Raw genomic sequence first — 53364 nt, forward strand, 5'->3', positions numbered from 1 at the left:
ATTATACCAAAAAATCGCTCAGACCTCACGGTCTGGGCGATTTTTCTGTCAGGGGAGTTTTTTTACAGCCCCAATAAAATCTTATTTATCTTTCTTAATAAACATAGCATCACCAAAGGAGAAGAAACGATATCTCTCCTTCACAGCCTCCTCATAAGCCGCCATGATCTTGTCTCTGCCTGCCAGTGCAGACACCAGCATCATCAGCGTGGACTCCGGCAGATGGAAATTGGTGATCAGACAGTCGATCAGTTTAAACTGATATCCCGGATAAATAAAGATCTCCGTCCAGCCGCTGCCTGCTTTCAGGATTCCGTCCTCACCAGTAGCAGACTCCAGTGTCCTGCAGCTGGTCGTACCGACTGCAATGATCCGTCCACCATTCTTTTTTGTCTCATTGATCAGTTTTGCCTGATCCTCCTCCACCATATAGAACTCTGAATGCATATGATGTTCCAGTATATTCTCCACTTTCACCGGACGGAAGGTGCCCAGTCCTACATGAAGGGTCACATGGGCGATATTTACCCCCTTGTCCTTGATCGCCTGCAGAAGTTCCGGTGTGAAATGAAGTCCTGCAGTCGGTGCAGCTGCGGATCCTTCATGCTTTGCATAGACCGTCTGATAACGGTTCTTATCCTTCAGCTGATGTGTGATATACGGCGGCAGAGGCATCTGGCCCAGCTGATCCAGGATCTCTTCAAAGATTCCTTCATAAGTGAATTTAATCATACGGTTGCCGTCTTCGACCACATCCAGCACTTCACCGACCAGCAAACCATCACCAAAGCTGATCTTCGTACCTGGTTTTGCTTTCTTACCCGGTTTCACCAATGTCTCCCACACATCATTTTCATTTCTCTTAAGCAGAAGTACTTCAATGTGTGCATCCGTTCCCACCTTACTTCCCATAAGACGGGCAGGGATCACTTTCGTATTATTGACTACCAGACAGTCTCCTGGATTCAGATAATCAATGATTTCACGAAAAATATGGTGTTCGATATGTCCTGTTTCCTGATCCAGTACCATCAGTCTGGAACTGGATCGATCCTCCAGCGGATCCTGAGCGATCAGTTCCTGCGGAAGATCATAATAAAAATCATGTAAATTCATAGTATTCCTCTTTATTTCATATAGATTCCATACAGCTCCTGCATCTGCTGACGGATCATGTCTGGCCGCTGCTGTACAAAATCATAGATAACTTCAATATTCTGATCAATATTTTCCAGTGACATAGAATAAGTCGGATCCTGACTCTTCTTTTGTTCAATGTTAGCTTCCAGTTCCTGATCCCGCAGAGCTTTCAGTTGTTCTATGGCAGCAGTCACTTTTTCCTCTGTAAAATAGTTCTGGATACATTGTTCCAGGTAGTAGGCAAACCGTTCCTGCATGTCCGTACGCTTCATCACTGCCGCAAACAGTTTATTGCCGTCCAGTGCATCCTGAATGCTTCTCCACTCTTCTGCTGGGGCATTGTAGAGATTGAATCCTGCCTCCATGTCATAATAGAGATATCTCCATCTTCCATCCTGCCGGTCTTCCCCATAGGCGTCTCCCGGCGAATAGTAACGGTACATCTTAATATTATTCTGCGGCCAGTCCCAGTTGGCGATATAGGTTTCAATGGCAAAATACTGCAGAAGATTTTCCACATCTACCAGTGAAGAAAATTCTTCAAATACAGTATCATCTGTCAGATCTTCAGATGCATAAGTCACCAGATCCTTATAATCTTTCTTCGCCTGCTGTTCCTTACGGTTCAGTTCTGCATCCGGTGTATCATCCCATACGGTCACGATCTCATAATAGCCGTCACCGGAAGTCCCATAATTGGCCTCCATATAGACTTCGTCATAGACTTCCTGCATCCACTCACAGTTGTAATAGACTCCATTGAGGTACACAGCTATAGGTGCCACAGACTTGGAATCCACACCTTCGATCTGACTAATCAATGTCTGGAACAGTTCTTCACGAAACAAGGTCACTGCCTTATCTGTTCCATTATTTCGCAACACCAGCCGCTTATAGGCAGACTCCACTTCTCCTGTGGCTTTTCCTACATTATCTGAAAATAATGGATAATCAAATTCTGCCTTTCCATATTCATCCCGGGCATAGAGCTTCAGTGACTTCCGGTAGGACTGCCGGCTGGCATGACCAAACACCCGGATACCTGCATCCTGATCAATGACCCTCTCACCCTCCGGTGTCAGGATCTCAATATGGGCAGGACGTTCCCATGTTCTTCCTCTCTGGGTAAAATTAGCTGGCTGAGTCTGCAGATCAGGCTGATATTCCTCACTGGCCACATACTCATCTCGTATCTTACCTTCCGTCAGGATTCCATACTCATAATCATAAAGATTATATGGATCACTGGTCACACAGACAATGTATGTACTGTACCGATTCTGTAGTGTCTGTTCATCCTTTGCATAAAAATAAGTACGGGTGAACAATTCTCCCCACTCACCAGAAGCCGGATGATACGCTCTGGCACGAACAGTCACAGACTGAACCTGGTCACCCGATTCAAACACCAGAGGACCGCTGTAAAGTGCGCTGTTCTCTGTGGAAGGTACACTTCCATCCGTACTGTAATAGACAGGATAGCCGCCCCTGGTAGTCAGTTCCAGTGTCAGATCTCCCACGTAAAAGGAATCCTCCTGGGAAGTCTGCACCACATCCGAATCTTTGTAGTAATCCGCCAGGCGCTGTGCGATCAGAAACCCGAACAGCAGAACAGCGGATGCTGCCAAAACTGCCAGCACCCGCGTAATTTTTCTGCGATCCATTACTGTCTAAGCTCCGCACCCAGTGCTTCCAGACCATTGAGGATCTTCTTCATAGAAGCAGAGATCTCTGTATCTGTAAGCGTCCGGTCTTTTGCACGGAAGGTCAGCGAATATGCAACAGATTTATAACCGCCTTTGATCTGAGAACCTTCGTAAATATCGAACAGTTCATAGTTCTCAAGAATCTGTCCGCCACGGACTGCGATTACTTCCTCAATCTGTCCTACCAGAACATTCTTCGGAACAACCATGGAAATATCTCTGGTCACAGCCGGGAATTTGGCAATTCCCTCATATTTACGATCAAAAGTTGCCATCGGAACAATAGACGGCATATCCAGAACAGCCACATAAGCTCTCTCTCCAATTCCATAAGTAGCTGCAACTGTCGGATGAACCTCACCCAGATATCCGATTACCGTTCCATCATAGATGATATTTGCCTGACGACCCGGATGAAGGAAAGATTTTCCAGCATTTGGATCATAAGTTTCTTTCAGATGCATACCGATCTTGTCAAGGAACTCCTCTACGATGCCTTTCATGGAGAAGAAGTCGCCATCGCCATACATACCAAGAGTAAACTGCATGCGCTCATCCGGCAGTTCAGTGAGCGGCAGGCTCTTTGGCAGATAAATATTTCCCATCTCATAGAGACGAACATTCTTATTTCTTCTGTTATAGTTGGTTGCCAGAGAAGTCAGCATTCCATTCAGGGAAGTAGTTCTCATAATAGAGAAATCCTCACCCAGCGGATTGGAGATCACGATTGCCTGACGCTCACGTGCATCCTCCGGCAGAAGCAATTTATCAAATACCTTCGGGCTTTCGAAGCTGTAGGTCATACCCTGTGAGAAGCCGCAGAACTCGGCGATATCTCTTGCCACTGCTTCAATTCTCAGATAGAACGGAAGCTTGCCGGTGGTTGCCTCTCCTCTCGGAAGCGTAGTCGGGATATTGTCATATCCGAAGAAACGAGCCACTTCCTCTGCCAGATCTGCAGTGCGGAACAGATCCTGACGGAAGGTCGGAGCTACGATCTCGTTGGTCTTCTCATCATATTCCAGTTCGATCGGTTTGTAATACTCCAGCATCTGCTCTTTGCTGATGTCGGTTCCCAACAATGCGTTGATGCGGTCCGGCTCAAAGGGAATGCGAACCGGTTCTCTCTTCACTGGATAAACATCAACGGTTCCGTTTACCACATCTCCTGCATCCAGCTCCTCGATCAGCTGGCAGGCACGATCAATAGCTGCCTGTGCATTGTTCGGATCCAGTCCTTTTTCAAACTTACCGGAAGCATCTGTACGAAGTCCTACACGCTTGCTGGACAGACGGATGTTGGTTCCGTCAAAGCAGGCTGCCTCGAACAGCATGGTCTTTACATCATCTGTGATCATGGAGTTCTCACCACCCATGATACCAGCCATACCGACTGCTTTCTCACCGTCACAGATCATCAGTACATTTTCATCCAGTGTACGCTCCTGTCCATCCAGAGTCACGAATTTCTCATCGTGAGCCGCACGGCGGACAACGATTTTTTTATCTGCGATCTTATCCAGATCATAAGCATGCATCGGCTGGCCATACTCTTCCATTACGTAGTTGGTAATATCAACCACATTATTGATCGGACGGATGCCTACGGATGCCAGTCTTCTCTGCATCCATTCCGGTGACGGAGCAAGACGGATATTTTTTACCACTCTGGCACAATATCTGGAACACAGATCATGATCCTGCACTTCTACTTTAATATAATCATTCACATCACCGCCGCAGCCTTTTACATGAACTTCCGGAGCCTTGAACTCCTTATGGAAGGTAGCAGCTGTTTCTCTTGCAAGACCAAGCGTACTGTAGCAGTCCACACGGTTGGAAGTGATCTCGAACTCAAACTCCACATCATGAAGTCCCAGTACTTCAATGGCGTCTGCTCCTACTTCAGCAGTCTCCGGGAAAATGTAGATACCGTACTCCGGTGCTTCCGGATACATATCTCTGGTGGAACCCAGCTCCTCAATAGAGCACATCATACCGTTGGATTCGATTCCGCGAAGTTTACCTTTCTTAATACGGATGCCGCCAGGTGTCATCTTGCCGTCATGACCGCCTGCCACACGTCCACCGTCCAGAACAACCGGAACCTTGTCTCCTTCTTTGACATTCGGAGCACCTGTAACGATCTGGATCGGAGATTCCTCTCCAATATCTACCTGACAGATGATCAGCTTATCTGCATCCGGATGTTTCTCAATCTTCTTAATCTGTCCGATCACGATTTTCTCCAGATCGGCATCCATTTTTGTAAATCCTTCCACCTTGGAGCCTGACAGGGTCATAGCATCGGTGAATTCCTGTGCAGTCACCTCAAGCTCCGGCACATATGCTTTTATCCATGATAAAGATGTATTCATCTTTGTAATCCTCCTTAGAACTGTTTTAAGAATCTGATATCGTTTTCATACAGCAGTCTCATATCATCGATCTCATATTTCAGAAGAGCGATTCTCTCAAGACCTACACCAAATGCAAAACCGGTGTACTCATTCGGGTCGATGCCGCACATTTCAAGTACATGCGGATGTACCATACCACAGCCAAGGATCTCGATCCAGCCGGATCCCTTACAGAAACGGCAACCTTTTCCACCACACTTAAAGCAGCTTACATCTACCTCCGCACTGGGCTCTGTGAACGGGAAATGATGCGGACGGAATTTTGTCTTCGTGTTTTCTCCAAACAGTTCTTTTGCAAACTCTTCCAGAGTTCCTTTCAGGTCAGCAAAGGTAATATTCTTGTCGATAACAAGACCTTCGATCTGATGGAAGGACGGAGAATGAGTCGCATCCACTTCATCCGAACGGAATACACGTCCCGGAGAGATCATACGGATCGGCAGCTTGCCTTTTTCCATAATTCTTGCCTGTACCGGAGATGTCTGAGTACGAAGCACAATGTCCTTGTTAATATAGAAAGTATCCTGCTCATCCTTTGCCGGATGATTTGCCGGAATATTCAGTTTCTCGAAATTATAAAGGTCATACTCTACTTCTGGTCCTTCGATCACTTCGTAGCCCATACCAATGAAGATACGCTCTACTTCTTCCAGTGCGATGGTGTTCGGATGACGATGACCTACGTTATTCTTCTTAGCCGGAAGGGTTACGTCGATAACTTCTGATTTCAGTTTTGCATCCAGAAGAAGCTTATCCATATTTTTTTTCGCCTCTTCCATAACCTTCTCAATCTCAGCTCTGGTGTCGTTTACCAGCTGACCAAAGACCGGGCGTTCCTCCGGAGCCACATCCTTCATACTCTTTAACAGTGCTGTCAGCTCACCTTTTTTTCCAAGTACAGAGACTCTCACATCATTGAGAGATTCCGGATTCTTTGACTCTTTGATCCGGGCAATTGCCTCTTCTTTGATCTTCTGCAATCTTTCTTTCATGTTGAAACTCCTTTTCTACTACATAGATTTATCGGACGGTTCTGGAACTTTCCTTGTTTCCTATACGATAAAAAAGCTCCGCCCCTCAAAAGGGACGAAGCTTATAATCCGCGGTACCACCCTGCTTTCCGGCTATGCCGGACACTCATAAAACTGCATAACGTGCAGTAACACGTCATCCCCTACTCTATCTGTTCAGGAATGCTGCTCCGGTGTGAACTTCGACCTTTCTGCCTGAACCTGACCGGGCTTCCAGCCGCTGACCCGATCTCTCTGATGGAAAACAGAATGCTACTTGCACCTTCTTCGCATTTGAAATATCTTTTTCTACTATAGCACAGATTTTTTGAAAGTCAAGAGGGTTTCCTACTCAACCGTCACACTTTTTGCCAGATTTCTTGGCTTATCTACATCCAGTCCCTTTGCCACGCTGACATAATATCCAAGCAGCTGCAGCGGGATCACAGCCAGACTGCCCACAAAATGTTCATCCACTTTTGGTACATACACAGCGAAGTTCACCTGATCTTCCACCTCATAATGTCCATAGGTCGTCAGCCCCATCAGATAAGCTCCCCTGCTCTTACACTCCAGCATATTGCTGATGGTCTTCTCATACAACTCATCCTGTGTAAGAACTCCAATGACCAGCATTCCCTGCTCAATCAGACTGATCGTTCCATGCTTCAGTTCTCCTGCAGCATATGCCTCTGAATGAATATAAGAGATTTCTTTCAGTTTGAGACTTCCCTCCAGAGAGATTGCATAATCAATTCCACGTCCTACAAAGAATACATCATGAGCATTGGCATACTTTGCCGCAAACCACTGAATCCGTTCTTTATCCTCCAGAACCTTCTCCATCTTCTCCGGAATCGATAACAATTCAGAAATGTAAAAGCTGTACTGCTCCTCTGTGATCTTCTCCCTCACCCTGGCAAACTGCACTGCAAGACAATACATCGCTGCCAGCTGTGCACTGTAAGCTTTTGTGGTCGCTACAGAGATCTCCGGTCCTGCCAGTGTATACAGCACATGATCTGCCTCCCGGGCAATACTGCTTCCAACTACATTGACAATCGCCAGGGTAGCAAGCTTCTTCTCCTTTGCAAGCCTCAATGCAGCCAGGGTATCGGCGGTCTCTCCAGACTGACTGACCACAATGACCAGTGCCTTCTGGTTCAGTGGCATCTTCCGATAACGGAACTCTGATGCAAGCTCCACACGTACCGGAATATCTGTCAGATCTTCCAGCACATACTGTGCGGCCATTCCCACATGCCATGCAGAACCGCAGGCTACTATATAGATCTGCTCATATTTGTTCAGATCCTCATCACTGATCTGCATCTCCTTAAAATCAATCCTGCCGTCTTTTACAACGGAATTGAGCGTATCCCTGACAGCTTTTGGCTGCTCATGGATCTCTTTCATCATAAAATGCTCAAATCCTGCCTTCTCTGCAGCCTCTGCATCCCATTTGATCTCGGTTGTCTGCTTCTCAATCTCATCACCATCCAGATTATAAAAATGCGCTTCTCCTGGTGTCAGTTTCGCAAACTCCAGATTGCCGATATAGTATACATTTCGGGTGTATTTCAGGATTGCAGGCACATCAGATGCCACATAAGTCTCCCCGTCAGCGATACCGATGATCATGGGACTGTCTTTTCTTGCTACCCAGATCTCCCCCGGATAATCACGGAACATAAGTTCCAGTGCATAGGAACCACGTACACGCACCATGGTCTTTGCGATTGCATCGATGGGTCCTAAGTTATATTTTTTGTAGTAATAATCCACCAGCTTGATCACCACTTCTGTGTCCGTCTGGCTATAGAAAGTGTAACCATGCTTGAGCAGCTTCTCTTTCAGTTCTGTATAGTTTTCAATAATCCCGTTGTGGACTCCAACCACTTCTGATTCCACCTCGCCGGAGCCAGATCGCAGACAATTTCCTGACACATGCGGATGGGCATTAACCTGACTGGGTTCCCCGTGGGTCGCCCAGCGCGTATGTCCAATACCACAGGTTCCTTTCAAAGTCTTTCCGCCATCTGTCTTCTCTGCCAGATTATTCAGCCTTCCTTTTGCCTTCACAACCTGTGCCAGTGCCTTTCCATCCCTGACAGCCAGTCCGGCCGAATCATATCCTCTGTATTCAAGCTTTGACAACCCATCCAAAAGAATCGGTGCTGCCTGTTGCTTACCTGTAAAACCTACTATTCCACACATATATCATTTATCTCCTTTTATTCTGTCTGTCCTATCCTGTCCAATCCATCCATTATGCGTGATTCTGTCCCTCGTCCACTCCTTCCGTGCTTTCTTTTGTAAACATGATCTTCAGAGTCAGGAAGATCAGTTTCATATCCAACAGTACTGAATAGCTTTCAATGTACATCAGATCCAGTTTCAGTTTATCCAACGGTGTCGTATTGTATTTTCCATAAATCTGAGCATAGCCGGTCAGCCCTGCCTTCACCTTCAGCCGATAAATAAACTCCGGCGTCTCCTTGCAGAATTCATCGATATACTGCTGTCGCTCCGGTCTGGGACCCACAATACTCATATCGCCTTTTAAAATATTCAGAAGCTGCGGAAGTTCATCCAGGCGGGTCGCACGGATAAATTTACCTACCTTTGTAATACGACTGTCATTTTTTGAGGAGAACTGCGCTCCATTCTTCTCCGCATCCACGATCATGCTTCGAAATTTATAAATATAAAATTTTCTTCCATTCAGTGTCACACGCTCTTGTTTGAACAATGCCGGACCATGATCCTCCATCTTGATCGCAAGCGCAGTCAGCAGCATAAACGGAGAGGCCACTAAAAGCATACATCCGGAAATGATCACATCCATGGCTCTCTTCATCACACGCTGCTCAAAAGAGATTCCAGAATTTCTCAGAAGCAGAAACGGAGTATCAAATGAATGCACCCGGTCTGCTCCTCTCAGAAGCAGGTCAGAGATCTCCGGAGCCACATAAATACGGATGGATTTCTCATAACAGAATTTTACCAGATCATTGCGCTTCTGCTCTTCCAATCCATAGAGCATCATGGCATCGCAATCCTGCACCTCCTGCTGAAGCTTTACCAGCGGCTCTGCTGCTGACACACATCTGGTAACCGTATAGAGATCCTTTCGTCCGGATAACTTGCGGATCAGATTTTCTTTATATGCCATATCGCAGATCAGAAGCAGCCGCTTCGGAGGAAACATCTTTTTGAAAATTCCACCTGATAACTGATTGATCAACATGATCACCACCAGATCTGCCGCACTCATTACCAGCATAGGCCAGATGGTCGGAAACGGAAAACGTCCCACAACCATAATGATCTGAATATACATCAGTGCATTGGCAATGATGGTTCCCAATGTCTGTGACAGAATCAGCTGCCCCTTTTTATAATATGCGTATTTGGTTCCTCCGTACAGATATACAAAGACTATCAGATAAAGCACGTAGAAACCGATCATCATCCAGTTACCTTTGTTAAGGAACATGGTCACACGCAGTTCACGATACACCTCATCCCATACATATACAAAGAACAGAGTCTCTATAAAAATCTCTATTCCTGCAATTCCAAGACGCAGCAGCCTCTTGTACTGATCAAATTTATCCATTCGTATATTTCCTTTCATCCCAATGTCTCTATATTTTACCATTGCATGGCAAAAACATCAAGGGAAAGCCATTTCCCTTATTATCTGACCACGCTCACCCGCTTCTCCCTCCAGCAATTGATCTCCATGCCGATCAGCACAATATACATGCCGAAATACAGCCAGAACATGAACAGGATCAAGGTTGTCAGACTGCCATACATACTGTATGCATTTCCATACTGTACATAGATGGAAAATCCAAAGGAAAATAAATACCAGCCCACAGCCGCTGCCAGAGCTCCAGGCACCTGATCAAGAAATCCTGATCTTCGATTCGGCAGCATACTATAAAGTGCCGCGAAGAAAACTGTCAGGATCGCCAGCATCAGAAACAGCCGGAAAGACAGAATGATTCTGGTAAACACCGCCACAAACGGAATATATTTTACAAGCCACAGATGAATGGAATCACCAAAAACTACCAGCACCAGCGATACCATGATGATCACCACAAACAACAGTGCAAAGACAGCTCCTCTGAGCCGCATCAGCACATAGTTGGGATTTTTATCCACTCTGCAGATCGCATTAAATCCACGGTTCAGTGCCATAAAGCTCTTTCCGGCAGACCAGATTGTCACAACTGCTGACAATGATACCGTTGCCACTGTACGACTGAACATTTCGTCAATAATACTCAACATCCAGCTTTGGAATCCCTGCGGCACCAAATGCTGGATCAGACTGTAAAAATCTGCTTTTCCAATTCCGGTAAACTGGATCATGGACAACAAAAGGATCAGAAGCGGAATCAGAGACAGCATAATAAAATAAGCTGCCTGCGCCGCATAAGCTGATACGTGATTGTCCGCAATATTTCTCTTTATTTCCATGATCATGAATATCAGTCGTCTCATTCATGTATCCTTTCCTCGTAAAATCGACATGCTCTGTGGCAGTCAATCTGTATCTTACCTTGTTTCAGCAGAAAATTCAAGAAATTCCTGCCTCCATTCCTCTCCGCTGCAGAAACAGGATTCCATGATTTCATCCTTACTCCATCGTTGCCAATGTTACATTCCGATAAAAATAATCAAGGATCGTCAGATAATCCTTTCCCTGCTCCGCCAGAAGTCTGGCTCCGTTCTGGCTCATGCCTGCTCCATGACCCAGACCTCCTCCCGTCACCGCATATCCAGTTACCTTTCCATCGGTCTTGGCTTGTGTCAATATAAAATATCCACTGGGAAGAAGGTCTCCCCCTCTGGTGATCGTCCCATCATTTTTATGTATGATGCCTCCCGGCAACCCCAGCATCAAACGGATATTGTATTCATATTTGATTTTCAATGTTCCTTCGCTTCCAGTCAGCAGAAGTTCCTGCGCTGCACCGCCTGCATTCCGCGACAGGATCTGTGCTTCTGTAATCGTTCCAATCCCTCTATGTCCGACGTTTTCGGATGGCCGCACATACTCCTCTCCATCCTTTATAAGGATCCCATCTCCGGTCTTCGCAAGCCTGACTGCCATCCATTTCTCTACATTTTTCTGAATCTGAGTAAATGGCACTTCACAGTTCCACCGGTACCATGGTTCACTGATTTCCAGATCTCCTGCACGTTTGGTCCTGATCCATGCGGCAAACGTTTCTTCATCCGTCAGATCCTTTTCTGAAGTTGTCTCATTGACAAACCTGCTGCAAAGGTACGGACTGTTTTCTGTATTACCTTCCTCCCAGATAGCTTCATCTGTTGTCACTCCACAGGAAGTTGCAAAATAATATGCCTTTACCGGATACTCCTGATAAAGAAGGATCTGTCCCGCCGTCTCCTCCACTGCCTGATCCGTGGAGGTCTGACTGTCGATCTTGTGATAGACCTGATATGAAGTACTGTCATCCACATGGGCTTCATATTCCGGATAAGCATATTCCTGCATCTGCCAGACTGCATAGGTTCTGGCGCAGACAGCCTGTGCTTTCAACGCTTCCAATGTATAGGAAGCCGGCATCTCGCTGGGAACCACAAACCGAAGATATTCCTCCAACGGTACTTTATTGACAATGACCCACCCCTGCGGCTCCTCATAGTAATCAAGTTCTCCCGGATATCCTTCCCCTGCATCTTTTTCCTTATGATAAATACTGCCATCCTGATCCAGCAGGAGAACACGGATCTTTGCATCCCTCCCCGGAGATGTCCATATTTTTTCCTGTCCAACAGCTTCCCCTGGCTCTTCGCCGCCTTCCTCTTCTGATATCAGTAATTCTTCTCCTGTCTCTCCTTTTCTATCCGGATCTCTCCTAAGTGCCAGGATCATCAGAACCCCTGTCATACACAGCAGAATCAATGTCTTTACTTTCAGTCTGCTTCGATACATGTTCCACCTCCCACTGACACCGGCTTACAATACAGAGTCATCTGCACCTATCAGAGTTCGCCATGTCGCATAAATAAAGAAAGGGTACTGCAATCTGCAGTACCCGTAATCTTCCGTTTCCCAAAGTGCCGTTCCCTGTATTTTGACGCCTAGCCAAAGCTAGGTGGGTAACCTCAACAGAGCTTTCAGCCTTCCCCTGGCATCCAGCGATGGACGGAGGCTTGACATCCGGCCTGCGATTTTGGAATCCCATAAACGTAAATGTAGGTTCAAAATAACAGGGCTCTCGAACACCCCAGGAAATTTATAACCATAGTATACCCTATTTTTTTGTTTTTGACAACTCTAATGTGTAATCTCTATGCTCCATTGTATGGTCTTTCCTGATATTTTATTCATCTGTTTATTACCAGCATCTGATTTCTGACCAGTACATATAAAAAGGGACACTGCATAGCAGTGTCCCAATAGGTACGATAAAATGTACAATTACAGCTGCGGACCAGCAGATACAAGTGCTTTTCCGTCTGCATTGCTCTCATATTTAACAAAGTTTTTCTGGAAACGAGCAGCCAGATCCTTTGCTTTCTCCTCCCACTGAGCAGCGTCAGCGTAGGTATCTCTCGGATCAAGGATTGCCGGATCAACTCCCGGAAGCTCAGTCGGAACTTCAAAGTTGAAGAACGGAATCTTCTTGGTCGGAGCGGTCAGGATAGCACCAGCAAGGATTGCATCGATGATACCACGGGTATCTTTGATGGAGATACGTTTTCCGGTTCCGTTCCATCCGGTGTTAACAAGATAAGCTTTAGCGCCGCTCTTCTTCATTTTCTTAACCAGCTCATGAGCATATTTGGTCGGATGCAGCTCAAGGAATGCCTGTCCGAAGCATGCAGAGAAGGTCGGGGTCGGCTCAGTGATTCCACGCTCGGTTCCTGCAAGTTTTGCAGTAAATCCAGAAAGGAAGTAGTACTCAGTCTGCTCCGGAGTCAGGATAGATACCGGCGGAAGTACGCCAAATGCATCAGCAGACAGGAAGATTACGTTCTTAGCATCCGGAGCTGCGGATACCGGACGAACGATCTTCTCGATATGGTTGATCGGATAAGATACACGGGTATTCTCGGTTACGCTCTTATCAGCGAAATCGATCTTTCCGTCTTTGTCAAGAGTAACGTTCTCAAGAAGAGCGTTACGTCTGATTGCATTGTAGATATCCGGCTCAGACTCTTTATCAAGGTTGATAACTTTTGCATAGCATCCGCCCTCGAAGTTGAATACTCCGTTGTCATCCCAGCCGTGCTCGTCATCACCGATCAGAAGACGTTTCGGGTCGGTAGACAGAGTAGTCTTACCAGTTCCGGAAAGTCCGAAGAAGATAGCGGTGTTCTTTCCATCCATATCTGTGTTTGCAGAGCAGTGCATGGAAGCGATGCCCTTCAGCGGCAGATAATAGTTCATCATGGAGAACATACCTTTCTTCATCTCTCCGCCATACCAGGTATTTGCGATAACCTGCTCACGAGTAGTGATGTTGAACATAACTGCGGTCTCAGAATTCAGACCCAGCTCTTTGTAATTCTCAACTTTAGCTTTGGATGCGTTGTAAACAACGAAATCCGGCTCAAAGTTCTCAAGCTCTTCAGCGGTCGGCTGAATGAACATATTGGTTACGAAGTGTGCCTGCCAAGCTACCTCCACGATGAAACGGATAGCCATACGGGTATCTTTGTTAGCTCCGCAGAATGCATCTACAACATACAGTTTTTTGTTGGAGAGCTCTTTCTTAGCCAGCTCTTTTACAGCCTCCCATGCTTCCTGGGTTGCCGGATGATTGTCATTCTTGTACTCGTCGGAAGTCCACCATACAGTGTCCTTAGAGTTCTCATCCATAACGATATATTTGTCTTTCGGGGAACGTCCAGTATAGATACCGGTCATTACGTTCACAGCACCAAGCTCGCTGACCTGACCTACTTCAAATCCTTCCAGACCCGGTTTGGTCTCTTCCTCGAACAGAAGCTCATAAGACGGGTTGTGTACGATCTCAGTTGTTCCAGTAATACCATACTTAGTTAAATCAATTTTTCCCATGTTTTACTATACCTCTTTCTTTTAGTATATCTTTAGACTTACGCTGAAAAAAATCTCTCTTTCCGACCAGACTCAGAAGTATGAAATTCTTTTCTTTGTTGCGATGCAGGAAATCAAGCATTTCCCACCTCGCATATTATCCCATCTCGTCAAAAAAAAGTCAATATCAAAAATACGTTTAGAAATATTTTTTTGTTGCATTTCTGGTCTGAATTCCATACCAGATCAGGGTTCCGATCAACGCCACCATCATAACCCAGTAAAGGCTCATAATGCTGACCACATAAGTATTGATCAAAGAAACCACTCCATAGAGGATCATCACACCTGCCAGCGTGGACAGCTTCGGTGCCATGGATGCTGCATATGCTCCCAGATCTTTACAGGTATTCACATCCGTCTCCTTGAACACAAGAAATGTCTTGATGATCTTCCCCTTTGTCTTCAGCACATAGGCTGCATACAGTGCATATACACCACATACCAGGATCACAATGTCCATAATTGACCATGCATCATTCATTCTGTGTCACCCCTATTCCACACCGAGAAATGTCTTTACTGTCTGTTCCATATCAGCTGCATCGCAGACTGTCTTATGACGGACCGGAGCGGTACGGATCTCTTCAATGGCATTCGGCACATCCACGCCGGAAATCTTGTTGAGCTCGTCCACCAGATCAAAATCAGACATGGAGCCATACTTTTCTTTGTCGATAGCTTCCATCACACTTCTGGTAAATTTATACGGGCTTGCGGTAGATGCGATCACCGTCTTAGTCTTATCCTTAGTGTCTGCCACATATTTTTCATAAGCACAGGAAGCTACTGCCGTATGCGGATCCAGCACATAACCGGTATCTCCGTATACCTTTGCGATCTTCTTAGCAGTCTCATCTTCAGATGCATAATATCCGCAGAAATCATGAAGCTGTGCGCGCATCTTATCAGTAATCTCGTATTTACCCTGCTCAGATAATGCTTTCATCAGCTCCTGATCCTTGGAAGCGTCTGCTCCGGCGATCCGATAGATCAGTCTCTCCAGGTTGCTGGAGATCAGAATATCCATAGACGGAGATGTGGTCAGGATAAATGGTCTGTTTCTGTCATACTCTCCAGTGCGGAAGAAATCATACAGAACCTTGTTGTCATTGGAAGCACAGATCAGCTTTCCGATCGGTATTCCCATCTGCTTTGCATAATAAGCTGCCAGAATATTTCCAAAATTACCGGTTGGGACAGTCACATTGATGGTCTCTCCATCTTTGATCTCACCACTCTCCAGCAGTTTTGCATAAGCATATACATAATAAACGATCTGAGGAACCAGACGTCCGATATTGATGGAGTTGGCACTGGAAAACTGATATCCTGCCTGATCAAGTTCCTTTGCAAGCTCCTTGTTTCCGAAGATTGCCTTGACGCCGCTCTGGGCATCATCAAAGTTTCCATGAATACCGACTACAAATGTATTATCCCCTTTCTGGGTCACCATCTGCTTCTCCTGGATCGGGCTGACACCATTCTTCGGGTAAAATACGATGATCTTTGTTCCCGGCACATCTGCAAATCCTGCCAGTGCTGCCTTTCCAGTGTCCCCGGAGGTTGCAGTCAGGATCACAATATCATTTTTCACCTGATTCTTCTTCGCTGCAGTAGTCATCAGATACGGCAAAATAGAAAGTGCCATATCCTTGAATGCGATGGTCGCCCCGTGGAACAGCTCCAGATAGTAAGCATCCTCCACCTTTGCCAGCGGTGCGATCACGTCTGTATCGAATTTTTTGTCGTATGCACTGTTAATACAGTACTTCAATTCTTCCTCGGTATAATCGGTGAGAAAGAGCTTCATCACCTCATATGCGGTCTCCTGATAAGTCATTCCGGCCAACTGCTCCATGGAACAGGTAAGCTTCGGAATCGAATCCGGAACAAACAGTCCTCCATCTTCAGCCAGACCCTGAAGGATCGCTTTAGATGCAGTCACAGGTTCTTTTGCGCCTCTGGTACTTCTGTATAACAATTCCATATCTACATTCCTCTTTCTGTGTTTGCTGTTATTATTTTGCAGTTTACCACAGGAAAGAAAAAAAAGAAAGAGGCTTTCCGCCTCTTTCTTCACTTACATGGTATAAAATATATGATTTCCATGTTCCAGCACACGGGAAAGCTTCTGATCAAACCATCCGCTTCTGCTTCTTACTGAGCGGAAAAACAAAGCTCCCTGAGAAATATCTTCTCCATTCATCACTCTTGCCACCGCATCAATGGTCCCCTGAGATACATTCACTGTATCGATCCGACCGTCGGATACGGGTGAAAACTGCGTTGTTCCATCCTGTCTCTGATAGACGACTTCCGTGACCGTGTTTGGAAAATACCCATTTCTCACACGATTCATCACTACATTTGCAACCAGCATACGGCCCTCTGTGTCTTCACATCCAGCCTCTGCTTCCACAATCTTCAGAAGCACCTGATACTCCTGATCTTCCAGACTAAAACTATTTCCTGTCAAAGCTTCCGGTGTCTCTTCCATGACCACCTGCTCTACAGTTTCCTCTGTGGGTATTTCTGTTTCGACGTTGTCTTCCGTAACGACCTCATTCTGGATCGCTTCAACCAGCTCTCCGGAAAAAGTGTCTTCTGCAGCATACACAGTCAGTGTGCCAATACCGCAGGAACCGGTGGGTGTCACACCTGTCAGGAGTAGTCCTCCAAGAACCAGTGCTGTACCCAGATAGCATCTACGCATACATACACTCCTTTTCTGTTTTCCTTTATCCGGCTTCTTTACCGGAAACCAGACGGACATTTGTGTTTTGTGGGTTATCGTCCGCCGCGTTACAGTTTGGCATTATAGACCGGGACAATCTGGAAAGTCAATACAATTATTACAACTTTGTTAACTATTATGAACTAATTTTTTCATTTTTATGACAAATCGAATAAAAAAAGAACGCTTTTCACAGAATTTCATGAAAAGCGTTCTCAAATTTTGTAAAAATATTACTTAACAGAATGATTAATCGCTGTTAATAATGCATCAATGGATGCACGGATAATATCCGGGTCAATGGCTGCTCCCCAGTGGATTTTACCGTTCGGAGTCTCAATTCCTACATATGCGATCGCACTGGAACTGGAACTCTTGGTAAGTGCATGCTCCTGATAAGTAACCAGTTTGTAGTCAAATCCATAGGCTTTTTTCAGTGCATTGCTGACTGCATTCAGACGTCCGTTACCGGTTGCACTGGTAACTTTTTTCTCGCCCCTGTAACATGTGGTAACCTCGGTAGTAATACCGTTTTCCTGTTTGAAATGTACCTCGGTGATCTGATATGGCTCCTTGATTCCGACAAATTTATCGAGGAATACGCGATAAATTTCTTCCGGCATAAGCTCTTTGTTCTCCACATCAGAGACTGCTTTGGCAGCATATCCCATAGCTTCACGCATCTTAGGCGGCATTACCAGACCATAGTTGCGCTCCAGAATATAGCCTACGCCGCCCTTTCCGGACTGGCTGTTGATACGGATCACGTCTGCATCGTAGCTTCTTCCAACATCGGTCGGATCGATGGGCAGATACGGTACTGTCCAGTGATCCGGATGTTTCTCGTCGATCCACTTCATTCCCTTTGCGATCGCATCCTGATGAGAACCGGAGAATGCAGCAAATACAAGCGCACCGCTGTACGGATTTCTCTCATTGACTTTCATGCCGGTAAAATGCTCATATCCGTCACAGATCTTGGTCATATCGGAGAAATCAAGCTCCGGATCCACACCCTGTGCATACATATTCATAGCCACTGTTACAATATCCACATTACCAGTACGCTCACCATTGCCGAACAGAGTACCTTCCACACGGTCTGCACCTGCCAGAAGTCCCATCTCTGTGTCAGCTACACCGCATCCTCTGTCGTTATGCGGATGCAGAGATACCAGTACATTTTCTCTGTATTTCAGATGTTTACACATATATTCAATCTGCTGTGCATAAACATGCGGCATGGAATGCTGTACCGTTACCGGCAGGTTGATGATTGCCTTTCTGTCTGCAGTCGGTTTCCATACTTCCAGAACAGCATTACATACTTCCAGTGCATATTCCGGTTCCGTTCCGGTAAAGCTCTCCGGGCTGTACTCAAAACGATAATCAGCACCAGCTTCTTCCGTCAGCTGCTGCAGAAGTTTTGCTCCTTCTACGGCGATCTGAAGAATCTCTTCCTTTGATTTACGGAACACCTGCTCTCTCTGGGAAAGAGACGTGGAATTATATACATGAACGATTGCATTCTTCACACCTTTCAATGCTTCAAATGTCTTTCTGATAATATGCTCACGAGCCTGCGTCAGTACCTGCACAGTTACATCATCCGGAATCAGATTCTGCTCGATCAGTGCTCTTAAGAACTCATATTCTGTCTCAGATGCTGCCGGGAAACCAACTTCGATCTCCTTAAATCCAATCTTGACCAGCATCTGGAAAAAGTCCAGCTTCTGCTGAAGTGTCATAGGCACAACCAAAGCCTGGTTGCCATCTCTCAAATCTACACTGCACCATACAGGGGCATGATCTACATACTCCTTGTCTGCCCAGTCCATGCATCTTTCTGGCGGCATAAAATACTGTCTGGTATACTTCTTGTAATTCATCATTGTCTTTTCTCTCCTTTTGTGTCGTAAAGTGTTTGGCAGCCATTCAGAATCTTATGAAACATGTATATGGTTCTGAATCGTTACATTTTCACGAAAAAAAACCTCCATCTGTCGATTCCCTTTGGAATCGAGAGACGGAGGATCTACTGTCCTACGCGGTACCACTCTCATTTTGTGATATTCACACACTCGCCGGATACGGAATCATCTGATTCTTATATCCTCCCCTTTGTAACGGCAGGGATTCCGTCTGCATCTACTCTCTTCTTATTATATAGAAGATTTGGGACAGCCGCTCCGAGGTGAGTTCCAGACATTCCCTCTGCTGTCTCACACCATCCGACAGCTCTCTGAAATCAGGTTTGCATGTACTATTCCTCATCAACGCATTTTTCTATTTCGTTGCTAATTATGATAGCAAACTGTATTATAAATGTCAAGACGGATCATTCACTCTTTTTGTTATTTTCAGATACAGATTCTGTTCTTTCCTATATAAGAGTGTTTTCTCCCAGATCGGTGCAAACCATTTCACCAGCTGCTGCCGCAGCAGTTCCAGCAACGTACATGTAAGATAGACGATTGCTGCCACTACCACTGCATAGATCATTGCCCAATGAGTCTTCGCCACCTTGCTGACCCGGAACGTGTCCCACACCAGATATCGGATCAGATAGTTGTCATGGATCAGATACACCCCAAACGCTGCACCTGCTACCTTTAAGATCACTCCATCCAGCTTCGACTCTTTCCACGGCAGATTGCGTACACAGACAAACAACGCCAATGTTCCCAGCAATGCCAGCGGAGAATTATAATTAAGGAAATATCCAATATCCTCCTGATGCGTCTTCACTGACAGATAGACACTGGCCAGCACAGTCAGTGAACTTACCACATAACCTGCAAATCCATACCACGCATAGCGTCGGTCTTCTTTTGTATGAAGCTTCACATATCCAGCCAGCAGCGTCAGATAGATAAACCACGGAAGCTCTCTCCCGGAAAAAGTACCATACGTATCCACCCGAAATATCATATGATTAACACTCAGGAACAAGGTCAGTGCCCCTAGCAGATACTGGTACTGTCTCCTGGTCATCCTTGCCGCCACCATACTGACAAATGGCATCAGAACAAGCAGGCCCATGTAGACAGATGCAAACCAGTAGGTCTTTGCAGAAATAGGAAAGATTGCTTTTACCACATCTGTTCTTGTCACACCAATGGTCACTGCGTTCAATAGACAGATCAGAATCGAGTAAAATGCCACCTGTTTCCACAGTTTTCCAAGTCTTGATGCCTGAAATACTTTGTCAATGGCAAAATATCCACCAATCATCACAAACGTATTTACATGCACCACAGAAAATGCCTGCACCAGGTAATCCAGGAAATAATTGACCGTTCCATATCCCAGTTTAGCTGTCACTCTTCCATGAAACAGACAGTGTCCAATCACAATCATATACATGCAGAGGATCCGCAGTAGTTCAAATTTCACTTCCCGCTTTTTCATACACCGGTGCTCCTGTCATAAAGAAGATTATCCGTCATCAGTTTGTATCCTTTATCGCCATCCCGGATCATAATATGCACCTCATACCGGTCATCCAGCGGATAGCTCAAATTTGGTATCATAAAGCGGACACGATCAGTCGGTTCCAGAGAACTGTCATACAAGACAGAATACAGACCATTCGCGTCCTGCTGCTGCCATACCCCCTGGAAGATCCGTCGCTTACCGCTCTCTTTACTCTCTGTCCACAGAAAAACACTCTTTCCTTCCAGTTCCTCCGGTGTCATGTTGACAGACCCTTCAAACACATCATACCGCTCATTTTCTGCTGTATAAGTTGTATCCAGTGCTGCTGTGTGAGTCTCATCATCTTTCACACCGGAAATCTTATAGCTTAATGCATACAGATTGAAGTTGCCGAACTGGTTAAGTTTGGAGTAGGTAATAAACAAGCCGTCATAAATACTGTCCAGATGCAGCATAATATGTTCCAGCATGGAATCCGAGATCAATACTGCCCGGTCACTCTTATACAAAGAAGTCAGCAGACTTCTTTGATCGTAGGCCTCCAGATTACTGACGATCTGCGGAGATTCTGTCTCCCATCCACCCAATGTGAAAATATTGGTCAGATAATTATCTGGTAGTTTTTCAAAAATGGAATATCCAAGCTCCACACCAGTATTGCTGATGGGATCAAACGCATAATATACGTCCTTATCCTGACTGATGGCATCATAGAGATTCCGGAATGCCACACTGGCATCCGACTCCTGCAACGGCTGTTCTGTAAGCGGCAGGATCAACATCCTTACCAGCAGACATGAAGTCAATACTACTGCTCCTGCCCCTGTACCTGCCAGACGCTTTCCAACCAGCTTTTCTCCCCATCTTTCTTCAAGATCAGGAAGAACTGCAGACCACGCACAGATCAAGGTTCCCAACAGACATGCAGTTACTACAATGGGAAGTACCCGGTATATTTTTATAAAGTAAAGATAGATTCCCAGCAATGCAGCGTAAGGCCAGAAAACAGCGATCCAATCCCGTCTTCCAATCATTTTCCAGTCAGGATTCAGACTCACCCAAAACTTTTTCTTTTTTATAAGAAGCAACGGAATCAACCACAGCAATGTCGCCAGAGCTGATAGAATAAACAGCGGCTTCAGACTCAAGATCACCAGATAGTCTTTGAGATATTCCCACTGGAACGGGCGGTCCTGTCGAAATGCCACAATAGCCTTAAAGGTATCTGCTGTATACCGGTCATAGTCGGCGATCAGCCAGCTCTGAAGATTAAGCACATCTGTCTTGGTAAGCCCCAGTTCTTCATATTCTGCCTGATACTCATCCCATCCTGGAACACCATAATCCAGAAGCTGCTGTCTTGCCTTGTCATACTCTTTATAATGAGCTTCTGCGCTTCCCGGTGTGTAGACCAGTACATTTTCCAGAGCAATACTTCCGAACACCAATACAAATGCCGACACGCAGGGCAGACAGTCTCTCACAAAAAATGTCTTCCAGTCTCTGTTCCTCCATGCTTTCACTGCCAGTCCCAGCCAGAATCCGAAAGCTGCAATACTGATCATGCCAAATGCTTGGAACCGGATCCAGCTGCCTAATACTAACAAGGCAATCCCGCCAAATAAATGACGCTTCTTTCTCTCCGAACAGAATACCAGAATGTAACCTGCCGCCGTCACCAGCGCAGCTGTCTTGGTATACTGAAGCTCCACATACATAGGGCTCAAAGACGCCAGCACCAGCAGTACTGCCATAATACCACCGATCCGTTTTGATCTTCGGATCCAGGTACAGCCAATGGCGGACAGGGATACAAAAATAAGCCCGTACATCACCAGCGTATACCAGTTCCACGCCGGATACAATGTATAGAAAAACCGGAGGATCCAGGCAAAAGCGCTGTGCAGATAAATAAAATACCAGGTATAGGACCCATAAGCACCCGATGCGATGGCCGCCAGAGTAAATTCATCGTTGGAACCATAATAGGGATGCAGGAACATTACTGCATACGCTACCATGATCATATGGAAGACCAGGAACAGGATCTGCACCTGTCTTACGGAATAATCTCTCTTTTTCAACATATAACTCCCAGTTTATTTGATTTCATCTTTATATAAAAACTGCCGCAGCAAACATATGTTGCTGCGGCAGCTTACTCAGATCTTAGTTCTCAAGCAGCTTCTGCTCTCCGTTCCAGCTGTACAGCTTGCGGATCTCTTTTCCGACTTTCTCTGACGGATGCTCGCTTGCCAGTTTTCTCATGGCTTTGAAGTGAGCCTGTCCACCTGCCGGAGACATATCCAGAAGGAAGTCTTTTGCAAAAGTACCATCCTGGATGTCTTTCAGAATCTTCTTCATTGCTTTCTTGGTATCCTCAGTAATGATCTTCGGACCAGTGATATAATCACCATACTCAGCAGTATTGGAGATAGAATATCTCATTCCCTCAAAACCAGACTGATAGATCAGATCTACGATCAGTTTCATCTCATGGATACACTCGAAATAAGCATTTCTCGGATCATATCCAGCCTCAACCAGAGTCTCGAAACCTGCCTGCATCAGTGCACATACACCTCCGCAAAGTACTGCCTGCTCACCAAACAGGTCAGTCTCAGTCTCAGTACGGAAGGTTGTCTCCAGAATACCTGCTCTTGCGCCACCGATTGCAAGACCGTAAGCAAGTGCTCTCTCCAGAGCTTTTCCGGTTGCATCCTGATGTACAGCTACCAGACACGGAGTTCCTTTTCCTGCCTGATACTCGCTTCTTACAGTATGACCCGGAGCTTTCGGTGCGATCATGGTAACATCTACGTTCTTCGGCGGAACAATCTGGTTGAAATGGATATTAAATCCATGAGCAAACATCAACATGTTGCCCTCTTCCAGATTCGGCTCGATATCTTTCTTATACATTGATGCCTGAAGCTCATCATTGATCAGAACCATGATGATGTCTGCTTTCTTTGCTGCCTCTGCTGCAGTATATACTTCAAATCCCTGCTCTTCAGCTCTCTTCCAGGATTTGCTGCCCTCATAAAGTCCAATGATCACATGACATCCAGACTCTTTTGCGTTCAGTGCATGAGCATGTCCCTGGCTGCCGTAACCGATGATTGCGATGGTCTGACCATCCAGAAGTGAAAGATTACAATCTTCCTGATAGAAAATTTTTGCCATTTTTTTCTCCTCCGTTTTTGTAAAAATGTGTTTGCTTTATGCTTTTGAAAAATCGTTGTCCATCAGTCTGCCGTCTTCATCATACATCTTTACATCAAAGGTGCCGCGGGACAGGCCGGTAAGACCTGTACGTGCCAGTTCCAGAATCTCCACATCCTTCAGCATACGAAGGAAAGCTTCCAGCTTGCTCTGGCTTCCCACCAGTTCGATTACCAGTGACTCTATGGATACATCTACGATTTTTGCCCTAAAAATATCTGCAATGGATATAATATTCTGCCGGTTGCTCTCATCACAGAGCACTTTCACCAGAATCAGTTCCCGACATACAGAATTGTCAGGCTCCAGCTTCTTAATATCCACTACATCTTCCAGCTTGTTCAGCTGTTTTTCGATCTGATCAAGAATCGTGTTATCTCCTCTGGTCACGATCGTTGCCCTTGAATATCTGGGATCAGCAGTCACACCAACTGTCAGACTGTCAATGTTATAACCACGGCGGCTGAAAAGACCGGCAATGCGGCTCAGTACACCAGAAGTATTATCTACGAGAATTGAAAAAACTACTTTTTCCATATATCCCCCTGCTTTCTATTGTTCATACTTCGATATTGTATCAACATGGTCTGTCTTTGTCAATATTTTATGTCCATTTCGTTCTATCACGGTAGCAGTTTACTCTGCAAAACTTTCCCGGACACGTCGGATATAATCAGGCGTGGTTCCACAGCAGCCACCGATCACAGATGCGCCGCACTCTTTTAAATGCTGCACATTTTTCGCAAATTCTTCTTCGCCCATGCTGTAGACTGCCGCACCTGTCTCTGTAATAACCGGAAGTCCTGCATTTGGCTTGGCAACAATGGGGATGCTGACGGTCTCAGAAAGCTGTCGGATCACGGCATCCAGCTGGTCCGGTCCCACAGAACAGTTCACACCTACTGCATCAGCTCCCATAGCTTCCATCACAGCTGCTGCTTCTGCAATAGTTCCTCCAAAATAGAGAGTTCCATCGCCTTCGCAGGTAAAAGAAATGATCAACGGCAGATTGCAGACTGCTCTGGCTGCATCACAGATCACGGTTGCTTCATCTGCAGACATAAGCGTCTCTGCAACAAGCAGTTCCACCCCGGCATCAGCCAGCAGCTTGATCTGTTCTTTATAATTATCCATCAATCCTTCATAGGTCATGGGTCCATAAGGTTCCATGGCTTTTCCGGTAGTGGAGATATCTCCTGCCACCAGCACCTTGTCTCCTACATTTTCCAGCGTCCGCTTTACCATGGTCTGGTTCAGTTCCACGATCATATCAGCGATTCCCATATTTTCCAGAGAGATACGGTTTGCCGCAAATGTCGGTGCATAGATCACATCAGACCCTGCTTGCGCATATTGTCTTTGCAGTTCACCGATCACTTCCGGATGTTCATATGCCCATTTTTCAGTACTGACACCCGCCGGCATTCCCATGGTGCGCAGAACAGATCCTGTACCGCCATCTAACAGCAGATATCCTTTTTCTGCAATTTTTGTACGAAATTCTTCTCTTGTCATTCTCTTCAGTCATCCTTTTTTCGCTTTTTATCCGGATCATGGCAAAGCACCTTCAGCACCAGTGCTGCGCCTCCAAACATCAGGATCAGCATGATCAGATAATTATACAGACTGGTATAACGGAATCGGAATTCCGTTGCCGCGATCACAGAAGCAACTATGATCACCAGTCCTGCACCCATCAGCAGTTTTGCTCCAAATGAATCGGTATTCACACAGAACCAGATCACACCAGCTATAAACGGAACCACTACCAGTCCCCCGTTCATATAGAAGCCTCCAAGACGCAGTGTATAAAATCCAGTCGATACACTGACACTGTTCAAGAACCAGTAACCTCCTGCTGCCAGCATAGCCAGTCCGATCAGGAATTCTGCCAGTGGATTTCCTTTTTTCTTCATACTTTCAGGTTCCTCTCTTATCCTACATCAGTTTTTTGCCGCAGTTCGGGCAGAATTTCATGCCTTCTGTCTTGGTTCCACACTCCGGACAGAATTTCCAGCCGCCTGCAGATGCATTCTCAGAAGCAGGAGCTGACGCCTGAGATGCCTGTGCCTGCTGTCCGTTTCCGAACATGGTCTGGCTCATCTGGCCTGCCATCTGCTGTCCCATCATCATACCCATTGCCATGCCTGCCATATCAGAAGCTGCACGTCCGCCTCCATTTCCATTTGCCATGGCATCTATCATCGCCATCTGCTGGTAGCGGCCCATATCACCAACCACACTTTGAGATGCCGCCTTGGTCACCATCTTCTGGATCTCTTCCGGATAAGTAAAGCTTGCAATATTAAAGGTGGTGATGCTGATGCCGATCTTCATCATCTCCATATCCAGGTCTTCCTGAATGCCTTTTCCAATATCAAAGGAATTTGCCTGAAGATTGAACATGTCCTTGCCTTCCTTCACGATCCACTTCATCAGAAGCTGATCCAGCATGGAAATGACACGTTCCTGCACATCATCTACAGTAAACTGACGTTTGATACCCGCCACTTTATCGATCAATGCCGCATGGTCACTGATCTTGCAGCAGAAAGTACCAAATGCCCGGACCGGCATACCTGCAGGAAGTCCCTGTGCCGGAATATTGATAGGATTCTTGGTTCCCCATTTCACGGTCACTTCTTTGGTATTGATAAATAATACTTCCGCACGGATTCCACTGTTAAATCCAAATTTAAATCCTTTCAGCGTGGACAGGAATGGAATGATCTCAGATTCAATATCAAAGCTTCCTTCATCCGTGAAAATTCCTTCTACTTTTCCATTATATAAGAAAATTGCATCCTGTCCCGGACGGATGATCAGACGGCTTCCTTTCTTGATCTCCTGGTTGCTCCATTTCCAGAACAGAATATCATCCCGATACTCTTCCCACTCTACTACATTTGCAAACTGATTGCCAAATAAACCCATGGTGTTATACCTCCTGTATTCCGTCAATATCCACGGTCAATGGTTCATATTCTATGTATTCTTCCTGTGCCGTCTCTGCCACCGGTACTCCTTTCGCTCCACACGCAAATGCATCTGTTGCCATGAAGAACAGACCGATCAGAATCAGAATTCCTGCGATCATCAGCAGGATCTTTGCCACACTCTTCGGATATTCGCCCTGTACCCGGCCAGTCTCTCCATTGATCAGTACATGATACTGCTTGTTTTTATACTGATATGCGGTGGAGTATACCGGAAGCAGTACATATTTATAGGTTTCATCCCTGTAGTTATCATTCAGTCTCAGGCCTCTGACCTGATCATATCTTCTGAGCACATCCTGTTCTGCCAGTCTGCGAAGCTCCGTTTTCATCTCTTCTTTTGCTTCCCGATGTGCATCGGACAGATTCACCGTGTAGATCTCTGCACTGTATCCAGACAGATAATTGGGGGAATATGCCGGTATATCCTTTGTATGAAAGGGTTCGATCTGCCGGAGCAGATAAGTGTCCAGCTTGTTGGAAGCCCGCACCAGCACATCGTCAAAGAAATTTGACACATTTCCACTGGTCGGATACCAGGTCACCTCGGTTCTGGTATGCCGTTCTCCCTTGGAATCACGGTACTCAACGATCCGGTTTCTTCCACCTTCTGCATGATAGACCGCATCCGCCTTCGCATCAAAAGTCCAGTACGGGATGTAGATTCCCTGCAGTTTATCCTGCTGATAAAGGTGTTTTAGTTCATTGGGAGCAAAAAATCTGCCCTTGATCCATTTATGAAAAACTTCTCCCACTTTTTTCTTATCGATCTGGAACGGAACCACCCCGTCCGGCACGATTACATCTGTCTGCTTTTCTGCCAGCACAAATGCAGTTCCACAGTACGGACAGTCTTTGGCAGTACTGTTAGGTTCCACTTCCACCATTGCTCCGCAGGATGGACATTGCATCGTTGTAGATTTTTTATCCTGTACACGCACCATCTGTCTGGCTTCTGCCGTCAACTTGTGTTCTCTGACTGCTGACCGGTTGGCATCGATCTTCTGCTCTTCTCCACAGTGCGGACATTTCAATGACTGGGTCGCTGCATCAAATTCCATGATTCCGCCACAATTTTTACAGTAAAATATCTCACTCAAAACAGTTCCTCCTAGGTATCCTGTATATACAAAATGCCGCAAAGAATATGAGATCCTTTGCGGCACTTATTTCTATATTACTTACCAAGTTTCGCTTTTAATGCTGCAAGCTCATCATCTACACCCGTGTTGGAAGAATCCTCATCATATTTTGCCGCCAGATCAGCCACATCATCTTTGGTTGTGTTCAGTTCAGACATAGCATTTGCCTCGTCCAGCATACGGTTTGCTTTTTCTTCCATGCGGTCAAATGCAGAAAGATTGTTGGAAACACCTGCAACAGAAGAACCGACTTTATTCAGTCTCTCCTGAGTCTTTGCCACTGCAACCTTCGCACGAATTGCATCTCTTCTTGACTGCAGTTCTCCCATATCGGATACCAGCTTGTCATGCATCTCTTTCATCTTCACTGCATTGCCATGAGCCAGGTCATAGGCCTGCTGCAGAGCTGCCTGTTTGGATACAAGCTGCTGTTTTTTCTCAAGAAACTGACGGGCATCATTATCGTTGCCTGCTACAATTGCTTTTTCTGCATAGCGCTGCATCTTTTCAATATCAGCATTACACTCATCCAGTTCCCGCTTGCATTTTGTCTCTTCTGCCATCACAGAAGCTGTCTCTGCTTTTACTTTTCCAAGATCGCTCTCCAGATTGCGAAGATACTGATCGATCATCTTCTCCGGATCCTCTGCCTTATCAAGAAGTGCATTCAGGTTTGCTGACATAATATCACTAAATCTCTTAATAATTCCCGCCATCTGCTGGTCCTCCTTCTTGGGTACATCTCTGCACCACTTGTAACCATTATAATATATTCGACAAATATTGTCACGAAAATTATATTTTTTTCATTACTTTTTCCATGGAAGTTCCGGATGTTCGATCTTCTTGTCCCGAAGCATCAGATCTGCCATGGCTTCTCTTGCAGTTTTATTCTCAAAGAGCACTTTATTGACTTCATTCACAATCGGCATATCAATGCCATATTTTACAGCCAAGATCCTGGCTGCCCTGGCAGAATAGACACCTTCCACCACCATCTGCACTTCATCCATGGCTTCCTGCATAGTTCTTCCCTGACCAATGAGATAGCCTGCTTTCCGGTTCCGGCTGTGGCGGGATGAGCAGGTCACGATCAGATCACCAATACCGGTGAGACCGTTAAAAGTCTCAATGTGGCCACCCATAGCCACACCCAGCCGACTCATCTCTGCGATTCCTCTGGTGATCAATGCTGCCTTCGTATTGTCTCCGCAGCCAAGACCATCTGCCACGCCTGCTGCCAGCGCAATGACATTTTTCAGTGCTCCCCCCAGCTCAATACCCAGCATGTCCGGACTGGTATACACACGGAAAGATTCACTCATGAACAGATTCTGGATATATTCTGCGGTCTCTCTGTCTGCTGCACCTGCCACTACCGTAGTCGGAATATCTCTTCCCACTTCCTCCGCATGACTGGGTCCTGACAGTACGGCTGCATTTACCTGCGGAAGTACCTGGCTGATAATATCTGTCTGGATCATCAATGTGGACTCTTCGATTCCTTTCGCCACGCTGACAATGATCTGTCCATCTGTCACAAAAGGCTTCATCTGCTCGGCTGTACTTCTGGTATATACCGATGGAACCGCCAGCACACACAGGTCTTTTCCAACGATTGCCTGCTCCAGACTGGATGTATACTGAATCTCTTCCGGCAAGATCACTCCCGGAAGCTTTGAACGGTTCTCATGCTGTTCCCGCAGTTCCCGGACTCCTTCTTCCCGATGGGACCACACGGTCACATCATGACCATTTTTGCAAAGACGTCTTGCAAGAGCCAATCCCCAGCTGCCGGCTCCGATCACACTGACATTTGCCATCTTCCGTTCCTCCCAATAGCTTATTTTTCTGCTTTTTTCTCAAAAATCCTGCTCTCTGTACCACTCATAAGACGTCTGATATTGGCTCTGTGACGATAGATCGCCATCAAAGACAAGGCGGCGCAGACTGCATAAAATTCATACAGATGCGGCTGGCTCATGCCATAATATCCCATCTGTCCTAATACGGCCAGATCGATCACCAGCTCGATCACCACTATAATAGAGCCAAGCGATACGAATCTTGTGATCCCTACTACCAACAGAAATGTGGCTGCTTCCAGTAAAGTTACGATTGGACCTAAGGTCACCACCATACCGGCTGTACATGCGATTCCTTTTCCACCGCGAAAACCAAGCTGAACCGGAAAATTATGACCCAGGATCGTGCCTGCGGCTGCATACATCCCCAGCAGCGGCAGCATATCCGGATATTTACTTCCGAAGATCAGGCGTACTGCGAGTACAGCCAGGACAGTCTTGGCCACATCTCCAAGAAATACGATCAGTCCGGCCTTTTTACCAAGCACACGCAAGGTATTGGTCGCTCCTGCATTGCCGCTTCCGCACTGACGGATATCAATTCCATGCATCTTTCCATAAATATAAGCCGTCTGAAAGATTCCAAATACATACCCGATGGCAAGACAAACCAAGCGTTCCATTATTCCTTTTCCTTCCTCTCTCTGACAATGAATTTCAGCGAAGTTCCCTTGAATCCGAAGGATTCGCGGATCTTATTCTCCAGATATCTTACGTAGGAGAAATGCATCAGTTCCTTATCATTTACAAAAATAACAAATGTAGGTGGCTTTACAGACACCTGTGTCACATAGTAGATCTTCAGTCTCTTACCTTTATCTGAAGGCGGCTGCTGCATGGCTACCGCTTCCGTTACGATCTCGTTAAGGACACCCGTCTGCACACGCAGGGTCTGATTCTCGATGACCATATCAATTGTCTCGAACAGTCTGGACAGACGCTGTCCGGTCTGCGCAGAAATAAACAGGATCTCTGCATATGGCATGAAGGACAGGATCTCTCTTACTTTTCTGGTGAACTCATAGATCGTCTTATCGTTCTTCTCGATGGCATCCCACTTGTTGACAGCTACGATGATACCTTTTCCTCTGTCATGGGCGATTCCCGCAATCTTGGCATCCTGCTCCGTCACACCTTCGGTTGCATCGATCACAACAACGACCACATCTGCACGTTCTACAGCCGTTACTGTACGGATAATACTGTAACGCTCCAGTTCCTCTTTGATCTTATTCTTCCGGCGCAGTCCTGCCGTATCAATAAATACATATTCTTTTCCATTCCATTTGATGTCTGTATCAATAGCATCTCTGGTGGTGCCAGCAATATTGGATACGATCACACGGTTCTCACCCACCAGCTTATTGATAATAGAAGACTTTCCTACATTCGGTTTTCCAACGATAGCAATCTTCGGACGGTCATCCTCTTCTGCCTTGCTGTCTGTCTCAGGAAAATGCTTTACCACTTCATCCAGCATGTCGCCAATGCCCAGACGGGAAGATGCAGACACCGGAACCGGATCACCGATTCCCAGATTATAGAACTCATACACATCTGCCATGAATTTCTGAAAACTGTCTACTTTGTTAACTACCAGGATCACCGGCTTGTGGGAACGGCGCAGCATATCTGCCACCTTGGAATCTGCATCCTGCAGACCCTGACGCACATCCACCAGGAAAATGATCACATCTGCGGTGTCGATAGCGATCTGTGCCTGCTCTCTCATCTGAGCCAGAATAATATCATTGCTGTCCGGCTCAATACCGCCTGTATCGATCAATGTAAAATCATGATTGAGCCAGGTGACATCTGCATAGATTCTGTCCCTGGTCACACCTGGCGTATCTTTTACAATGGAGATATTCTCTCCCGCCAGGGAATTAAACAGTGTGGATTTGCCCACATTCGGACGTCCCACAATTGCTACTACTGGTCTGCTCATATTTTAAACCTCTTTCTCTTAATCCTCGATTAAACTGCTGACAAAATCAGCACCGCTTGATTCTACTATGGAAACTTTGATTTGTAAAGCATTTTGCACATCATCCACGGTTACATCATCCAGGAAGACCGGTTCCCCACTCTTCAGCATATGATTGGTGAGCAGCAGCCGATCTCCCAGATCTTTTCCCTTCAACTGACTGATCAGATCCGTTCCGGTGATCAGTCCTGCCACCGTAATCTTTCCGCCAAAGAACTCATTTTTTATTGCAAAAACCTGAATATCTACATTGGGATATTTCTTCCGCACTGACTCCACATGCTTCCGCAGAAACGGTGCCGCCAGTTCTCCTGTGGCAATAGTGCGATGGATCTTCCTGTCATCTCCAGTCATACCAGCGAGGGTCTGTGCCACTTCTTCGTCCAGAAGTCTCACCATTCCCACTCCGTTTTCCAGCTGCAAATATCCATCGTAGGTCTTCTCCTCCGGAATCGGCCGCTCTGCCAGAATATACCACTCATCACCTGCATGGATAAAATGATTGCCCCACTCCTTGTAAAGCTTTTCCTGCCAGCCATGGATCAGATCCAGCACTTCACAGGCATCTTCTTTTGTAAATGGTTCCAGTGGGTACAGACCGTCACGATAGCGGGTCAGTCCAACCGGCACCACGGATACACTCTCAAGCTGCGGCATGTAGGCGGTCAGTTCCCGGATGGAGCGTTCCAGTTCCGCTCCGTCATTGACTCCACGGCACAGAACGATCTGACCATTCATGATAATACCTGCGTCCTTGAGTCTCTTCACCTTGTCAAAAATCTCTCCTGCAAACCGATTGTGCAGCATCTTGCAGCGCAGCTCCGGATTCATAGTCTGGAATGAAATGTTGATCGGTGACAATTTGTACTGAATGATCCTGTCAATATCATGTTCACTCATATTGGTCAGTGTCAGATAATTTCCCTGTAAGAACGAAAGCCTGGAATCATCGTCCTTAAAATACAGAGTCGAACGCATCCCCTTAGGAAGCTGGTCGATAAAGCAGAAAATGCATTTGTTACGGCAGCTTCTGTAATCATCCATCAGTCCATTTTCAAATTCGATTCCAAGATCATCTTCATATTCTTTTTCAATTTCCAGTTCCCACTCTTCTCCATTTGCCTTACGGATCAGAACCAGAATCTCTTCTTCATTCATCAGATACCGGTAGTCAAAGACATCCTCCGGTGATTTTCCATTTACCTCCAGGAGTCTGTCTCCCGGCTCTATTCCCATCTCCTGCGCAATACTTCCCGGCGCAACAGAGCTTATAATATGTTCCATATCTAACCTTCCTGTCTTATTTCATTCCTTACTATACTAAATTTACCACAAAAATGCAACGATACCCGTCAATTTCCATAGATACCGGTTGACGGGCACTGACGCAAAATGTTATAAATAAAGAAGCAAGTATACACAGGAGGCTATACCCGTGAATTTTTCATATGAAAGCATTTTACCGATTGCTCCATTAAAAATTGCTGCTTTGGCGGGCTGTCGGGAACTGGCTGAAACAATGGACAAATATCTGGTAGAATTTCGTCAGAAAAGTAACCAGGAGTTTCAGGATCAACCTAATTTCCATGGATATCATGAAGATACCTACTTGATCAAAACTGCCTGCCCCCGGTTCGGTACCGGAGAAGCCAAAGGCATTATCTATGAATCTATCCGCGGTGCGGATCTGTTTATTCTGGCAGATGTGACCAACCATAGTCTCACCTATTCGATCGCAGGTCAGGAAAATCACATGTCACCGGACGACCACTATCAGGATCTGAAACGCATCATCTCCGCTGCCAACGGAAAGGCACGCCGGATCAATGTGATCATGCCATTCCTGTACGAAAGCCGTCAGCACAAAAGAAGTCAGCGAGAATCTCTGGACTGTGCATTTGCCCTTCAGGAGCTGATCGATATGGGTGTTTCTAACATCATCACCTTCGATGCTCATGATCCGCGCGTTTGTAATGCCATCCCGCTCTACGGATTTGACAGCTTTAATCCGCCTTATCAGTTTATCAAAGGCCTGTTCCGTTCAGTGCCGGATCTGAAGATTGACAAAGATCATCTGATGGTCATCAGCCCTGATGAAGGAGCTATGAGTCGTGCCGTATATTTTGCCGGTGTACTGGGTGTGGAAATGGGTATGTTCTACAAGCGCCGGGATTATTCTGTTGTAGTTGGCGGCAAGAACCCGATCGTTGCTCACGAATTTCTTGGAGATGATCTGCACGGAAAAGATGCTATCATCATTGATGATATGATCTCCTCCGGCGAAAGCATGTTGGATGTGGCACGTCAGATCAAGGAACGCGGCGCCAAACGTGTCTTCGTATGTGTAACCTTCGGTCTGTTCACCGATGGCTTGAAGAAATTTGATGAGTATTATGAAAAAGGCTATATTGATAAAGTGGTGACCACCAATCTGAATTACCGGACACCGGAGCTTCTGTCCAGACCCTATTATGTGGAAGCAACCATGACCAAGTTCCTGGCTGCCATCATCGACTGTATCAACCACGATGTATCCACCGAGCACGTCAATGATCCGACAGAGCGCATCCATACGCTGTTGGAAAAATACGAAAATCTTGAAAATAAAGAAAAATAAAGAGGTGTGCCAACAGCACACCTCAAGCAAAAACCTCTGTAGCTGACATCTGCCAGTCACAGAGGTTTTTTGTATATACAAAACATTTACAGCCAGTTCTTTACAGCATCTTTCCCTTCAGGATCACCTGCTTTGTACTCAGATCCTTCTCTTTCAGAAGAACCATATTTGCAGTCTTGCCCGGAGTGATGCTTCCGTACTGATCATAGATTCCTACGGATTTTGCGGAGTTCACTGCTGCACATTTAACAGCACTTTCCAGTGGAATATTCATCTTCTGTACAACTACTCTTACACAATCCATCAGATTGGTTGCAGACCCTGCAATGGTTCCGTCTTCCAGAGTTGCCAGATGTCCTTTTTTAATGACTTTCTGTCCACCCAGTGCATAATCGCCGTCCGGCATACCAGTAGCTTCCATCGAATCACTGATCATGATGATCCGGTCATCACCGAACATCTTGAAAGTCTGACGAACAGTTGCCGGATGAATATGGACACCATCACAGATCATCTCTGCTTCCACATGCTTATCATCTGCTGCTGCACCTACCACACCTGGTTTTCTGTGAGACAAACCTGCCATAGCATTGTACAGATGGGTCACATGATGAACTCCATGCTCAAATGCTTTTTTTGCCTGCTCATAATCAGCCATGGTATGAGCTACAGACAGAACGACCTCATCTTTCAGCTCTTCGATGCACTCTTTCGCACCTTCCACCTCAGGAGCAATTGCCAGAAGTTTTACAATACCACCGGAAGCTTTATTCAGTTCCCGGAACATCTCTGCATCCGGTTTGTGAACAAAATCACCATTCTGAGCACCTTTACGCTCCATGGCAATAAACGGTCCCTCCATGTTGATTCCACAGAGGATCGCACCTTTTTCACTCTTGTAAGAACCTGCTGCTTCGCAGATCTTTTTCAGTGTATCTCTTCCAAGTGTCATCGTTGCCGGAACGATAGTGGTCACACCCTGAGATGCCTCATAGACAGCCATCGCTTCAATGGACTCATGAGTTCCATCACAGAAATCATGTCCCAAACAACCATGGAAATGAATGTCGGTCAGACCTGGAATCAGATAACATCCCTTTGCATCCAGCACCTGATCATCCCCGCTTTTTTCAGCGATCAGTTCTCCATCTGTATAGACATCTTTTTCTTCAAATATCCCTGCTTCTGTGTATACTTTTGCATTTATGATCTTCATAAACGGCCTCCTGTTTACAGGTCACATTTGGACAGTGCAGCTTCGTCAGCTACGATCGTTACATCCGGATGCATCTGCAGAATGGATGCCGGAACCTGCGGAGTTACCGGTCCGAAAAATGCATTTTTTACAGTCTCAGCCTTATCTTCACCGCTGACAACTACCAGGATCTTCTTTGCCATCATAATGGTCTTGATACCCATGGTATATGCCTGTTTCGGAACATCGTCGATAGATGCAAAGAATCTCTTATTCGCCTCGATGGTACGCTCAGTCAGATCTACGCAGTGAGTCTCAGTCTCAAAAGCCTCGCCCGGCTCATTAAATCCAATATGTCCGTTATGTCCCAGTCCCAGAAGCTGCAGGTCTACACCGCCAGTAGAACGGATCACTTCTTCATATCGTTTGCACTCTGCATCTGCATCCGGATTCATACCGTTGGGCAGATGGGTTCTCTCTGGATTGACATTGACATAATCAAACAGATTATGATTCATAAAATAGAAATAGCTCTGATCATTCTCTCTCGGAAGACCTCTGTACTCGTCCAGATTCACAGTCGTCACATCACCAAAGTCCAGATCTCCTTTTTCATACCATTCGATCAGCTGCTTATAGGTTCCAATCGGAGTAGAACCAGTAGCCAGTCCAAGTACACAATCCGGTTTCATGATCACCTGTGCAGAAATGATGTTTGCTGCCTTACGGCTCATGTCATTGTAATCTTTTGCTTTGATAATTTTCATGATGTTTTCCTTTCCATCTTATAAGATTCTATCATTTACTGAATTTTATTGTAAGATCAAAAAAATCTTTTGTCTAGGCAGAATCTTACTGTTCCTATGGACAATTTTAACTTCTTAAGACAACAGCTGCAGAAATGCTCCAAGATTCCCTCTTTTTCCTTTGCTGGCCCGATGGGAAAATAATACCTGAAGATTACAACAGGTACAAATATCCGTCACCGCAATTCTGTCTTTTGGTACACCCGACTCCAGCAGTACCAGCTCATTGGCCCTCCACAGATTCAGCTGATACTTTCCGTTTTCCTTTCTGTATAAGAGCCTGTTATCTGCCCGTCCTTCAAAAACACTTATGAACTCCTGTGCCACATCCTCGCTGACCTCATAACAATCCTGGCAGATCGATGGTCCGATCGCAGTCCACACATCAGAAGGCCTTGTGCCAAACGCTTCTTTCATCCGCTGCAGAGTCACTTCGCCCATGCGGTTCACCGTTCCTCTCCAGCCGGAATGAGACAATCCGATGGCACGATGCACCGGATCCACAAAATAGAGAGGCACGCAGTCTGCATAGAAAGTCGCCAACACAAGACCAGGTACATTGGTGATAAGCCCATCCACATCCTTATAATCCCGGGGTCTTGTGAAGCCTTTGCCCCGGTCTTCTTCGGTCACAAGGCGCACATTGGTAGTGTGAGTCTGCAGAGACAATACCAGATCCTTGGGATCAAATCCCACAGCCGCTCCGAACCGCCGGAAATTCTCCTTTACATTTTCCGGATCATCTCCTCTGGTGGAGCTTAAGTTCATGGTTGCCAGATCTCCTGTACTGCAGCCTCCCAGACGGGTAGAAAATGCATGGCGCACCAGCCCTGTATTCTCCAGACTGGGGAATACCAGATATGGTACGCCATATTTTTCCTGCAGTTTTAAGGTCTCCGCACTTGTTTTTCGTTTCAAAAGCATCATGCGCCTCTCCTATTCTGCATATTCAAATGCATTTTTTATGTGATAGATCTCTGATCCCAGAATACTGACTACGTCAAACCGACAGGGCATATCCTCCGGAATCCGCTTCTGTCTCAGATACCAGCTGGCTGTCTGACAGATCTTCTTCTGCTTATACCAGTTCACTGCCTCTGATGGGTCTCCTGCTTTTTCATCTGACCGGTACTTTACCTCGACAAAGACCAGATACCGCCCATCCCTGGCAATCAGATCGATCTCTCCGATTCGGCAACGGTAATTTTTTTCCAGAATCTCAAATCCTTTTCCTGTCAGCCACCGGGCCGCCAGTTCTTCATATTCGGTTCCTGTTTTTCGTTTATTCATCCGATTATCTTTCATTCCTCGACTGTGCAGTCACTTTCTAGCCACAGATATTGCGGATAAAGGTTCTCCGATGTAGCGGACAGGGACCATACTCCCGAAGTGCTGCCATATGGGCTGCCGATCCGTATCCCTTATTGGAAGCAAATCCATATTGAGGATATGCTTCATCCAATGCGATCATCATATGATCTCTGGTCACTTTTGCCACCACACTGGCTGCTGCAATGGACTGACTCTTGGCATCTCCTTTGATAATCGGGATCTGTCTCTGAGACAATCCCGGTATGGTCACAGCATCATTGAGCAGGATCTCCGGCTGAGGATCCAGTTTCCCGACTGCCTCCCGCATCGCTTCATAGGTCGCCTGCAGAATATTGATCTCATCGATCCGCTCCTGGCTCACAACTCCCAGTCCTACTGCCACTGCTTTTTCCATGATCTCCTCATAGAGAAGCTCCCTGCGGCGCTCGGTCAGCTTCTTGGAATCATTCAGATACAGGATCTGACAATCCTCTGGAAGGATCACTGCTCCTGCCACCACCGGACCTGCCAGCGGACCTCTGCCCACTTCATCTATTCCACATACGACTCCCAGTGGACGATACTCTCTCTCATAAACCAGCATCCCCTCCAGGCGTTCCAGTTCTGCCTGAAGCTTCTGCTGTCGTTTTAATTCCTGTTCTTCTTTTTTCGTCATTATTGATGCCTCAATACTCCAAACTTGGACAACGGCCAGATTCTGACCCATGCTCTGCCAACCAGTTCACTCTTGTGCAGCACACCGACGCTGGGATCACGGCTGTCCATACTATCATTTCGATTATCTCCCATCACAAAGTACTCATCCTCTCCCAATGTGATTGGCGTCTCAGCGATTCCTCCGCTCTTGAGCACTTCCCGTCCATAGGATTCGTCAAGCACTTGCCCGTTAATATAGATCTTGCCGTCAGTCACCTGAATAGTCTCACCTGGAAGTCCTATGATTCGTTTGATAAAATATGTATTTTCCTCATATTTATATGGAAATACAATAATATCAAACCTTTTGGGATCTGAGAACCGATAGGTCAGCTTATCTACGATCAGATTATCTCCATCGCTCAAAGTATTTTCCATGGAACTTCCACTCACATAAGTCCTCTGACCCACAAAATGAATGATCAAAAATGTAATTCCAACTACAATTGCAACATACAGAAAAAAGCTTAACACTTCCCGTACGATTCCGGTCTTGCCTTCCTTACTCCCCATGCTGCACCTCTTTTTCCGGCTCCGGGAATTCCAGTGTGATCCGTCCCAGACGACCACTCCGAAAATCATCCAGCAGAAGTCCTGCTGCTCTGGCAGTATCTGCCTCACCGCCTTTTGCCAGACATCCACGTTCCTTTGCCACCAGTGCCAGGATTTCTTCCTTGCGGCGTCCCTCTTCCGGGACAATATGATATCTCTCTTCCATGGCCTTCGGGAAATTTTTTTCCAGAAATTCTCCCAATTCACATGCCAGCTCTTCCAGATTCAGGATCTCATCATTGACAGATCCCAGCATGGCAAGACGCAGTCCCACCTGCTGATCATCGAATTTGGGCCACAAAATTCCCGGTGTATCCAGAAGCTCCACCTGCTTGTTGAGGCGGATCCACTGAGCACCTTTGGTCACCCCCGGACGGTTACCAGTCTTGGCACAGGCACGACCAGCAAAGCTATTGATAAATGTGGATTTTCCCACATTCGGAATACCAACTACCATAGCACGGACCGGGCGGTTGATGATTCCCCGCCGTCTGTCACGCTCCGTCTTTTCTTTACAGGCTTCCTGGATCACAGCCTGTACTTCCTTCATGCCGCCTCTGGCTCTGGAATCCAGCTTCACCACGAAGAACCCCTGTGCTTTAAAAGCTGCTGCCCAGGCATCGTTCCAACGCTCGCTGGCAAGATCCGACTTGTTGAGCAGAATCAATCTTGCTTTTCCTTTTGCCAGATCATCAATGTCCGGATTACGGCTGGACATAGGTGCTCTGGCATCCACCAGTTCGATAACCAGATCGATCAGTTTTATATTTTCCTGCATCATCCGGCGTGCTTTTGTCATATGTCCCGGATACCACTGAATATTCATCTATACGCTCCTTATCTATTTGACAGATGTCACAAACCCAAAATTATCCCATGGATAAGCGACAAACCATGCTTTCCCATATATATCACTTTTCTTCACATTTCCAATATCTGCGCTTCGACTGTCCTCACTCACATTACGGTTGTCCCCAAGCACAAAATATTCATCAGAGCCTACCTTCAGCTCTTCTTCCGCCAGACCGGCATAATCCATCTGCTCATTGCCGATCCCCGTCTCATACAAATCTCCATTCACATAGACAAATCCATCCTTCACCTGAATCTTGTCTCCAGGCACACCGATTACCCGGCGCATGTAGTAATGGGCATTCTTGTTGCCATTTGGCTTGAATACGATCACATCGCCCCGTTTTGGTGTGGTCATGGCATAACTGAACCGATTGACCAGCACACTATTACCACTGTTGATGGACGGCTCCATGGCCTGGCCTACACAGGTCAGTCTGGACATAAAATAAAAAACAAGAACGCATCCAATGGCAAATGCCAGAATACATTCTCCCGCCCAGAACAATCCTGCCTGTATGGCAGATGTCTCGATCCGTTTTCTTCTTCTGGTAAAACTCAGTCCCTTTCTGCGTCCTAACACAAGTCTCCTCCTCACTTATCAGTGAAAAAAAGGGACATTATACTTTCGTACATGTCCCTCTCCATTCAGAATTATTTTACAAGCTCTTTTACCTTTGCAGCTTTTCCTACGCGGTCTCTTAAGTAGTTCAGCTTTGCACGTCTTACTTTACCATGACGAACTACCTCGATCTTATCTACGTTCGGGGAGTGCAGCGGCCAGGTCTTCTCAACGCCGATTCCGTTGGAATTCTTTCTAACGGTGAAGGTCTCACGGTTGCTTCCACCCTGTTTCTTCAGAACAGTTCCTTCGAATACCTGAATTCTTTCACGGTTTCCCTCTTTGATCTTAGCGTATACCTTAACAGTATCTCCTACGCAAAACTCCGGTGTCTCTGCTTTTAACTGAGCAGCTTCAATGTTTTTAATAATCTCGTTCATTGTGTTCCTCCTTATATGCTTCGATGTTCTTAATGCCACTATGGCAGCAGAGGACCATCTCCTTTTCTCACAACGTGTTTCATTCTATCATAAGTTGCCTGGGTTTGCAACAATAAAATTGAAAATTATTCGAATTTGTCATGCTCTTCCAGCATCCGCAGGAATTTCAGATCTGTCTTGCTCAGATTGGCATCCTCCAGAAGATCCGGCCGCCGCTGTCTGGTCCGAAGCAGAGACTGTTCTCTTCTCCATTTTTCCACATTGGCATGATGTCCGGACATAAGGATCGGAGGCACCGCCTTGCCCCTCCATACTTCCGGACGGCTGTACTGCGGATATTCCAGCAGATTATCATGGAAAGAATCAAATTCTGCAGAATCTTCATTGTGAAGCACACCTCCCACCAGACGGGATACTGCATCCATAATGACAAGTGCCGGAAGCTCACCGCCTGTGAGCACATAATCTCCAATAGACACTTCTTCATCCACGATCTCTTCCAACACGCGCTCATCAATTCCTTCATAATGACCGCACAGGAAGAGCAGATCCTCTTCTTCTGCCAGTTCCTGCGCCATAGTCTGGTCAAAGACCCGGCCCTGAGGACTCATATAGAGTACCTTCGGCTTACGCCCAAGCTTCTCTACTACAGACTCCCATGCCAGATACACCGGCTCCGCCTGCATGACCATACCGGCTCCGCCGCCGTATGGATAATCATCCACCCGGTTATGCTTATTCACTGAAAAATCCCTGATATTCACAGTCTCCAGGCTCAACAGCCCTTTCTCCACCGCACGTCCGGTAATACTTGTCTCAAATCCGTCCCGGATCATCTCCGGAAACAGTGTCAGTACATGAAAATTCATCAATCCAGCAGTCCTTCCATCACATGTACGGTCATCCGTTTTTCGTCCACATTTACATCCAGAATACAGTCTCTGATCGCCGGAAGCAGGATCTCCTTTCCTTCCGGTGTCTTCACTGCATAGACATCATTGGCACCAGTCTCAATCACATCGGTCAGCGTTCCAAGAACCTTGCCTTCATCTGTCACCACTTCCATGTCGATAAGGTCCGCAATAAAATTTTCGTTTTCTTCAAGCTCCACTGCATGTTCTCTGTCCACCAGCAGATCTTTTTTCAGATATTTCTCGATATCGTTTATATTATCATATCCTTTGAACTTCAAGATCACCTGGTTCTTGAAGAATTTCACTCCTTCGATCTCAAGAATCTTGTGTTCCCTTCCTGTATCCAGAATTACTTCATCAAGATCCAGAAAACGTTCCGGATCATCGGTCGTTGGATATACTTTTACTTCTCCGCGGATTCCATGGGTACTGGAAATCACACCTACTCTTAAAAACTGTTCCATGTTTTCCATCCTTCTATTGACAACAACAGCCCGAAGCTCCGGGTGGCATTCCTTACGGTTCTCCATCCGGGTGCTCCGGGCTGCACCCTTTTGTGTATCGTCTTACTGTACGATCTCAACAATCACTTTTTTGTCATCCCTTGACGCTGCAGCTTTTACAACCGAGCGGATGGCTTTTGCAATACGGCCCTGTTTGCCGATTACCTTCCCCATGTCTGTGGGTGACACACGAAGTTCAACAACCGTTGCATTATCTTTTTCAGTCTCTGTAACGGTCACTTCCTCCGGATGATCCACAAGTGCTTTTGCGATCACTTCCACTAATTTCTTCATCCTTCCACCTCCAAGGGGCTTTACCGAGAAAGCTCTTATTTGGTAATTCCTGCCAGTTTGAACAGTTTACCAACCATCTCAGTCGGCTGAGCGCCGTTAGCAAGCCACTTTTTAGCTGCTTCTTCGTTGATGTTGAAAGTACTCGGATCAGTGCTCGGATCATAAGTTCCGATCTCATCGATGAATCTTCCGTCACGCGGAGATCTGGAATCTGCTACGATTACTCTGTAAAAAGGAGCCTTTTTCTGTCCCATTCTTCTTAATCTGATTTTTACTGCCATTGTTGTTTCCTCCATTAAAATAAATGTTTTTTCTTGTTTTCTATGTTGTAAACGGAATACCGTCGGTGATGGCTTTACACCCCTGCCTTAAAATGGCAGCTTCCCGAACATTCCTTTTTTACCAAATCTTCCTTTGCCTTTGCCGCCCATCATACCTGACATCTGCTTCATCATCTTACGGCTCTGTTCAAACTGCTTAACCAGACGATTCACCTCGCTGATGTCCACACCTGCGCCATTGGCAATTCTTCTCTTTCTGGATGGATTGAGCACATCCGGATTCTGACGCTCCTTCACTGTCATGGACAGGATGATTGCTTCGATCCGTGCCATCTTCTTCTCATCCACAGCATCTTCCAGCTGCTTCATCTGATTGCCGCCCATACCCGGCATCATACTTAAAAGAGCACCGATACCACCCATCTTCTTCATCTGATGCATGCTCTCCAGATAATCCTCGAAGTCGAACTGATTCTTCTTCATCTTCTGGACCATCTTCATAGATGCTTCTTCGTCAATGGACTCCTGTGCCTTCTCGATCATGGTCAGAATATCACCCATGCCAAGGATTCTGGAGGCCATACGATCCGGATAAAACTGCTCCAGATCTGACAGCTTCTCACCCATACCTACATAGAGGATCGGCTTTCCGGTCACTGCACGGATAGAAAGTGCCGCACCGCCTCGGGTGTCACCATCCAGCTTCGTCAGGATCACGCCGTCGATGCCTACTTTCTCTGAGAAGGTTGTTGCCACATTGACTGCATCCTGTCCGGTCATGGAGTCTACTACCAGAATGCTGTAATCCACATGTACATTCGCCTTGATCTCCTGAAGCTCTTCCATCATAGCCTCATCAATATGAAGCCGTCCGGCCGTATCCAGGATCACCACGCTCATGCCCTGCTTCTTCGCATGCTCCATTGCCGCTTTCGCAATGTCCACCGGCTTATGCTGGTCTCCCATGGAAAATACTTCCACACCCTGCTTCTCACCATTTACCTGTAACTGCTTGATCGCAGCAGGACGATATACATCGCAGGCGGTCAGAAGAACCTTCCGGCCTTTGATCTTGAACTTTCCGGCAAGCTTTGCAGCTGTTGTCGTCTTACCAGCTCCCTGAAGACCTGTCATCATGATCACTGTGATCTCATTGGAAGGACGAAGTTTGATCTCCGTGGTCTCGCTGCCCATCAGATTGACCATCTCTTCGTTCACGATCTTGATCACCATCTGTCCCGGAGTCAGGCTCTCCATCACATCTGTACCCACAGCTCTCGCTTCTACAGCCTTGATAAACTGTTTTACGACTTTGAAGCTGACGTCTGCTTCCAGAAGTGCAAGCTTCACTTCCTTTAAAGCTGCCTTTACATCTGCCTCTGTCAGTCTTCCTTTGCCGCGCAGATTCTTAAATACATTCTGCAATTTTTCCGATAAGCTGTCAAATGCCATCTAAAGCTCCTCCAGAATTTCCGATGCGATCTCGTCGATCTTCGCCATCTTTGGATCTTGTGCCTGTTCCTTCGCAAGTTTATGGATCTCTCCAACCTTTTCACGCAGACTCACAAAGCGTTCCATCAGATGCAGTTTTGCTTCATATTCCTCCAGCAGCCTGCTGCTGCGGCGGACCATATCATGTACGCCCTGTCGGCTGATGCCAAGACTGGCTGCCACTTCACTGAGCGAATAGTCGTTGAGGATCACATCCTCATATACCTGCTTCTGATGTTCTGTCAGCAGTTCGCCATAAAAATCATACAGAAGCGTCTGCTTCAGAATCTCTTCCATTACAATCACCTTGCCTATCTTACATGAAAAAAAAGAGGCTGTCAAGTATTTTTTCTTGACAACCTGCTTTTTATTCTTTGCTTCAACCAGCCTTACGTTCATATGCACCATGGTTTACAGAAGCCTCATATTCTTTCAGCTTCTGTGATGCTTCCGGATTCAGATATTTCGGTACCTGGATCTTCACCTCCACATAGAGATCACCGTGTACCGACGGATTCTTCATGGATATGATGCCCTTGCCTTTCAGACGGATCTTGCTTCCGCACTGACAGCCTGCCGGGATCTTGCAGATCACGCTGCCATTCAGGGTCTGCACTCTTGTCTCACCGCCGAAGACTGCTGTAGTAAACGGAATCTCCGCGCTGGTGTACACATCCATTCCTTTCCGTTCAAATCCAGGTCTTGCGCCTACATGAACTTTCAGGAACAGATCTCCTGCTTCTCCGCCGCCAACGCCCGGCATACCCTTGCCTTTCAGACGGATGCTCTGACCATCATCAATACCTGCCGGAACATGAACCTGTAAAGATATCCTCTTACCGGTTCCATCCTGGCTGGTCAGATGAATCAGCTTCTCACAGCCAAATGCTGCATCATCAAAGCTCACATTCACATCTGCATGAAGGTCTTCTCCTTTCATCCGATAGCTTTGCTGATGGAAACCGCCGGTACTGCCGCCAAAGCCACCCTGCCCATGAAACATATTTTTGAACATATCTCCAAAAATATCTCCCATATCGTCTCCACCTTCAAAATGGTATTCCTGATAGCCTCCATTGCCAAAGCCGCTGCTACGGAATCCGCCGGAACCAAATCCAGATCCGGCTCCGCCCTGTTTGAATCCGCCCTGGTCAAATCCACCCTGACCGAATCCTTCCTCAAATGCTGCAAATCCATACTGGTCATACAACTTCTTCTTTTCCTGATCGCTCAATACATTATATGCTTCTGTAATTTCCTTAAATTTCTGCTCTGCCTGCTTATCACCAGGATTCATATCCGGATGATATTTCTTTGCAAGTTTTCGATAGGCACGTTTGATTTCTTTTTCATCAGCACTTCTGTTAATCCCAAGCACCTCATAATAATCTCTCTTACTCATCCTGCGTCACCTCCAGGTGTCTGTGTTATAAGTACAACTTATTCAGAGCTACATTCGCAAAATGACATGTGCATAACTCTGAATAGCTCAAAATCCCGACCTTTCGGCCGGGACTTACTATTTTCTTCGTTCTATTTGTAATATAACACATATGTTTTAAATTTTCAACAAACATTTGGGAATTCACAGTTTTTTCACATTTTTTTCGCAACTCACCTGCGCGATTTTGTGAATGGTGCGGGTGAACTGTACCTCATCATTCCTGCAGATACCCTCTCATCTTTAACTCCTGTTCGATCAGATCCAGTTGTTCCTCTGAACCGGCCACTACCGTATGATAATGGCAATCATCAGTCAGCAGTTTCAGCGGATGGGCTTCATGAGCCTCCATCTGCTCCACAAATTGCTTTGCTTCCATACGGTTGGCGATCATCAGGTCTGCCCGTATCTGTCCGTACAGGGGATGCTCTACAAACACATCCAGAACCTTTCCACCATAATCCACGATCAGCTGCAGTTCATCCAAAGTATGCTCCGTGTCATGATGTACCCGAAAGATCCGCACATACTGTTCTTTTACTGCCGCATCCAGAAAATATCCTTTATAAGTGGACAGAATCTGCATCCGCTGAGCACGAAGCAGCGCCATATCCTGTACGATCACCTGACGGCTCACCTTCAGAACTTTTGCAAGTTTTGTTCCTGACACCGGACTTTTACTGTCCTTTAATATTTTTATGATCTGGCTTCTTCTTTTCTCGCCTTCTGTCACATTCTTTTCCTCCCTCAGGACTTTGATTTCTTAGTCTTCCGGTTTCTGATAAAAGTGGCCGGATAGCTGTGAGGTCTTGATCACATTGATAAATGCATGCTTATCCACCTCCCGCACTGCTTTTAACACATGCTTACTCTCCGCACTTGATACGACAGAATAGACCATGTGGCGTTCACAGTGTTCATAGGATCCCTCTCCATTCAGGATTGTTGCCCCATGGTGGCACGTGTTTGAGATTGCATCACACACTTCCTGCGGATGATCGGTCACAACAAACAATGTCTGCTGCTGATACTTCTTATATAAAGTGTGCAATACCTGCGTGGATGCATACTGGAAAATAATTGAGTATAATGCCTTGTCCCATCCAAACAGAAGACCTGCAGCACCAAGGATCAGAACATTCAGACCCAGCACCAGATTCCAGGAATCCATGCCCTTTTTCTCCGACAGATAAATAGCAATAAAATCCGTCCCCCCAGATGTTGCATTGGCAAATAAGCAAAGACTGATCACCGCTCCGTTAATAAGACCTCCAAACACACTGATCAGCAAAGTATCGTAAGTAATAGGATATCCCGGGATCATATCTGTAAGGATACCTGTCAGCAGGATCATCAGACAGGAATACAAGGTAAATTTCTTTCCAATAAACCGGTATCCAATATAGACCGGTATCGCATTCAGGATCACATTGACCAGCGTATATGGAATCGTAATGCCAAAAAACAGATCAGCCACACGCTGGATCAGAATCGTCAGTCCCGTTGCTCCACCAGGATACAAGCCGCCTGTCCGTACAAAAGTCTTAATATTCAATGCCATAATCAGCGATGCCACGCAGACCATCAGAATTCTCTTTCCATCTTCTTTTATATCAAATCTCATTTTTCCCCTCCTTTTCCCTATTATATCTCACTGTATGCAAAAAGGGAATGCTTACGCATTCCCTTTTTGCAATAGGATATATATATGGGCATCTTATAATGGAATATGGCCTTTATTATTACAGCAGACTGCGATACAGTTTTTCAATATCATCCACCGTTGCTTCTTTTGGATTGCCTGGAGCACACGCATCAGCTGCTGCACTTTCACTCAAGAAGCGAATATCTTCTTCTTTTACAATTGCTTTCAAATCTTTTGGAATTCCCACATCAGCAGCCAGCTTACGAACCGCATCAACAGCTGCCTTTCTGTACTCTTCCTGACTCATGGTTTCGGTTCCTTCTACTCCCATAGCCTTTGCAATATCTCTATATTTCTCACCAGTTGCATCTGCATTATATTCCATAACCGTCGGAAGCAGGATCGCATTTGCCACCCCATGAGGTGTATCATAGACAGCTCCCAGTGCATGTGCCATGGAGTGTACAATCCCAAGTCCTACATTGGAAAATCCCATACCTGCAATATACTGTCCAAGCGCCATACCTTCTCTTCCTTCCGGTGTGTTCTCAACAGCTCCACGAAGAGAGGAAGAGATAATCTCGATTGCTTTCAGATGCAGCATATCTGTGATCTCCCAAGCTGCTTTTGTAATATAACCCTCAATGGCATGGGTCAGTGCATCCATGCCGGTTGCAGCTGTCAGTCCTTTCGGCATGGAAGACATCATATCCGGATCTACTACTGCTACTACCGGAATATCATGAGTATCTACACAGACAAATTTCCGTTTCTTCTCTACATCAGTGATGACATAGTTGATGGTAACCTCTGCTGCGGTACCTGCGGTCGTTGGAACGGCAATGATCGGTACACAAGGATTCTTGGTCGGAGCCACACCTTCCAGACTTCTCACATCTGCGAACTCCGGATTGTTAATGATAATACCAATGGCTTTTGCCGTATCCATCGGCGAACCACCGCCGATTGCAATGATAAAATCAGCACCGGATTTTTTATATTCTTCCACACCATTCTGTACGTTTTCAATGGTTGGATTTTCTTTAATATTGGTATATACTTCATAAGCACAGCCAGCCTGATCCAGTACATCTGTTACTTTCTTAGTCACACCATGCTTGAAGATCGTAGGTCCGGAACATACAAATGCTTTCTTAAAGCCTCTACGTTTCACCTCTCCTGCAATTTCCTGAATTGCACCTTTTCCATGATAAGATGTTTCATTCAATACTAATCTGTTTGACATTGTTTTTTCCTCCATCTTCTGTCTCATAGAATCAAGCGTTTCTTTGTTCCGTTTGTTCTGTTCCCACTATACTCCTTTTATTCTCGTAAAGTCAATTATTTTGTTAAATTTTTGACATTCTAATTTGGAATATGAAACTCTGCGTAAAAAAGAGGTATACGGAATCCGCATACCTCTTTACAATCACCTGTTATATAGAAAGAATTACTCTTCCTCTGCTTCCTCAACCGGTGCTTCCAGAGCTTTCATGCTCAGGCTGATCTTATGATCCTCACCGTTGAAATCAACAACTTTAGCTTTGATAACCTGACCAATCTTCAGAACATCAGCCGGTTTCTCAACATGATCTCTGGAAATCTGAGATACATGAAGCAGTGCGTCTACACCCGGCTCCAGCTCAACAAATGCGCCAAAGTCAGTCATACGTGCTACAGTTCCCTCTACTTCATTGCCTACTGCATATTTCTCAGCAGCATTGAGCCACGGGTTTGCATCATCAAACTTAAGGCTCAGAGCAATCTTGGTATCTTTGATCTCTTTGATCAGAACAGTCAGTTTCTGACCAACCTTGAACATCTTCTTCGGATGCTCAACACGACCCCAGGACATCTCAGAGATATGAAGCAGACCATCAGCTCCGCCCAGATCTACGAATGCGCCAAAGTCAGTAATATTTTTAACAACGCCTTCTACAATATCTCCTTCATGGATACGCTCGAAGAGTTCTTTCTGCATCTCTGCTTTCTTAGCAACCAGAAGCTGTTTTCTGTCACCGATGATTCTTCTTCTCTTCGGATTGAATTCAGTGATTACAAACTCAATCTCCTGATCAGCATATTTGCTGAGGTTTTTCTCATAAGTATCAGATACCAGGCTTGCAGGAATGAAGATTCTGGTCTCATCAACTACAACACTTAATCCACCATCCAGTACCTGAGATACTTTTGCGGTCAGAACTTCTTTGTTCTCAAAAGCCTCTTCCAGTCTCTTGCTTCCTTTTTCTGCAGCTACTCTTCTGTAAGAAAGCTGAACCTGTCCCTCACCATCATTTACTTTCAGGACTTTAACTTCCATAGTGTCACCTACAGATACCATAGTTCTCAGGTCTGCATTCGGCACGTTGGTATACTCGTTTCTGGAAACAATACCGTCTGATTTGTAGCCTATATTTAAGATGATCTCGTCTTCTTTGACATCGATCACTGTGCCTTCTACGATTTCTCCTGTTCTGATAGTTTTTAATGAACCTTCCAGCATCTGTTCAAAACTTAATTCTGACATCGTTTTTGAACCTCCTCAATAATTTTCTTTGGGGTGGAAGCCCCCGCTGTAATACCTACAAGCCCAGTAGATCGTAATACCCCTAAATTCAAGTCGTCAACCGTCTGTATATAGTAAGTATTTTCGCACTCTTTTCTGCATATTTCAAATAGCTTCTGCGTATTTGAACTATGGCTTCCGCCAATCACGATCATGGCATCTGCCTCGTCTGCAATCTGACGTGCTTCCGTCTGTCGCTCTTCCGTCGCATTGCAAATTGTATTTACAACAACTCTATCATACCTCTTTTTGTCAAGAATTTCAACTAAATCTTGAAATTTCTTGTAGTTAAATGTCGTCTGTGAGACAATGCATACAGAACTGTTCTCCGCAAGCTCCAGAGCCTCTGCCTGCTCTGAGGATTCCACTACAATTGCCGGGGTATGACACCAGCCTTTGATTCCCTCTACTTCCGGGTGCTTATCATTTCCTATGATAATGATCTGCCGGCCAGCTGCACTCTCTTTTTCCACAGTCCGGTGAATCTTCTTTACAAACGGGCAGGTAGCATCCACACAGATGAGTCCTTTTTCCTGGATCAGATCATAAATCTCTCTGCCCACTCCATGGGAACGGATAATAACTGTACCTTCAGTCAGAGCCTCCAGTTCTTCCTTTGAGTCCAGAACCCGAACCCCTTTCTCTTCCAGATCCTGCACCACTACTTCGTTATGAATAATAGGACCATACGTATAGATGGGGCGGATTCCTTTTTCCACCTGCTCATAGACTGTATCCACTGCCCGCTGTACACCAAAACAAAAGCCCGCACTCTTAGCCACTTTTACCTGCATAATTCAAGGATCCTTTCTACCACCTGATCAATGGTCATGTCGGAAGAATCTACCAATGTCGCATCCTCTGCCTGACGAAGGGGTGATATATCACGATGCATATCCCGATAATCGCGGTCTTCAATATCTGCTGCAATCTTTGCAAGATCTGCAGGTTCACCTTTTTCCTGAAGTTCCAGAAATCTTCTCTTTGCTCTGGTCTCCACACTGGCAGTCAGATACACTTTCACATCCGCATCCGGCAATACCACAGTTCCAATATCCCGGCCATCCATGACCACATCGGTCTCTCTGGCCAGCTTCTGCTGAAGTTCCACCAGCTTCTTACGTACTTCCGGTACTACAGATGAGACAGATGCCATATTTCCAACCGCTTCTGTTCTCAGATATGCATTTACATTTTCCCCATTTAACAGAACTACCTGTTCTCCGTCCTGATAACAGATGGAGATATCCGCATGCTGACAGGCTGCAGCGATTGCTTCTTGATCTGCGGCATCCACCTGATTCTGGATCAGATAATAGGCCATGGCACGGTACATGGCACCTGTATCTACATAAATATAACCAAGTCTTCTGGCGATTTGCTTTGCAATGGTACTTTTTCCGGCTCCTGCCGGTCCATCAATTGCTACATTATGACTCATAGTGTCCTCCCTTTTTCTTTTCAAAACATATCTTAGAGTGCATTTGCCGCAGCCACTGCCGTGGACCAGGCAATCTGCAGGTTGAATCCTCCGGTCACTGCATCCAGATCCAGCACTTCTCCGATAAAATAAAGTCCTGGAATATTTTTACACTCCATAGTACCTGGATCGATCTCCTTGACTGAGACACCTCCCTTTGTGATGATTGCCTCATTGTATCCACGAAGTCCTGTCACTGTCAGCTCCAGTTCTTTCATGCAGGACAAAAATCTCTCCCGCTCTTCTTTGGTAATATCGTGGATTCGTTTCTCCGGTTCGACACCACACAGCTCGTACATAACTCCCACCAGCTTGGACGGCAGGAAAGATGGCAGCACATTGCGGAACTGTTTGTTGGCATTGGCATCAAACTCTCTTAGAATCCTTGCATCCAGCTGCTCCTTTGACAGGGCTGGTTTCAGATCCAGGATCAGCTTCACCTGCTTTTCACGGATCTTTCTGGCACAGGCGCTGCTGGCTGTGAGGATCAGCGGACCCGTTACTCCGAAATGAGTAAACATCATCTCTCCAAAGTCTTCGTACAACCTCTTCTTCCCATCCAGGATCTTAATGGAAACATTTTTAAGTGAAAGTCCCTGCAACTCCTTCACCCAGTCTTCCTTCACATTAAAAGGAACCAGCGATGGCACACAGTCCGTCACCTTCAGGCCAAAGCTTTCTGCAAACCGGTAACCGTCTCCCGTGGATCCGGTACTTTCGTAAGAAATGCCGCCGGTGGCCACGATCACTTTATCCGCCTGCTCAATGGTTTTATCTGCCAGCTGAAGGGTGAATCCGTCTTCCTGCTTCCGTACACTTTTTACTTCTGTATTCAAATGTACCTGCACCCCTGCTGATCTCATGGCTCTGCGCAAAGTATCCAGAACATCCGCCGAACGGTCAGACATTGGAAAGACCCGGTTCCCCCGCTCCACCTTCAGCTTCAACCCTTCTGCTTCAAAAAAATCATATGCATCCTGATTGGTAAATCCATAAAATGCACTGTACAGGAATTTTTTGTTGCTCTTGACACTCTCCAGCAGTTCCTCCATATCACAGGCATTGGTCAGATTGCACCGGCCTTTTCCCGTAATATATAATTTCTTGCCTGTCTTTTCATTTTTCTCATATACATGGACTTCCATTCCCCGTCTTGCTGCAAAAATGGAGGCCATCATACCGGCAGCACCGCCGCCGATCACTGCTATTTTTTCCATTTTATTGTTCTCCCAGACGTTGAATCATTTCCTCACAAATCTTCTGTGCACTTTTTCCATCAGTCTCAATAATCATGTCTGCCGCTGCTTCATATTTTTCCCGTCGTTTTTCCATCAACTCTGCAATATATGCAACTGTCTTATTGTTTTCCAGTAACGGACGGTCATGGTTATTTTCCACTCTTTCCAGAATTGTCTCTGGCTTCGCAGTCAGAAGAACCACTTTTCCATTCTTCTTCATCTCTGTCACATTACATTCTCGCATGGCAACACCACCACCGCAGGAGACAACTGTGTTGGTCTTCTCTTGCAATTCCACTAAAAGTTTCGTTTCCAGATCTCTGAAATACAATTCTCCGTGTTTTTCAAAGATATCGGAGATGCTCATCCTCTCTCTTTCTGCGATCACATGATCCATCTCAACCACATACATACCAAACTTTTCACAGAGATAATCAGCCACAGTACTTTTTCCAGATCCCATAAATCCGATCAAAAAAATATTGTATGTAAATTGCATCTTCATTTCTGCTCCTCTATCACACTAAGTTATCGTAATATGATAACCCTTTTGTATTATACTTTGAACCATTACCTTATGGCAACGATATTTTTTATTTCAATCGAGTAGGAGGGAAAATTAAATAAATTTTCCCGACCTCTCACACCACCGTACGTACGGTTCCGTATACGGCGGT

At 45.9% G+C, this 53364-nt stretch carries 49 protein-coding genes, 1 other RNA gene, 2 pseudogenes and 2 other annotated features; of the genes and pseudogenes, 1 reads left to right on the top strand and 51 read right to left on the bottom strand.

Annotated elements, in window-relative coordinates; all coding sequences use genetic code 11:
* Positions 1–81: 81 nt before the first annotated feature.
* From queA to WMO62_RS12185, 27 genes are all read right to left on the bottom strand, one after another.
* On the bottom strand, positions 82–1116 hold the full coding sequence (gene queA / locus WMO62_RS12055; RefSeq protein WP_117496330.1) for a tRNA preQ1(34) S-adenosylmethionine ribosyltransferase-isomerase QueA: 1035 nt from the start codon (positions 1114–1116) through the stop codon (positions 82–84).
* Between the two features lie 11 nt (positions 1117–1127).
* Positions 1128–2804, bottom strand: a complete 1677-nt coding sequence (locus tag WMO62_RS12060; protein WP_349144813.1) for a CotH kinase family protein — start codon at positions 2802–2804, stop codon at positions 1128–1130.
* Positions 2804–5224, bottom strand: a complete 2421-nt coding sequence (gene pheT / locus WMO62_RS12065; protein WP_117496332.1) for a phenylalanine--tRNA ligase subunit beta — start codon at positions 5222–5224, stop codon at positions 2804–2806. The genes WMO62_RS12060 and pheT overlap by 1 nt, the downstream gene beginning before the upstream one ends.
* 14 nt (positions 5225–5238) lie before the next feature.
* Positions 5239–6258 carry a phenylalanine--tRNA ligase subunit alpha gene (gene pheS / locus WMO62_RS12070; protein ID WP_117496333.1) on the bottom strand — a complete coding sequence of 340 codons (1020 nt, stop codon included), beginning with the start codon at positions 6256–6258 and terminating at the stop codon, positions 5239–5241.
* An 87-nt stretch (positions 6259–6345) separates the two neighbouring features.
* Positions 6346–6574: a binding site (T-box leader), on the bottom strand.
* A 50-nt stretch (positions 6575–6624) separates the two neighbouring features.
* Entirely contained in the window at positions 6625–8493 is a 1869-nt protein-coding gene (gene glmS, locus WMO62_RS12075) for a glutamine--fructose-6-phosphate transaminase (isomerizing) (RefSeq protein WP_118440115.1), read from the bottom strand.
* Positions 8494–8545: 52 nt separating this feature from the next.
* The gene (locus WMO62_RS12080; RefSeq protein ID WP_349144814.1) at positions 8546–9898 is read right to left on the bottom strand and encodes a sugar transferase; all 1353 of its coding nucleotides are present in this window, start codon (positions 9896–9898) and stop codon (positions 8546–8548) included.
* An 80-nt stretch (positions 9899–9978) separates the two neighbouring features.
* Positions 9979–10797 (bottom strand): YihY/virulence factor BrkB family protein, encoded by an 819-nt coding sequence (locus tag WMO62_RS12085; protein WP_117496336.1) that lies wholly within the window; start codon positions 10795–10797, stop codon positions 9979–9981.
* Positions 10798–10933: 136 nt separating this feature from the next.
* A complete protein-coding gene (locus WMO62_RS12090) occupies positions 10934–12259 on the bottom strand; it encodes a SpoIID/LytB domain-containing protein (protein ID WP_349144815.1) in 1326 nt (441 codons plus the stop codon).
* Positions 12260–12372: 113 nt separating this feature from the next.
* Positions 12373–12564: non-coding RNA, 6S RNA (gene ssrS / locus WMO62_RS12095), on the bottom strand.
* Between the two features lie 184 nt (positions 12565–12748).
* Complete coding sequence (gene pckA / locus WMO62_RS12100) at positions 12749–14353, bottom strand: phosphoenolpyruvate carboxykinase (ATP) (RefSeq protein WP_117496338.1); 1605 nt, start codon at positions 14351–14353, stop codon at positions 12749–12751.
* Positions 14354–14531: 178 nt separating this feature from the next.
* Positions 14532–14876, bottom strand: coding sequence for a hypothetical protein (locus WMO62_RS12105; protein WP_118440119.1), 345 nt, complete (start codon positions 14874–14876; stop codon positions 14532–14534).
* A gap of 12 nt (positions 14877–14888) precedes the next feature.
* Entirely contained in the window at positions 14889–16382 is a 1494-nt protein-coding gene (gene thrC, locus WMO62_RS12110; protein WP_349144816.1) for a threonine synthase, read from the bottom strand.
* Positions 16383–16475: 93 nt separating this feature from the next.
* A complete protein-coding gene (locus tag WMO62_RS12115; RefSeq protein WP_349144817.1) occupies positions 16476–17108 on the bottom strand; it encodes a cell wall hydrolase in 633 nt (210 codons plus the stop codon).
* Between the two features lie 254 nt (positions 17109–17362).
* On the bottom strand, positions 17363–19021 hold the full coding sequence (locus tag WMO62_RS12120) for a 2-isopropylmalate synthase (protein WP_178755337.1): 1659 nt from the start codon (positions 19019–19021) through the stop codon (positions 17363–17365).
* A gap of 127 nt (positions 19022–19148) precedes the next feature.
* Positions 19149–19415 (bottom strand) — a binding site (T-box leader).
* Positions 19416–19457: 42 nt separating this feature from the next.
* Positions 19458–20540: an acyltransferase gene (locus tag WMO62_RS12125; protein ID WP_349144818.1), complete on the bottom strand. Its 1083-nt coding sequence runs from the start codon at positions 20538–20540 to the stop codon at positions 19458–19460.
* Positions 20537–22654, bottom strand: coding sequence for a hypothetical protein (locus tag WMO62_RS12130; protein ID WP_349144819.1), 2118 nt, complete (start codon positions 22652–22654; stop codon positions 20537–20539). The genes WMO62_RS12125 and WMO62_RS12130 overlap by 4 nt, the downstream gene beginning before the upstream one ends.
* Before the next feature lie 82 nt (positions 22655–22736).
* Positions 22737–23753, bottom strand: a complete 1017-nt coding sequence (gene ilvC / locus WMO62_RS12135) for a ketol-acid reductoisomerase (protein WP_117496343.1) — start codon at positions 23751–23753, stop codon at positions 22737–22739.
* 36 nt (positions 23754–23789) lie between these two features.
* Complete coding sequence (ilvN, locus tag WMO62_RS12140) at positions 23790–24329, bottom strand: acetolactate synthase small subunit (RefSeq protein ID WP_118509783.1); 540 nt, start codon at positions 24327–24329, stop codon at positions 23790–23792.
* A gap of 99 nt (positions 24330–24428) precedes the next feature.
* Positions 24429–25307, bottom strand: coding sequence for a homocysteine S-methyltransferase family protein (locus tag WMO62_RS12145; RefSeq protein WP_349144820.1), 879 nt, complete (start codon positions 25305–25307; stop codon positions 24429–24431).
* Between the two features lie 5 nt (positions 25308–25312).
* Complete coding sequence (locus WMO62_RS12150) at positions 25313–25708, bottom strand: hypothetical protein (protein ID WP_117496346.1); 396 nt, start codon at positions 25706–25708, stop codon at positions 25313–25315.
* A 22-nt stretch (positions 25709–25730) separates the two neighbouring features.
* Positions 25731–26726 carry an SPFH domain-containing protein gene (locus WMO62_RS12155; protein WP_117496347.1) on the bottom strand — a complete coding sequence of 332 codons (996 nt, stop codon included), beginning with the start codon at positions 26724–26726 and terminating at the stop codon, positions 25731–25733.
* 4 nt (positions 26727–26730) lie between these two features.
* Positions 26731–27888 carry a TFIIB-type zinc ribbon-containing protein gene (locus WMO62_RS12160; protein ID WP_349144821.1) on the bottom strand — a complete coding sequence of 386 codons (1158 nt, stop codon included), beginning with the start codon at positions 27886–27888 and terminating at the stop codon, positions 26731–26733.
* A gap of 77 nt (positions 27889–27965) precedes the next feature.
* Positions 27966–28646: a PspA/IM30 family protein gene (locus WMO62_RS12165; protein ID WP_118509789.1), complete on the bottom strand. Its 681-nt coding sequence runs from the start codon at positions 28644–28646 to the stop codon at positions 27966–27968.
* A 93-nt stretch (positions 28647–28739) separates the two neighbouring features.
* Positions 28740–29753 (bottom strand): NAD(P)H-dependent glycerol-3-phosphate dehydrogenase, encoded by a 1014-nt coding sequence (locus WMO62_RS12170; RefSeq protein ID WP_349144822.1) that lies wholly within the window; start codon positions 29751–29753, stop codon positions 28740–28742.
* Between the two features lie 20 nt (positions 29754–29773).
* Complete coding sequence (gene plsY, locus WMO62_RS12175) at positions 29774–30418, bottom strand: glycerol-3-phosphate 1-O-acyltransferase PlsY (RefSeq protein WP_118440129.1); 645 nt, start codon at positions 30416–30418, stop codon at positions 29774–29776.
* On the bottom strand, positions 30418–31743 hold the full coding sequence (gene der / locus WMO62_RS12180) for a ribosome biogenesis GTPase Der (protein ID WP_118596043.1): 1326 nt from the start codon (positions 31741–31743) through the stop codon (positions 30418–30420). Before der ends, plsY begins: the two co-directional genes overlap by 1 nt.
* Positions 31744–31761: 18 nt before the next feature.
* Positions 31762–33066: a DUF512 domain-containing protein gene (locus WMO62_RS12185; RefSeq protein WP_349144823.1), complete on the bottom strand. Its 1305-nt coding sequence runs from the start codon at positions 33064–33066 to the stop codon at positions 31762–31764.
* A gap of 151 nt (positions 33067–33217) precedes the next feature.
* Here WMO62_RS12185 and WMO62_RS12190 point away from each other — a divergent pair, with 151 nt between their 5' ends.
* Positions 33218–34399 carry a ribose-phosphate pyrophosphokinase gene (locus tag WMO62_RS12190; RefSeq protein WP_349144824.1) on the top strand — a complete coding sequence of 394 codons (1182 nt, stop codon included), beginning with the start codon at positions 33218–33220 and terminating at the stop codon, positions 34397–34399.
* A 100-nt stretch (positions 34400–34499) separates the two neighbouring features.
* On the opposite strand, the gene nagA is transcribed toward WMO62_RS12190, so the two are convergent.
* From nagA to WMO62_RS12310, 24 genes and pseudogenes are all read right to left on the bottom strand, one after another.
* On the bottom strand, positions 34500–35615 hold the full coding sequence (nagA, locus tag WMO62_RS12195; RefSeq protein WP_349144825.1) for an N-acetylglucosamine-6-phosphate deacetylase: 1116 nt from the start codon (positions 35613–35615) through the stop codon (positions 34500–34502).
* Between the two features lie 14 nt (positions 35616–35629).
* A complete protein-coding gene (gene nagB / locus WMO62_RS12200) occupies positions 35630–36361 on the bottom strand; it encodes a glucosamine-6-phosphate deaminase (RefSeq protein ID WP_349144826.1) in 732 nt (243 codons plus the stop codon).
* Positions 36362–36475: 114 nt separating this feature from the next.
* A complete protein-coding gene (pgeF, locus tag WMO62_RS12205) occupies positions 36476–37327 on the bottom strand; it encodes a peptidoglycan editing factor PgeF (RefSeq protein ID WP_349144827.1) in 852 nt (283 codons plus the stop codon).
* A 9-nt stretch (positions 37328–37336) separates the two neighbouring features.
* On the bottom strand, positions 37337–37690 hold the full coding sequence (locus tag WMO62_RS12210; RefSeq protein ID WP_118439396.1) for a YraN family protein: 354 nt from the start codon (positions 37688–37690) through the stop codon (positions 37337–37339).
* Between the two features lie 37 nt (positions 37691–37727).
* Positions 37728–38387 (bottom strand): ribonuclease HII, encoded by a 660-nt coding sequence (gene rnhB, locus WMO62_RS12215; RefSeq protein WP_349144828.1) that lies wholly within the window; start codon positions 38385–38387, stop codon positions 37728–37730.
* On the bottom strand, positions 38387–38941 hold the full coding sequence (gene lepB, locus WMO62_RS12220) for a signal peptidase I (RefSeq protein ID WP_349144829.1): 555 nt from the start codon (positions 38939–38941) through the stop codon (positions 38387–38389). Before lepB (WMO62_RS12220) ends, rnhB begins: the two co-directional genes overlap by 1 nt.
* Positions 38931–39806 carry a ribosome biogenesis GTPase YlqF gene (ylqF, locus tag WMO62_RS12225; protein WP_118439390.1) on the bottom strand — a complete coding sequence of 292 codons (876 nt, stop codon included), beginning with the start codon at positions 39804–39806 and terminating at the stop codon, positions 38931–38933. Before ylqF ends, lepB (WMO62_RS12220) begins: the two co-directional genes overlap by 11 nt.
* A gap of 15 nt (positions 39807–39821) precedes the next feature.
* Positions 39822–40415, bottom strand: coding sequence for a signal peptidase I (lepB, locus tag WMO62_RS12230; RefSeq protein ID WP_349144830.1), 594 nt, complete (start codon positions 40413–40415; stop codon positions 39822–39824).
* 71 nt (positions 40416–40486) lie between these two features.
* Positions 40487–40834 carry a 50S ribosomal protein L19 gene (gene rplS, locus WMO62_RS12235; RefSeq protein ID WP_349144831.1) on the bottom strand — a complete coding sequence of 116 codons (348 nt, stop codon included), beginning with the start codon at positions 40832–40834 and terminating at the stop codon, positions 40487–40489.
* A gap of 125 nt (positions 40835–40959) precedes the next feature.
* Entirely contained in the window at positions 40960–41703 is a 744-nt protein-coding gene (gene trmD / locus WMO62_RS12240; RefSeq protein WP_117496362.1) for a tRNA (guanosine(37)-N1)-methyltransferase TrmD, read from the bottom strand.
* Positions 41703–42212: a ribosome maturation factor RimM gene (gene rimM, locus WMO62_RS12245; protein ID WP_349144839.1), complete on the bottom strand. Its 510-nt coding sequence runs from the start codon at positions 42210–42212 to the stop codon at positions 41703–41705. Before rimM ends, trmD begins: the two co-directional genes overlap by 1 nt.
* A gap of 102 nt (positions 42213–42314) precedes the next feature.
* Positions 42315–42545 carry a KH domain-containing protein gene (locus WMO62_RS12250; RefSeq protein ID WP_349144832.1) on the bottom strand — a complete coding sequence of 77 codons (231 nt, stop codon included), beginning with the start codon at positions 42543–42545 and terminating at the stop codon, positions 42315–42317.
* A 35-nt stretch (positions 42546–42580) separates the two neighbouring features.
* Positions 42581–42826, bottom strand: a complete 246-nt coding sequence (gene rpsP / locus WMO62_RS12255) for a 30S ribosomal protein S16 (protein WP_117496364.1) — start codon at positions 42824–42826, stop codon at positions 42581–42583.
* Positions 42827–42913: 87 nt separating this feature from the next.
* Positions 42914–44278, bottom strand: coding sequence for a signal recognition particle protein (gene ffh, locus WMO62_RS12260; protein ID WP_349144833.1), 1365 nt, complete (start codon positions 44276–44278; stop codon positions 42914–42916).
* The gene (gene ylxM, locus WMO62_RS12265) at positions 44279–44614 is read right to left on the bottom strand and encodes a YlxM family DNA-binding protein (protein WP_117496415.1); all 336 of its coding nucleotides are present in this window, start codon (positions 44612–44614) and stop codon (positions 44279–44281) included.
* Between the two features lie 82 nt (positions 44615–44696).
* Complete coding sequence (locus tag WMO62_RS12270; protein WP_349144834.1) at positions 44697–45719, bottom strand: DnaJ C-terminal domain-containing protein; 1023 nt, start codon at positions 45717–45719, stop codon at positions 44697–44699.
* 256 nt (positions 45720–45975) lie between these two features.
* The gene (locus WMO62_RS12275; RefSeq protein ID WP_118509829.1) at positions 45976–46491 is read right to left on the bottom strand and encodes a transcription repressor NadR; all 516 of its coding nucleotides are present in this window, start codon (positions 46489–46491) and stop codon (positions 45976–45978) included.
* Positions 46492–46521: 30 nt separating this feature from the next.
* Complete coding sequence (locus WMO62_RS12280; protein ID WP_349144835.1) at positions 46522–47382, bottom strand: YitT family protein; 861 nt, start codon at positions 47380–47382, stop codon at positions 46522–46524.
* A gap of 118 nt (positions 47383–47500) precedes the next feature.
* Positions 47501–48649, bottom strand: coding sequence for a lactaldehyde reductase (fucO, locus tag WMO62_RS12285; RefSeq protein ID WP_117496369.1), 1149 nt, complete (start codon positions 48647–48649; stop codon positions 47501–47503).
* Positions 48650–48853: 204 nt separating this feature from the next.
* Positions 48854–49930, bottom strand: a complete 1077-nt coding sequence (rpsA, locus tag WMO62_RS12290) for a 30S ribosomal protein S1 (RefSeq protein ID WP_118439380.1) — start codon at positions 49928–49930, stop codon at positions 48854–48856.
* Positions 49911–50763: pseudogene (gene ispH / locus WMO62_RS12295) on the bottom strand (4-hydroxy-3-methylbut-2-enyl diphosphate reductase). Before ispH ends, rpsA begins: the two are co-directional and overlap by 20 nt.
* Positions 50754–51410: a (d)CMP kinase gene (cmk, locus tag WMO62_RS12300; protein ID WP_349144836.1), complete on the bottom strand. Its 657-nt coding sequence runs from the start codon at positions 51408–51410 to the stop codon at positions 50754–50756. Before cmk ends, ispH begins: the two are co-directional and overlap by 10 nt.
* A gap of 32 nt (positions 51411–51442) precedes the next feature.
* On the bottom strand, positions 51443–52666 hold the full coding sequence (locus WMO62_RS12305) for a BaiN/RdsA family NAD(P)/FAD-dependent oxidoreductase (protein WP_349144838.1): 1224 nt from the start codon (positions 52664–52666) through the stop codon (positions 51443–51445).
* A 1-nt stretch (position 52667) separates the two neighbouring features.
* A pseudogene (locus WMO62_RS12310) lies at positions 52668–53180 on the bottom strand (shikimate kinase); the annotation flags it as partial.
* Between the last annotated feature and the right edge of the window lie 184 nt (positions 53181–53364).

Origin of the sequence: Hominiventricola aquisgranensis (genome assembly GCF_040096225.1) — a bacterium.
GTDB lineage: Bacteria > Bacillota > Clostridia > Lachnospirales > Lachnospiraceae > Hominiventricola > Hominiventricola aquisgranensis.

Excerpts from the sequence above, each read along its gene's own strand:
- queA (WP_117496330.1), bottom strand. The coding sequence starts at position 1,116 with ATGAATTTACATGATTTTTATTATGATCTTCCGCAGGAACTGATCGCT.
- ilvN (WP_118509783.1), bottom strand. The coding sequence starts at position 24,329 with ATGGAAAAAGTAGTTTTTTCAATTCTCGTAGATAATACTTCTGGTGTA.
- WMO62_RS12270 (WP_349144834.1), bottom strand. The coding sequence starts at position 45,719 with ATGAGTAAGAGAGATTATTATGAGGTGCTTGGGATTAACAGAAGTGCT.
- WMO62_RS12060 (WP_349144813.1), bottom strand. The coding sequence starts at position 2,804 with ATGGATCGCAGAAAAATTACGCGGGTGCTGGCAGTTTTGGCAGCATCC.
- glmS (WP_118440115.1), bottom strand. The coding sequence starts at position 8,493 with ATGTGTGGAATAGTAGGTTTTACAGGTAAGCAACAGGCAGCACCGATT.
- WMO62_RS12145 (WP_349144820.1), bottom strand. The coding sequence starts at position 25,307 with ATGACAAGAGAAGAATTTCGTACAAAAATTGCAGAAAAAGGATATCTG.
- WMO62_RS12105 (WP_118440119.1), bottom strand. The coding sequence starts at position 14,876 with ATGAATGATGCATGGTCAATTATGGACATTGTGATCCTGGTATGTGGT.
- WMO62_RS12150 (WP_117496346.1), bottom strand. The coding sequence starts at position 25,708 with ATGAAGAAAAAAGGAAATCCACTGGCAGAATTCCTGATCGGACTGGCT.
- WMO62_RS12085 (WP_117496336.1), bottom strand. The coding sequence starts at position 10,797 with ATGAGACGACTGATATTCATGATCATGGAAATAAAGAGAAATATTGCG.
- WMO62_RS12130 (WP_349144819.1), bottom strand. The coding sequence starts at position 22,654 with ATGTTGAAAAAGAGAGATTATTCCGTAAGACAGGTGCAGATCCTGTTC.
- WMO62_RS12280 (WP_349144835.1), bottom strand. The coding sequence starts at position 47,382 with ATGAGATTTGATATAAAAGAAGATGGAAAGAGAATTCTGATGGTCTGC.
- WMO62_RS12120 (WP_178755337.1), bottom strand. The coding sequence starts at position 19,021 with ATGATGAATTACAAGAAGTATACCAGACAGTATTTTATGCCGCCAGAA.
- pheS (WP_117496333.1), bottom strand. The coding sequence starts at position 6,258 with ATGAAAGAAAGATTGCAGAAGATCAAAGAAGAGGCAATTGCCCGGATC.
- pgeF (WP_349144827.1), bottom strand. The coding sequence starts at position 37,327 with ATGATGCTTTTGAAACGAAAAACAAGTGCGGAGACCTTAAAACTGCAG.
- WMO62_RS12155 (WP_117496347.1), bottom strand. The coding sequence starts at position 26,726 with ATGGGTTTATTTGGCAATCAGTTTGCAAATGTAGTAGAGTGGGAAGAG.
- fucO (WP_117496369.1), bottom strand. The coding sequence starts at position 48,649 with ATGTCAAACAGATTAGTATTGAATGAAACATCTTATCATGGAAAAGGT.
- nagB (WP_349144826.1), bottom strand. The coding sequence starts at position 36,361 with ATGAAAATTATCAAAGCAAAAGATTACAATGACATGAGCCGTAAGGCA.
- rnhB (WP_349144828.1), bottom strand. The coding sequence starts at position 38,387 with ATGACGAAAAAAGAAGAACAGGAATTAAAACGACAGCAGAAGCTTCAG.
- WMO62_RS12170 (WP_349144822.1), bottom strand. The coding sequence starts at position 29,753 with ATGGCAAATGTCAGTGTGATCGGAGCCGGCAGCTGGGGATTGGCTCTT.
- rpsA (WP_118439380.1), bottom strand. The coding sequence starts at position 49,930 with ATGTCAGAATTAAGTTTTGAACAGATGCTGGAAGGTTCATTAAAAACT.
- ilvC (WP_117496343.1), bottom strand. The coding sequence starts at position 23,753 with ATGGCAAAAATTTTCTATCAGGAAGATTGTAATCTTTCACTTCTGGAT.
- WMO62_RS12305 (WP_349144838.1), bottom strand. The coding sequence starts at position 52,666 with ATGGAAAAAATAGCAGTGATCGGCGGCGGTGCTGCCGGTATGATGGCC.
- WMO62_RS12125 (WP_349144818.1), bottom strand. The coding sequence starts at position 20,540 with ATGAAAAAGCGGGAAGTGAAATTTGAACTACTGCGGATCCTCTGCATG.
- nagA (WP_349144825.1), bottom strand. The coding sequence starts at position 35,615 with ATGAAGATCATAAATGCAAAAGTATACACAGAAGCAGGGATATTTGAA.
- ffh (WP_349144833.1), bottom strand. The coding sequence starts at position 44,278 with ATGGCATTTGACAGCTTATCGGAAAAATTGCAGAATGTATTTAAGAAT.
- thrC (WP_349144816.1), bottom strand. The coding sequence starts at position 16,382 with ATGGAATTGTTATACAGAAGTACCAGAGGCGCAAAAGAACCTGTGACT.
- ylxM (WP_117496415.1), bottom strand. The coding sequence starts at position 44,614 with ATGGAAGAGATTCTGAAGCAGACGCTTCTGTATGATTTTTATGGCGAA.
- rpsP (WP_117496364.1), bottom strand. The coding sequence starts at position 42,826 with ATGGCAGTAAAAATCAGATTAAGAAGAATGGGACAGAAAAAGGCTCCT.
- WMO62_RS12080 (WP_349144814.1), bottom strand. The coding sequence starts at position 9,898 with ATGGATAAATTTGATCAGTACAAGAGGCTGCTGCGTCTTGGAATTGCA.
- pckA (WP_117496338.1), bottom strand. The coding sequence starts at position 14,353 with ATGGGAAAAATTGATTTAACTAAGTATGGTATTACTGGAACAACTGAG.
- WMO62_RS12185 (WP_349144823.1), bottom strand. The coding sequence starts at position 33,066 with ATGGAACATATTATAAGCTCTGTTGCGCCGGGAAGTATTGCGCAGGAG.
- WMO62_RS12165 (WP_118509789.1), bottom strand. The coding sequence starts at position 28,646 with ATGGCGGGAATTATTAAGAGATTTAGTGATATTATGTCAGCAAACCTG.
- WMO62_RS12210 (WP_118439396.1), bottom strand. The coding sequence starts at position 37,690 with ATGAATAAACGAAAAACAGGAACCGAATATGAAGAACTGGCGGCCCGG.
- WMO62_RS12090 (WP_349144815.1), bottom strand. The coding sequence starts at position 12,259 with ATGTATCGAAGCAGACTGAAAGTAAAGACATTGATTCTGCTGTGTATG.
- WMO62_RS12115 (WP_349144817.1), bottom strand. The coding sequence starts at position 17,108 with ATGCGTAGATGCTATCTGGGTACAGCACTGGTTCTTGGAGGACTACTC.
- pheT (WP_117496332.1), bottom strand. The coding sequence starts at position 5,224 with ATGAATACATCTTTATCATGGATAAAAGCATATGTGCCGGAGCTTGAG.
- WMO62_RS12250 (WP_349144832.1), bottom strand. The coding sequence starts at position 42,545 with ATGAAGAAATTAGTGGAAGTGATCGCAAAAGCACTTGTGGATCATCCG.
- plsY (WP_118440129.1), bottom strand. The coding sequence starts at position 30,418 with ATGGAACGCTTGGTTTGTCTTGCCATCGGGTATGTATTTGGAATCTTT.
- rimM (WP_349144839.1), bottom strand. The coding sequence starts at position 42,212 with ATGGAACAGTTTTTAAGAGTAGGTGTGATTTCCAGTACCCATGGAATC.
- rplS (WP_349144831.1), bottom strand. The coding sequence starts at position 40,834 with ATGAACGAGATTATTAAAAACATTGAAGCTGCTCAGTTAAAAGCAGAG.
- ylqF (WP_118439390.1), bottom strand. The coding sequence starts at position 39,806 with ATGAATATTCAGTGGTATCCGGGACATATGACAAAAGCACGCCGGATG.
- trmD (WP_117496362.1), bottom strand. The coding sequence starts at position 41,703 with ATGAATTTTCATGTACTGACACTGTTTCCGGAGATGATCCGGGACGGA.
- cmk (WP_349144836.1), bottom strand. The coding sequence starts at position 51,410 with ATGAGTCATAATGTAGCAATTGATGGACCGGCAGGAGCCGGAAAAAGT.
- der (WP_118596043.1), bottom strand. The coding sequence starts at position 31,743 with ATGAGCAGACCAGTAGTAGCAATTGTGGGACGTCCGAATGTGGGCAAA.
- lepB (WP_349144829.1), bottom strand. The coding sequence starts at position 38,941 with ATGGGGAGTAAGGAAGGCAAGACCGGAATCGTACGGGAAGTGTTAAGC.